Below are 46,203 nucleotides of genomic sequence, written 5' to 3' on the forward strand. Positions count from 1 at the left end.
ATCAAAGCAGTGTTTAAATAAAAGTTTCTGCTCAAGGGAATAAGTCTTTAAAGATATAGGGGCTAAAGATGGATGATGACATTAATCCGTCTTGGCCCCTTAATTTTTAAGCGCTGACTTTGAGCATAATGAAATGATGGGTTGCAAAAATGCAATTAAAATGTTACTATATTAATAAATACTTATATAGTTATTTTATAAATAAGGGGGCAGAGGATTTTGGAAATGAAGAAATTAAAAAGGTGATTGCTGAGGAACAGTAGCCTGTAACGGGTTAGCAGAATACATTGGAAGGAGATATAAATGTTTGCTTGGCTGGATTATTTAATGCGGCTGCTTGTAACAGAGGTTTTCGGGCTTTCTATGGATTCAAGACTGGGCTCCAGTGTACATTTTTTCTTTTACGATACGGTTAAAATTATAATCCTGCTGGGGATAATGATTTTTGCTATATCATACATCAGGAGTTATTTCCCGCCGGAACGAACAAAAAAAATACTTACCCGTTTTGGGGGTGTTAAAGGTAACATTATGGCTTCCCTTTTGGGTATTGTTACCCCGTTTTGCTCTTGTTCATCGGTTCCGTTATTTATCGGTTTTGTGGAAGCCGGTATTCCGTTGGGGGTAACCTTTTCGTTTTTAATTACTTCTCCCATTGTAAATGAAGCGGCCTTTGCTATCCTGCTGGGTACATTTGGCGTAAAAATAGCGGCAGTATATGTAGCTGCCGGGGTTTTACTCGGTGTGTTGGGCGGTATAGTTATCGGCAGAATGAAGATGGAAAAAGAGGTTGAAGATTACGTTTATAAGTTAAAAGTGGGCGAGGCTGAAATTCAAGAAATGACTGTGCAAGAAAGAATTGACTTTGCCCTTAACAACGTAAAGGATATTCTTAGGAGAATATGGTTGTTTTTATTCATTGGAATTGGTCTTGGGGCAGCTATTCACGGTTATGCGCCGGAGGCAATATTAGCCAGATATGCGGGGCCTGATAATCCTTTAGCTGTTTTTGTGGCCACAATCCTGGCAATACCCCTGTATTCCAATGCTCTTGGCACCATTCCCATTGCGGAAGCATTGATAAATAAAGGGGTTGGCATTGGTACTGCACTGGCATTTATGATGGCCACAACGGCTTTGTCGGCCCCGGAAATGATACTGCTGAGGAAAGTGATAAAACCCAGGTTGATTGCTAATTTTGTGCTGATAACAGGTATCGGGATTGTTATAGTGGGTTATTTGTTTAACTTTTTAATTTCTCCTGTAACAACATAGTGCAAAGGTTATTCTGCCTGGCGGTTTTAAAGGGCAGATAGATCAATAGAAGATAAACCGGGATGAAAAATCCTGGTTTATTTTTTATATCACCTGTTAACCTTTTAAAATTTATACAGAGGTATAGTAGAGTCTTTGTTTCTTGGTATATAATTATATTAGAATGTGTAGGTGGTGGTAAAAATTAGTGATAAGATATCTCAATTAAAAGCGGATATTTTTAAAGCGCTTTCTCATCCCACGAGAATTCGCATATTGGAACTGTTAAAAGACGGTGAACTTTGTGTTTGCGACATATTTGAACAGTTAGGTGTAGAACAGGCTAATACATCACAGCACTTGGCTGTTTTAAAAAAACAGCATATTCTTGAGAGCAGAAAGGAAGGGCTTCGGGTTATATACAGCATTAAATACCCGGAGATTATTGAAGTGCTGAAAGCGGTTGATAAAATACTTTTTCTACAAGCAAATGAGGCTATGAAGACTTTTGGTGAATTTAGCGGGTAAGCTGTTACAGCTCTGACAGTACAGCTGCAGCCTTTGATACAGTAAAATTACTTAATAAAATGATATATTTAATGAGTATGGGGACGGGTACTTTGACCCTAAAGGGTTAAAGTTTAAAAGGGAAGCCGGTGCAATTCCGGCGCGGTCCCGCCACTGTGAGGGTGAAGTGTGCCGCACAATGCCACTGGGGTGATGCTCAATTTGCCCTGGGAAGGCGCGGTATGCTGGTGAGCCTAAGCCAGGAGACCTGCCCGTTCCTTACAACCATATACCTACGCGGATAGGAGGGGTTGTGATGTATGAAAAAGTGAAATTATTGGTTTAAGTGTGTCCCCTGTCTTTAATGGCGGGGGATGTTGTTGTGCAGCACTGATTAACACTAAAGAAAGGATGTAGAGCAATTGTTTAAGAAAAGATTTGCCGGTTTTACCCTGATATACTGCTTGTTTTTAGCGGTACTGTTATGTAATTTCACTGCGCTGCCTGCCGGTGCAGAAACTTTAGAAGATGCTGCCAATTCGTTAATTAACTATTATAAGACTAACAAAGCCCAGCCGGATAACTGGGAAGAGCTGGTGGGCCTGGAACAGGCAGGAGTAATAGATGAGTTTGACCTGTCGAAATGGTCTGTTGAAATTAATGACAATTCCCAGGCTGTGGACTACGCTTCAGCAATTTTGGGATTAATTTCAGCCGGTAAGGATCCCCAAAGCTATACCGACCCTGAAGGCCGCCAGATCAACCTGGTGCAGCGTTTGGTTGAAATGCAGAGGGACGATGGCGGTTTTGGTGGTTACATTAACAATGTCATATATTCGATTTTGGCGCTGGATAAAGCAGGAGCTGATTATAGAGCGGAAGATGCAGTAAGGTACTTGATTAACCAGCAGAGAGATGATGGTGGCTTTTCCCTTTCGGGGGCCACCGGTGATCCCGATGTCACCGGCATGGCACTGATGGCCCTGGCAAATCACACCGGCCTGGACGGAGTAAATGATGCAGTTGATAAAGCCCTTAATTTTCTTCATGCCGTTCAGCTGGAGACGGGGGGATTTGCTTCTTACGGGAATGAAAATGCGGAGAGTACAGCCAAAGTAATTCAGGGATTGGTAGCCTGCGGCGAGGATGTTAGACAATGGAATAAAAATGATCATAATATTATTCAAGCCCTGTTTAATTTCAGATTAGCGGACGGTTCCTTCAGCCACCTGGTGGGCGGTGCCAGCAGCGAGATGGCCACCCGGCAGGTTTTAATGGCGGTAGCTGATCTTATCAATTCCGGTTATTCTGATTTTCAGCTGGAAGCTGAAGAGAAACAGAGCGATGATGCTGAAAATAGCAATCCCGAAGTAAGCATACGGGTGGAAGGTGCTGACAGCACCTTAAAGAAAGGAACTGTAACTGTTGATGGTACTGCCCTGGATGCTCTAAAGGAATTGGTTGGGGAAGATAATATTGGATATAACCAGTGGGGAATGGTAGACAGCATCCTGGGGGAAAGCGGGCAGGCAAACGTAGTTGAAGGAATTAATACTTACTGGAAATACTACGTAATAAGAGACGGTGAGATAGACACCGGTGCTTTTTCCTCAGGGCCGGGCAGTTACAGTATTCAAGATGGTGATGAGGTAGTATTTTATATCGGTGCTTGTGATGCTGTTACCTGGGCTGATAAGACCTACATACCCGTCATTAATATAAGCCCGTCTGAACCTGAGGTGGGGCAGACGGTAACCATGTCTGTATATGGCGAGTATTACGATTGGAGTAAAAATGATTTTTCAATAATCCCGGTGGACCCTGTAACCGTTGATTTTAACGGTAAGGTGTATACCACTTCTGACAGCCGGGTACAAATTCCCTTGGAAACGGCGGGTACCGTAACTTACCGGGTGTACAAGCAGCATGCCGGCGGCTACCCGGAATTGATTAGAAGTGCTGGACAGCTGACTGTAAAGCCGCGGCAAAGCGATGGCGGTGTAATTGAGCACGGTATTTTAGTTAGTGTTAAAGTAGTAGACAATCATAAAAACCTGCTTTTTGACGGCAGGGTGGAGTTGAGTAAGGATAAAGCTGATGTTTTTCATGCCCTGGTGGAAACAGGTCTTTCATACAGGACGAAATGGGGAAACAAGTATGTTTCTGAAATAGCCGGCCTGGCCGAAGATCTTTCCGGAACTGCCGGGTGGAAGTACAAGATAAACGGCAGTATACCGAGCGTGCCGGCCATTGATTGTCCCGTAAGAGAAGGGGATGATATTATATGGTTTTGGGCGGTTAATGCGGAGGACACCGGCAGCGGTGAACTACCCCCAGCGGTTGAAGAACCGGAAGTGCCTGAGATACCAGAGGTGCCCGCTGAACGCTTGAAAGCAGTGGAACGGTCAAAAGAAAAGGTTAGTGAAGAACTGAAGAACATTGCGCGGGAAATGACTGCTTTAGCACCCGCCGAACAGGAATTGTACAACATAGTGGAACTGTATGACGGTGAAGCGGTTGTTGTGGGAGCAGAAACCCCGCTCACTGAGAAAGAACGAAAACAGTGGGCGGAGATATTGAAAAATAACCAGGTGGATGTAGAAAAAGAATTAAAGGCCGGGCATAAAGATGAAGTGAGCGATGCAGTGGGCGAGGTTAGCCTCTATATAGAAAAAGGTGCCTTGAAAGAGGATACCATCATTAAGGTGAAAAAAGAAGACGGTGCCGGTGTTATCGTGCCGGATGCGCACCGCATGATCTCCCCTGTATACAACTTCGGCCCGGACGGAACCAGTTTTGCAGAGCCGGTTACGTTAAAAATAAAACTGGTGCTGCCGGAGGATGTTACCCCGGGCAATTTAGTTCTGGCATGGTATGATTCCCGGAATAAAAGCTGGGTGCCGGTGCCGACGGTGGTTAACATGGCTGCCGGTGAAATTAGCGGCTTGATTACTCGCTTTACAAAATTTGCGGTATTGGAACGAAAAGAACGGGCTGCATCCTTTGCTGACGTCGATCCCAAAGTGTACCCGTGGGCCGAAAAGGCTATTAATTATCTGGCTGTAAAGGGTATTGTTTCCGGTACCGGTGAAGGTAATTTCAGCCCCGAAAGGCAGGTAACCAGGGCGGAGTTTGTGGCCATGCTGGTGACGGCTCTGGAATTGGAAGACGATCCGGACTATAATGTTAATTTTTCAGATATAAGTGAAGATAGCTGGTATGCCGCTTCTGTAAAAGCTGCCGTAAAGGCAGGGTTGATTAAAGGATATAATGACGGGACTTTTCGTCCCCATGATACCGTAACCAGGGAACAAGCTGCAGCCATCCTGTGCCGGGTGCTAAAGTTAAAACCGGCGGAAGAAGGGCAGCGGTTTAAAGATGCGGGGGAAATTTCTCCTTGGGCGCGGGAATCCGTTCAGGCGGCAGCTGATAATCAGGTAGTTAAAGGATTTGCAGACGGGACATTCCGGCCCAAACATTCTGTCAGCCGTGCTCAATGTGCGGTGTTCATTTACCGTCTGCTTAAACTGGTATAGTTTTTCTTAATCCCGCTCCGGAGGTGGTTTAAATGAAGCGGTTTTACCTGCTGGTTTTAATACTAACTTTACTGCTGTTTGCTGGCTGTGTTTCTTCAGACGATGCCGATCTGCAGAAGGAGCAAATTAAAATTGCCGCTGACAGCAGTTCGCAGGCTGTCAGCCCTGCCGAAGAACCTGCTGAAAGCAGCGGAGAAGAAGCGGCGGCACCGGGTGAACTGTTAGAAGAAAAGCCGGGCAGGCAGTGGGGTTCCGGGCCGGTTTCAAAAGAAGATGCTTCCCAATCTGAAAATAAAGCTGCACGGGCGGCAGCCGGTACGGCTGAAGTACCGGCCGGGCCCACAGCAACCCTGTGGGTAACCCGGGACTTTGCTCAAAAAGAAATAACGGGCAGGGAAATATTACTTCACCCGGGTGATTCGGTGATGGATATATTAAAGGCCAACCTGCAGGTAAAAACCCAGTATGGAGGCGCCTTTGTAAGTGATATTAATGGTTTGGCTTCCGGGTATGTTGGGCCTGATAAAAAGAAGATGGACTGGTTTTACTATGTCAATGGCATTATGACATCGGTGGGGGCCCAGGATTACCATCCCACCTCCGGTGAAATCATCTGGTGGGACTACCACGACTGGGGCAGCGCCCCCTTTACCCCGGCGCTGATTGGCGCCTTTCCGGAGCCTTTTCGCAGCGGCTATCAAGGTAAAAATCCCGGTACAACGGTGCTGGTGACGGCAGGATGTGAGCAGCAGGGGGAAAGGTTGGCCCGCAGCCTGCGTGATTTAGGTGTCAGGCAGGTGGAAGTTAAGCCCTATAGTGAGAATTTACTGGTTGAAGATAAAAAAATTACCCTGGTGGTGGGCCTGTGGAAGCAGCTTGAAAAAGATGAATACTGGCAGGGACTGCAAAAACAGCGCCGAAAAACCGGTTTGTTTGTGGAACTGGCGTCGGATTATTTTGCTGCCCTTGATGCCCAGGGTACGGTGGCCCGGCGTTATGAAAAAAATGTGGGGGCCATAGCAGCTGCCGGTACAGGGCTGGGTGATTTTACCCCGGTATGGCTGGTTACCGGCTTGGATAAGGCAGGGCTGGATAATGCCGTTAATATTCTTACAGAAAATCATCAAAAAATAAAGCAGCACTTTGGGGCCCTGGTGGTGGATGGAAAAGTGGTGGCTGTTCCGGTTACCGGGTAAGTCGATCAGCCGGTACTGGTAAGATGATATGTATAGTTATCAAGATAAAAAATTATTTCTGCAAACTCTTCACCCTGCAGCTGTGCTGGCCCATACCGGTGTAATGTTTTTTCTGTCCTTAACCTGCAGTCACCCGGTATTTTTACTGCTGCTGTATATTATCTTGCTGCTGGAAGTTAAGCTGGTGGATGGGCTCCCGGCGTATAAGAACTGTGTTCTGTTTTCAATTATCATGCTGGTGATGATTATCTTAATTAACCCGTTGTTTGGCAGGCTGGGCAGCACGGTGCTCTGGAGCGGGCCGGTTCTGCCTGTTACGGGGCGGATTGTCTTTACTTTAGAAGCGGTGCTGTATGGCATCAATATGGGGATGCGGCTTTTGGTGGTGATTACGGTTTTCTTTTTATACAACCGGATGATGAACCCGGACCGGGCCTTTTCCTTTTTAGCCCGGTATGCCCCGGGTTCGGTGATGCTGATAACCCTGGCCACCAGGCTGGTTCCTTATTTGGCTGTTCAATTTAAAAATATTAAAGAAGTGCAGCAGACCCGCGGTGTTGAATTTGACTGTCCCGGTATAACGGGCAAAATTAAGAGTTATTATCCTCTGCTAAAGGTGCTGCTGCTGTCTTCCCTGGAAAATGCTTTTAACATAGCCGAAGCCATCCAGAGCCGGGGTTACGGCAGCGGGCCGCGCAGTTATTATACCAGGGAAAAATTTCGCCCCCGGGATGTTATAGTGCTGGCAGCCAGCGGCGGGGCGCTTTTGGGCGGTATGGTATTGATGGCCGGGGGAGGGGCGGAATTTCAGTTTTACCCGCAGTTGGGGCCCCTTTTTGCCGCCCCGGGACAACCGGTTGTAATGATTATGATCGGTGTTTTTCTGATGCTGCCAGCGTTTTTAAATTGGGGGTGGCAGTATTGGCCTTACTTGAAGTGGAGAATTTGACCTACTATTACGGAGGAGCGGGCAGTGCAGCTTTATCCGGGGTGAACTTAGAAATCAATGCGGGTGAATTTGTGCTGCTGGTAGGAAGGTCGGGCGGCGGTAAGTCCACCCTGCTTCGGGCCCTTTCGGGCCTGGTGCCCGATTTTTACGGGGGCACCATAGCCGGGACAGTACGGTATTTGGGAAAGAGTGTTCAGGAGTGGGATAAAGGTAAGCTGGCCGGGGAGATGGGCTTTATCTTTCAGGACCCGGAGCAGCAGCTGGTAATGACCGGCGTGGAAAGAGAAATTGCCTTTGGGATGGAAAACACCGCTGTCTCCCCCGGTGAGATGAAGCGGCGGGTGGCAGAGGTGATGCATTTTTTGAACATTTCTCACCTTAAAAGAAGAAATACCTTTGACCTGTCCGGTGGCCAGAAGCAGCTGGTGGTGCTGGCTTCTGTACTGGCCATGCAGCCTAAAGTGCTGCTTTTGGATGAACCCACCTCCCAGCTGGATCCGGTGGCGGCAGAGGAATTCCTCAACAATATAAGAAAGTTAAATGAAGAACTGGGGCTTACCGTTGTTCTGGTGGAGCAGCGGTTGGAGAGATGTTTGCACCTGGCACACCGGGTGCTGGTCATTGATGAGGGGCGTTTGGTCAGCGATTTTCCCCCCGGCCGGGCTGTAAAGTGGGAGTTGAAAAGAAACAGTGCTTTTTTACCCCCGCTGCCCCGTTTGTTTGCTGCCGCGGGCAGTGCCGCTGTTCCCCTCACCGTTGGTGAGGGGAGAAATAAACTGCGCGCCATGGGTTTCAGCGGTGCTGATTGCCCGGTAAAGGCAGTAACTCCGGAAGCGAATAATAAGTGCTGCCGGGCAGAAAAGCTGCTGGAGGTAAAAAATGTCTTTTATACCTACCCGGGGAGCCGGGAACCGGCCGTAGAAGGTGTTGACATGGCGGTGGAAAACGGGGAGTTTATAGCTGTGATAGGTGAAAACGGGGGCGGTAAAAGTACGTTACTAAAAACCATTTGCGGCTTACTGCGCCCCCAGCGGGGAAAAATCAGTATTTGCGGTGAGGACATAAGTAAAAAAAGCGTTCAGGAACTGGCGGGCACCGTAGGCTACCTGTCACAAAATCCCAACGATTATTTATTTCACGACACAGTTTGGGAAGAAGTGGCCTTTGGGTTAACGGTACGGGGAATTAAGGCCGGGGATACAGTGGAAGAAATTTTAGAAAAACTCCGGCTGACCGGTGTAAAAGATATAAACCCCAGGGACTTAAGCGGAGGGGAGCGTCAAAGGGTGGCACTGGCATCGGTGCTGGTGTTAAAGCCCCGGCTGCTTTTGCTGGATGAACCGACCCGCGGCTTGGATGCATATTTGAAGGAAGAACTGGGATCGCTTTTGCTGAGCCTGGTGGCAGAGGGAGTATCTGTAATAATGGTAACCCATGATATTGAATTTATCGCCGAGTATGCCGGCCGGGTGATGATTGTGTTTGATGGTGAAGTGGTGGCGGATGGTGACAAGCGGCAGGTACTGAACAACTCGCTTTATTATGCTCCTCAAGTAAATAAATTGTTTCGCGGATTTTATGAGGGTGTGATTACCTTTCAGGAGGCCCTGAATTTGTTAAAGCGGTGTAATTATGAAGTGGATTAAAATTTCGTTTCTTTTTAATTTAATGGCCCTGCTTATATACCTGGGTTTTGATATTAAGGCCAATCCGGACTGGGACTTAAACTGGTCGCTGCTTACCCTTGCAGTGGCCCTGTTGGGACTGCACGGGTTCTTTCTGCGCTTTGAAGACAGAAAGCCTTCTTCTAAGGAAATTGCTTTGCTGGCCATCCTGTCTGCCCTGGCCGCCCTGGTCAGGCTGCCCTTTGCAGCTATACCGAGCGTCCAGCCAACCACTTTTTTAGTGATCATATCGGGCTTTGTGTTTGGCCCCGGGGCCGGATTTATGGTGGGTGCTTTGGCCGCTTTAATTTCTGATTTCTTCTTAGGCATGGGCCCCTGGGTACCGTGGCAGATGGTGGCCTGGGGTTTGGCCGGGGCAGCGGCGGGATTTTTGGGGCGGTGGCAAAAAAATTTCTCCCGTTTTCTGTTGGTGCTTTTTGCTGCGGCGTGGGGTTACCTTTACGGTGTAATTATGAATACTTGGCATTGGCTGACCTTCGTTTACCCCCTTACCTGGCAGACCTTTGCAGCCACTTACGCTGTTGCCTTTTGGTTTGACACTTTTCACAGCATTGGCAACGGGATCTTTATGTGGTTTATGGGCCGGGACTTAATAAAGGTTTTGGAGCGTTTTAATAAAAGGCTTTTAGTGAAACGGGTGATTGATGCAAATGGAGATTGTTAAGGCAGAAGGCGGAATATTGAGATGCCGGCTTTCGTTAGAGAAGCGGTTTAAGGAGGGACGCTTTGTGTTTAAAAAGCTGCTGTCACTGCTATTGGTTTCCTGCCTGGTGCTGTTTTCAATGGTTACCGCTCCGGTTTCTTACGCTGCTCCGGCAGCTGATGAAGCGGAGATAGAGAACGCCATAGCGGGTGCTGTTCGGTATCTGCAGAAAGAAATGCTGGCTCCTGATTACGAAGGAGTGCTGGATTGGGCCATACTGGGATTTTATGCGGCCGGCAAAGATGTTGAAATCCTTTCCCGGAAAAGGGAAGCGCAGATTAAAAATGGTGAGATGATTTCAGAGTTTAAAAATACAGACTACCAGCGAACCATTCTAGCAGCACTGGCTGCCGGGAAAAAACCGGATGAATATGGAGGCAGGAAACTTGTGGCCAAGGTAAAAGCCTCTCAAATGGTTTCGGGCAAATTTGCCGATTCAGTGAACGGCACGGGAGAGAGATTAGTTAATGCCCATATTTGGGGTATTATTTCCCTGTATGCGGCGGGAGAGGATATACCGAATGCGGATAAAGCACTGCAGTGGTTGGTGGAACACCAGAATACCGATGGGGGGTTCGGCATTGATACAGAGATACAGGGTTCAGATGTTGACATCACTGCCATGGCCATCATTGCTATGGCCTGCCTGGGGCAGGATGACAGGTATCCTCCGGTGCAGAGGGCCCTTGCATACTTAAAGAAGCAGCAAAACGATGATGGCAGCTTTGGTGCCTGGGGCACACCGGCTGCAGAGTCCTGTGCCCAGGTGGTGCAGGCGCTGGTTATGTTGGGGCTGGACCCTGCTGGGGATGAATGGTCCAAGGGTGGGGGCAACCCGGTAACGGGCATGCTGAAGTACCGGTTAAAAGATGGTTCTTTTTCCCATGGTTCTGAACTGCTGCCCAATGATATGGCCACTGTCCAGGCCTTACTGGCGCTGACCGATTACTACACGGGACAGTCAATCTACAGCAGGCTCCGTTTGGCCCAAAGACCGGTTGTGAACAACCTGCCTGCCGGTAGTGAAACCGATACGATGACAAAAGCAGTGCGCATGAAACCGGTTATTGATTAAGAGCAGGTGGTTGATATAATTAAATCCAGCGGGTTAAAAATATGTTAAAGAGGGTGCTGCAGTGAAGGATAATGCCCAGGCATTAATAGGGAATAAAAATCCGGTTAATGATCGAGGGGAAAATAAAGCTGCTAAAAGGGCAAATAATTTAAATGGAAAAGAGTGGCTGAAAAATTCCATCAGTATTTGGAATGATATTGCCAAAACCCCGGAGGAGAAAAATGCCGGTCATCCGGCTTCCTTTCCCAAAAGCCTTGCCAAACGTATTATTGAAACCTTTACCACTGAAGATAAAAAAAGAATTCTCGATCCTTTTTTGGGTATCGGCACTACTTTATTAGCCGGTCAGGAGTTAAACAAAGAGGGAATTGGTTTTGAGATATCGGAAAATTACATTAAGATTGCGCGGGAACTGCTGGAAAGTAACAAACCGCTGGGCCATCAAGGGCTGCCGCAGAGGATATACCCCTATGACAGCCGCAGGCTGGCTGCATATATAGAACCGGAATCGATAGATTTATGTTTTACATCACCGCCTTACTGGAACGTTCTGGCGCAAAAAAGATCAGCTGACAGAAAGGAAATAAGAAATTATAATACACTGGAGGATAATCTGGGGGAAATTGACAGTTATGAGCGGTTTCTCGGGGAACTAAAGGTTGTTTTTGAGCAGGTTTTTCAGGTAATGAAGCGGGGTTCTTACTGCATTATCAATGTTATGGATTTGCGCAAGAAAAAGAAGTTTTATCCTTTACATATGGATGTAGTAAAATTTATGCAGGAAATAGGTTATATATTTGATGACTTGATTATTTGGGACCGCCGGCAGGATTATAACAATTTAAAACCCCTGGGCTACCCGTATGTTTTTCGCATTAATAGAATCCACGAGTATCTTTTGATTTTCATTAAGGAGTAATATTAATGTCTTTTACCGAGAGCAGAAACCTCCCGGTTTTATCCTGCGGGAGGTTTTGTAGCCCTGTTTTTATTTTTTAGCTTTCTATATTCATCAATGGAGATTTCACCGCGAGCCAGTCTGATATCTAATGTTGAGCTGCAGCTGTCAATTGGCGGCTCTTTTTTATTTACCCGGTCGAATAGATAAAAGGCTGTCCAAACCAGTATTATCAAAGGTAAAGCCATCATTATAATCATCAGAAGACTGTTAAAGAAACCGGCAATGCCGTATCCATGGTGAAACATCATCACTATCAATCCCATCTTAAAATATTTATTATTGACTTAGTGTACCCTTAGGCCGGACGGTTGGCTGTTTATTTTTTGCTTTTTGCTGCTGTCTTCTTGGTAGGGAGGATGATAGTAAATGTTGTTCCGGCCCCCGGTCTGCTTTGTACATTAATACAGCCGCCGTGGGCCTCAATAATTCTTTTTACAATAGCCAGCCCCAAACCGGTTCCGCCCTGTCCCCTGGTTCTGGATTTGTCTGCTTTGTAAAACCGTTCCCAAATCATTGGCAGATCTTCACCGGCAATTCCCGTGCCTGTGTCTTTAACTTCAATCATAACGCTGTCGGCCTTGGGGGAGATATTTACCGAAACCTTTCCCCCTTCCGGAGTGTGGCGAATGGCATTGTCAATAAGATTGATAAATACCTGTTCAATCCTGTCTTTACTGCAGAAAACTTGGGGAGTGCTTCTATCAATATTAAATTCTAAGTTTACCCTTGCTTTTTCTTTAAGGGCACGGAATTTATTTTCCACGGAGCTTACAACTGAGTTTAGGTCAACATACTCTTTTTCAAAATCTCCGTGTCCTTCTTCCATCTTTTTTAGATCCAGCACATCGTTTACCAAACGCCTTAAACGGTGAATTTCTTCATTGATATTTTTTAAATACTCTTTTCGCTCCCTATCACCGGTAACGATATCGTCTTCCAAAGCTTCGGTAAAGGCCTGCATAATGGTTAAGGGAGTTTTTATTTCATGGGAAACATTGGCAACAAATTCGCGGCGCATCTGGTCGAGCCTTTCCAGCTGGGCCAGTTTTTCCTGCAGCCGGGTGGATAAGGTGTTTAAAGAGCTGGCCAGTAAACCAACCTCGTCATTGGAATTTACCGTTACCTGGCGTGAAAAATCTCCGCTGGCCATGGCCAGAGAAACGCGGCTCATATCAAGCAAAGGCCGCGATACCATTTTGGAGAAGAGCAGGCTCAAGATAGTGGCCAGCACTATACCGCTCACAGCCGTATAAATAATTATGATTTTAAATGTGGCAAACTGCCCGGCCAAAGGCTTTAAAGGGGCATGAATTATTACTGCGCCGGCCGCGCTCTTGGGGTCATCAACCGGGATGCCCACCGATAGAACATCGGTCTGGAAATATTCACTTCTTCCCTTGTGGACAATTGTTTCGCCGTTAAACAGTCTATTCAAGTCGTCCTGGGTGAGGGGCCCGTGATGCGGATTGTGTAAATCCATAATCATGTCTTTGGTACTGATCCCCAGGCCCTGGCAGGACAGCACAGTGTTGTTTTTATCAATAATCATGACGTTACCGTCTATCATTTCTGAGATCACAGCCACTTTCATATCCAAAACCTGAGCATCAATTTCAGTGCGGGCAAGTTTAGCAGCTTTATTACCTATGGAAATTAACTGCTCGGACTGCTGCTGATAATAAATATTTTCCATAAAACTGGTTTGAGCTGCACCGGCTATTCCGATAACCAGCAGCACCAGCACGGTAATGGCCGCCCAAAGTTTTGTTACAATGCTGTTCCATCTCATTCTTTCACCTCTAACTTATAACCGACACCCCAGACGGTGTTAATGTATGATGGGGCACCGGTAACTCTTAATTTTTCTCTCAGTCTTTTTACATGGGTATCCACCGTTCTCAGATCACCGTAATAATCGATTCCCCAGACATTTTCCAGCAATTGCTCCCTGGTAAAAGCCCGTCCCGGTTGGCGGGCCAGTAATACTAAAAGGTCAAACTCTTTGGGGGTAAGATGTATTTCTTGATCTAATACCGTAACTTTTCTGGTGATTAAATTAACAGCCATACCGGGAAGGCGGAGGGTTGTTTGCGCTGTTTTTTCTGCTGCCCCGGTCCGGCGAAGTACCGCCTTTACTCTGGCGACTAACTCCCTGGGACTGAAGGGCTTTCCCATATAATCGTCGGCACCCATTTCCAGTCCTAAAACGCGGTCTATTTCATCGTTGCGGGCGGTAAGCATAATCACAGGAACCGCTGATGTTTTCCTGATTTCCTGGCATACCTTAATACCGTCCATCTTAGGCATCATCACATCAAGAATGATCAGATCCCAGTTTTTCTGGTGGAACAGCCTTAAGGCTTCTGCGCCGTCAACGGCTGTTTCTGTTTGATAGCCTTCTCTTTTCAGATACATGGTTACAACCTGCCGAATCTTTTCTTCATCGTCAGCAAAGAGAATGTTTTTATTGTTTTCCATGCATATATCACCCCTGCCCAGGTTATTATTGATATCCAAATGATAATAACATAAAAATATTACAGAAATTTGACAGTAATAAAAATGGCATTATTATCAATTTAAAATATTTAAGTGTCTTACTTATAAATGTGGGATGCTGTAATTATTTTGTTGCAAAATTGTTAAAAATTAGCCATGTTTTTGTCAATTCTTTGGGCTATACTGAACTTGTAAACAAGGAAATAAACCGAGTAAAGGAGGTACGGTTGATTATGATGGGATATGGCTTTGGAGGTATCGGATGGGGATTTTCCATGTTTTTATCGATGCTGCTGCCGTTAGTTCTTATAATTGGCCTTATATATCTGGTGTCGAGGCTGTGGGATTACGGCAAAAAGAACGCTAGTGTGAAAAAATATGAAGATGATCCCCTAACCATTATTAAGCAGCGTTATGCCAGGGGAGAAATTGACAAGGATGAATACAAACAGCTTAAGGCCGAGCTCAGTGAAAAATGAACGAAGCCAGTAAAAAAACACCTGCCGGAATTTGTTTCCGGCAGGTGTTTTTTTAACTTTAAACGCTGGTATCTTTACTTTATATAATAGCACCCGCACAGTACTCTGGCAGCGGCAGCTGATGCCGTGTTGGGGCTTAATTTATGGAATACAATAATAAAGTGGCCTTTAAAAAGGCCACCTGTAAAAAACTAAATGCTTTTTTGTTCGGCCGGCAGTTGAGTGGAGGACTGGTATCCGCCCGGTGCTCCCCAGCAGCCGCCATACCCGTAACCGCCCATCATTCCAAAACCGTTTTGTTCATGAAAATCTCTCATGTAGTTAAAGTGTTTTTTCCACTCTTCAGCCTGCTTGGGGTCCATTTGACCGTCTTTTACCGCCTTGTCCACCCAAGAGTTGTGCCATTCAAACATTTGATCAAACCAGTTGTTTTCCGCTGCCTTCGGGCCGCCGGCAGTGTACGCAATGCCGTGGGCGAAGGCATTAGGTGCTACGACACCTACCAGCAGCAGGGCAGCCATTCCGAGAATGATAAATCTTTTTTTCATCAATACTCAACCTCCCAATTAATTTATTTGGCTATTTCATTATAAAAGCTAAGTTTTACGAATGTGGGTCATAAGTAGTACATTTTTGTCACATTTAAGCACTTCCCTTAACGATACTAACCGGTCTATAAAATTTATTACAATTAATTAATGCCTAAAACCTGCAAATGGATTGGTGCTTGTTAAAAGCCGGTTGATAAGTTATACTCTATCAAAAATGATATTAATAATCGCTATCAAATAAACCATTTGTGCTGAAGGGATGATTAAATGTCTTCTATTCCGCTGTACCTGGCCTTTAGTGCCGGAATAGTTTCTTTTTTATCTCCCTGTGTACTGCCTTTGGTGCCGGGCTATATATCTTACCTGGCGGGAGTATCCGCGTCTGCCAATACAGGGGATATTAAAAAGGCACCGGTTATCAGCAGGGCGGTTTTATTTAATCTTGGTTTTATGCTGGTTTTTGTGCTTATGGGTGCCACCGGCAGCTATATCGGCAAATTATTTTTAGCCCATAAAGCTGCGCTCACTAAGATTGGCGGAGTGATTATATTTATAATGGGGCTGCAGATGACCGGTCTCTTAAAATTAAAATTTCTTTATCGAACGTACAAACTGAATTATAATTTTAATGTCAGCGGTCCCCTGGGGGCTCTGCTGTTGGGAATTACCTTTGCCGCCGGCTGGACTCCCTGTGTGGGACCGGTATTGGGGTCTATACTGGTCTATGCCGGCATGTCGGGAACGGTGATTAAGGGAATGGTTTTGCTGGGGGCGTATTCTTTAGGTTTAGCTGTTCCCTTTATGCTGGCCGCCGTTAGTATCGGTTGGACGTTGAAGTATCTGCCCAAGTTTAATAAACATCTGGCCTTTTTGTCCGCTGCCAGTGGAATAGTGCTGATGACTGCAGGGGCATTACTGTTTTTGAATATATTTCCCCGTTTAAGCGCTTATTTAGCTTTTTAGGAGTGAAGAAGATGCGTAAAAATTTGTTCTTTTGGCTGTTGATAATTGCAGCGGTGATTGCAGTATTTGTCTACCGGGATTACCGGGAAAATCAATTGCTGGACAGGATAGTTAAAGAAAACTCTACAGCAGCTCAGAAATCGGGGTCATTTGAGCCGGGCAAAATGAATGCAGAACGGTGGGAAAAAGCTGATCCGGGGAAGCAGGGAAAGCCGGTGGCCCCTGATTTTACCCTTGATGATTTGGCGGGGAATAAAGTTTCCCTGCAGGATTTCAGGGGTCAGGTGGTTTTGTTAAATTTTTGGAATACATGGTGTCCGCCTTGTAAGGCCGAGATGCCGGAGATAGAGGAAACGTACAATAAATATAAAGACAGGGGTTTTGCTGTACTGGCGGTTAATATTACCGTTCAGGAGGAGTATGCGGGGGCGGTAAAAGATTTTGTAACCGAGAACGGTTATAGTTTTCCGGTGTTAATGGATAGGGATGGGAAGGTATCCCTTCAATACGGTGTCAGAAGCATCCCCACCAGTTTGATAATTAACCGGCAGGGTGAAATTATCGATGCCAAGATAGGTCCATTTGCCCCTATGGAATTGGAAAGTAAAATAAAAGGGATGCTGAAATAAAGTTAAAGACCCCACCGCAGCTGAACTGCTGCCGGGTGGGGTAAATTCTTCATTATTTAATGGATGATAAACGATTCACCGAATAATTAGCAGGAAGTACCACCGTTACTTTGGTTCCCCGGCCCGGGGTGCTTTTGATATTCATCTTGCCGCCGTGAAGTTTTACAATTTCACTGGTTATTGACAGCCCCAGGCCGCTGCCGGGACGATTGGCGTTAGCTTTATAAAATTTTTCCGTCAACCGGGGCAGGTCATGGGGGGCAATTCCCTCCCCGGTGTCTGCAACTTCAATTTTAACGGCCTCCGGGCATCCCGTTGTGGTAATTACGATTTCCCCCTTTTCCGGGGTGAACTTTACTGCGTTGTCCAGCAGGTTAATTAAAACCTGTTTTAATCTATTGAAATCCCCGGTGGTTTCCTGCAATTCCCGGTCTAAGTTAACCTGCAGGTGGATATTTTTTTCCCGGGCTTTGATGACAAACTGGTGACTGACTTCTTCCACAATTTGATTGATGTTCACCTTTTCAAAGTGAATTTTAATTCTTCCCGATTGAAATCTGGAAAAGTCCAGCAGGTCTTCCACCAGTTCGATCATTCTGTCTGCTTCTTTGCAAATAATCCGCAGCCCTTCTCTGGCCTCTTCTTTATTTTCCTGTTTCCCTGAGAGTAATGTTTCTCCCCAACCTTTGATGGATGTCAGGGGTGTCCGCAGTTCATGGGAAATGGAGGACAGAAAGTCATTTTTAATTTTATCGGCTTTTACAATTTCGTCGGACATGTAATTCAGTGTATCTGCCAGCTTGCCGATTTCATCATCTTCGTACTTGGCGGCCTTAATAGAAAAGTTGCCCTTGGCCATCTGTTCTGCCACTGAAGTTACTTGATCCAGGGGCACAATAATGCTCCGGGCCAGCAGCAGGCTCACTGCCACCGCCAGCAGTACAACCAGCAGCCCCACTGCCAGGGCAATGGTGGTAATTTCCGTCACCACTTGATGCAGTTTTTCCATCGAGGCCACATACCGCAGTACCCCGACAATTCTTCCATCGTTTTTTGTTAAGGGGTTGGATACCGCTATTATCCTTTCACCGGTATCTTCACTCTTACCTTTCCATACCCCTGTTTCTCCCTTTAAAGCGGCCTTAAAGTCCGGGGTGTCCACTTTTTTGTTGGATGTAAAGCCGCTGGAATTTACAATTACATTACCCTGGCAGTCTAAAACCTCAATTTTAGCCGGCTCGTCCCTGGCGGTGTTTTCCAGTATATATTTGGCTTTATCTTTTAAAACGTTAACTCTGTTATAATCCGGCAGATACCGGTTATAAAAGTTAGCTGAAACGGTGGCCCGGTTGACCAGGATTTCTTCTACGCTGCCGTAATAGAACTGCCTTACTGCGCCGATGAACAGGCTCTCTAATATCAGCACCGTTAGAAAAATAATGATGCAGTATTGAAAAACCAGCCGCCTTTTGATGCTTTTCAACCTAGTTTCCCCCCTGCCACCGGTAGCCGTATCCCCAGACCTTTTCTATATACCTGGGATTGGAGGGATCATCTTCAACTTTTTGACGTATTCTGCGGATGTTTACGTCCACTATTTTCAAGTCGCCGATATAGTTCAGCCCCCATACTTGATTTAAGATTTCATCCCGGCTGATGGCTTTGCCGGTATTTTCCATAAATATTTTCATAATGGCAAATTCCTTCGGGGTTAAATCAATTTCTTTATCATTTTTATATAATTTTCTTTCATCCAGGCGGATGACAAAGGGTCCCGAGATCAATGTGTTCTGATCTTGAACCTGTTTAACGGCAGGGGGGGTGTTCATCCGTCTGAGCAGTGCGTTCACCCTGGCCACCAGTTCATTGGGACTGAATGGTTTTACCACATAATCATCGGCACCCAGTACCAGCCCTGATACCTTGTCCTCTTCCTGGCCTTTGGCGGTGAGCATGATAATACCCATATGGGGGTACTTTTCTCTTATTACCTTACACACTTCAAAACCGTTTATTCCCGGCAGCATGACATCCAAAATGGCAATGGCAATGTCATGCTGGGCTACTTTTTCCAGTGCTTCTTCTCCTGTGCGGGCTTCTATTACTTCGAACCCGCTGCGTTTTAAATTTATTTTTACAAAACTACGAATGGAGTCTTCATCCTCCAGTACCAGTATTTTCATTATCGAATCCACTCCCATAGCTGTTTTATCCAGCCGGCTTTTAATCTGATAAATAATTAATGGTGGTTTTGGTTTATTAATGCTTAACCTCTGCTTAATGTTCATTATATAAAAATTTTTAGTACAAACAGTAACAAAAAAGTTAAAATAATTTTGCTGTCAAATGCTGTGACAAATAGATTAAATAAACGTCTTCACTGTGAAAAAACGGTTATAGGTGATAATTATTGTAACCATTTTGTAACTTGTTTTTGCCGGGGTTGTGATATACTAATATAATAGAAAAATATTCCAAGGGAGGTGATTTTTATGTCTCAGGGGGACAAAAGTAGGTATTTAGTTATCGCAGCGGCGATATTATCAGCGGCGCTGGTAATTTGTGCTTTTGTGCTGGCTAAACCGCTGGAAAATTATGCAAAAAGCAAATCGTCCATAACTGTGACCGGTTCAGCAAAAAAACAAATTAAATCTGACCTGGTGGTTTGGCGGGGGAGTTTTTACCGGGAGGCAGAACAGCTGGATGTGGCGTACAAAGATTTAAAAGCAGACTTGGAGACGGTGAAGGCCTATCTTGTTGATAAAGGAATACCGGAAAAAGATATAGTGGTTTCCTCTATTAACACTTCTCCACAGTATATTTATAATAAGTACGGCAATACCGGTGAAATTTCCGGTTACAGGCTTTCTCAAGAAATTGAAGTGGAATCTAAAGATGTGGACAAGTTAACGGCCATAGCCAGGGAATCCACCGAGTTAATTGAGCAGGGTATATTATTTGAATCGTACCCGCCGGAATACTTCTATACCAAGTTGAACGACTTGAAGATAGATATGCTGGCAGAAGCCACCAAGGATGCTAAAAAACGGGCGGAAAAAATGGCTGAAAGCACCGGCAGTAAAATCGGCCACCTGCGCTCTGCCCGGATGGGAGTTTTTCAAATCACTCCCGTTCACTCCAACGAAGTGTCTTCTTTAGGTATTAACGATACCACTTCGCTGATGAAGGAAATAACAGCGGTGGCCAATGTGGAATTCAGCCTGGAGTAAGTTAAGTGAACCCACCAACTGTGGTGGGTTTATTTATTCTCTTATTAAGTTGATATCTTTTTTATTAAAACCTAAAAATACTGGTTTGTTTTCAGCCAGCTCCAGTTCAAAGTATCTGTTGGGAGTGAGGTAAGCAGTGAAATCAGCGCTGTCTGTGTGCACCTTGACTTCGGAATAGATACCGTTATTGGAAACTGCCGTTATAATTCCTTTCAGTTGATAGTCTGTCTCCAGCCTTTCATTGCCCACCACAATATCTTCTGCCCTTAAGCCCACGTAATATTGAGAACCGCCGTTGTGATGGTGTTTGTTTTGTTCCAGCAGATCTTTAAAATTGAATTTACCGTTCATCTGCTTCAGGGGGAATATATTTTTCATGCCCACAAACCTGGCGGTGAATTTTGAATTGGGCGTTTTAAAAACTTCTTCGATACTGCCCACCTGCTGAATAATGCCCCTGTGGATAATGGCTACTTTACCGGCCAGTGAAAAAACTTCACTGAAATTGTGGGTAACCATAAGGGTGGTGGTTTTAAGGGCAGAGTGAATTTTTTTAATTTCTTTCTGCACCGTTTCCTTGGTATTGGCGTCCAGGGCGCTGAAGGGTTCGTCAAGCAGCAGAATATCCGGTTCCACAATCAGTGCCCTGGCCAGGGCCACCCGCTGCTGTTCGCCGCCGCTGAGATTATGGGGGTAACGGTTGAGCAGCCTGCTGATGCCCAGCATTTCAACCAGCAGATCAAACCTGCTGCCCGCTCCACGAACATTTTTTTTAAACCTTAAACCGTAATTAATATTATCTTTGACGGTCATGTTTGGGAACAAAGCATAATCCTGATACACAATGGAAATATTTCTCTGCTCCGGTTTTAATTTTGTAACATCTTTCCCGTTGATGATAATTTTTCCCCTGTGGATATCTTTTAATCCCGCAATGGCTTCCAGAAGAAGCGTTTTGCCGGAACCGGTGGGGCCCAGCAGGGCAAAAAACTCCCCTGTATCTATTGATAAGCTGACGTCATCCAGTGCGAATTCCGGTAAAGTTAAACTTAAATTACGTACTTCTATCAACTGCAACCCCCCTCCGGGCAATAATGCGCAAAAGAACAAATATAATCAGAGAAATAAGTATCAATATGGTGGACACCGGTTTGGAGTATTCCAAGCCAAAGGCGTTAAACCGGTCAAAGATCAGTGTCGGTGCAATCATGGGATGGTAGGTAAGAATGATAACCGCCCCGAACTCGCTGATGGAACGGGCCCATGTTAAAATCATCCCGGTTAATATACCCCGCCAGCCAATGGAAAAGGTGATGTACATAAAGGTCTGCCAGTGGGTGGCCCCCAGAGAACGGGATACATTTTCCAATTTCGGTGAAATGGATAAAAACGAATCCTTGGCGGCATTAATTAAAAGGGGCATGCTTACAAAAAGCATGGCTGTAACGATGCCTATTCTGGTGCCGATTACTTCCAGGCCGATGCTTTCCAAAAACCGGCCTATCCAGCACTGACTGCTAAAAATTGTCAATAATATAATGCCCGCTACGGTGTGAGGAATTACAATGGGAATGTCGATGATGCTTTCCACCAGTTTTTTGCCTTTAAAATCGTTTCTGGCCAAAAAGTATGCAAAGGGTACACCGAAAACAAAGGCCACCAGCGTGGTCATAGTGGCGGTAAATATACTGGTCCAAATGGCATTGATAACTTCCTGTTCCTTTAAAGTTTCCAGCAGTATTTCACCGTCAGTGGTAAACAATGAATTGGTAATGGGATACATGATAAACAATATAACCAGCATCCCGAGCAGGGCGGAAATTAAATAAAGTTTATCTACTTTTGAGTTCATAGCGGTTAAACACTTCCTGCAGCAGATTTTAATTGCCGGGATTTTATATAATCCCGGCATATTTGAATTTTAGTTAACTTTATTAATTATCAATGACCTCTTTTAATTCTTCAGGCATTGCTTCTTTACCCTTTATCACCAGGGGATCGATAACCGGCTGACCGTTTTGATCCATAATTTTAAGCCCTTTTTCTTTATCCAGCAGGAACTTTAAGAATTCAACGGCATTTTCCCTGTTCGGCGGGTCATTAGTTAAAGTAACCCCGTATACGATGGGTTTACCCACCTGTGTAATGGTTTCACCGGGTTTCTTACCTGTTGTTTCCACAACGGCCTGCTTATAAAAGTCAGCATGTTTAATGTCACTCAAGTTAATTTCTGCCGGCAGCTCTACAAAGGGCATGTTGTGCTGCTGGGCCACAGAGCGGTATATAAACAGGTAATCCAGGGCGCCGGATTCAACCATGGCAATTAGATCCGTTTCTTTGGGCCGGATATTCCGTTTTGGACAGCCGGCATCAAGTTTCTGGTACAAACCGGGCACTTGGTAGTGTTTTTCTGCCAACTGCCATACCATTAGAGCACGGTAACCGCAGGGATCGGCATTGGGGTCGCTGTGACCGTACTGAACGTCATTCCTGAGCAGGATTTTATACCAGTTATCACCGTTTATTTCGTCTTTGTATTTACTGTGCTCGGAGTACATAATTACCATTTCATTTCTGGCGAACAGCGCATTCCAGCCGGCGTAGTCGGGAATCAGCAGGTTATCGATAACGGTGTAGTCAGCAGAGGCCATTATATCTGCCTTTTTGCCCAGGTCTGTAATCTTTTTGGCGCAGGCCCGGCTTCCGGCAGGCTCCCTTTTTACGTCCACACCGGGATGAAGCTGCTCAAATTCCTTTTCCATCTGCTCAAAGGGTACCGATAAACTGCCGGCGTGGAATATTACTACCTCTCCAGACAGCTCTTTGGACTGCTGTTGTGCAGCGTCGTTTTCACTGCTGGTATCTGTATTTGATGAACAGCCGGCAAAAATAACCGCGGTTAAAATAACCAGCAGGATAACCGGCCATTTTTTAATTAAATTGATCAAGTTAACCCCTCCTAAACTTTATTTATAATATAAGGTGAAACAGAAACAAAAAACCGAAGTGTACAGGATTGAGAACACCCCGGTTACCGGCAGCTAGACATGGCATCACTCTCCTTTCCGCACCGGGAGGCATAAGGGTTTCCCCTTATACCCTGTCGGCTCAAATGCCCTAGTAGAACCTTAGGCCGTAAGAGCTCGGAGAAAATATTTTTATTTTGTTAATTCTTTGACAACATATTCTATAATCAATGTAATTTTACCTTCCTTAAGGTTAAGGAAAATTAGTAATTATTTAAATGCGGTATTTGCGCTTTAACATGTGATAAAATTAATGATAATCAACTGTAACAACAGGGGTGAAGACGGTGAAAATAGCGGTGTTTGCAGATGTACACAGTAATTTTTTAGCCTTGGAAGCGGTATTAAAGGACATCCGCCAAAGGGGTATTAACCGCATTTACTGCGCTGGGGATTTGGTGGGATATGGCCCCAGGCCAAATGAAGTGATTAAACTTTTGCAGAAGGAAAATATACCCACCGTAATGGGAAACTATGATGATGCCGTTGGCAGCATGAGGCTGGTTTGCGGCTGTGATTATAAAGATGAAAAAGCCGTGCAGCTGGGTGAAAAATCAATTACCTGGACCAAGAAGCACACCAGCGAAGAAAACAAAGCCTGGTTGAAGAAACTGCCCCAAAGGATAGAATTTACGGCTGCGGGGCTGCGGTTTTTAATAGTTCACGGCAGTCCCGGGAAACTGAACCGGTATCTTTATGAACATACCCCGGATGAATACTTAAACAAACTGCTGGCAGAGAACCGGTGTGATGTGCTGGTTTGCGGGCATACTCACCTGCCGTATCATAAAACCCTCTCCAAAGGAGATGTAATTAACGTTGGCAGTGCCGGCAAACCGAAGCACGGCGATCCCAGTGCCGTATATGCCGTAATAAATATAGAAAATGAAGATGTGACGGTGGAATTTATAAAAGTCAGCTATAACTTCGAGCAAACCGCCCGGGAGATTGAGGAATTCGGTCTGCCGGCAGAATTTGCCGAGATTGTGAGAACTGGTGTTTCATAAAGTGCTTTTTAATACAGCGGTGGTGCCGCTGCATAATGAAAGCTTATGCTGGAAAATCGAAGGATTATATATAATGAAATGTTATTTTACTTATAACTTATTTTGTGATATGTTAAAAAATGGTTAAATCACATGATTGGAGGAGAGATAGATTTATGAGGAGAAATGTTTTTTTGGCCGTGCTGCTGGTGGTGTTATCACTGCTGGTGTTAACTGCCTGCGGGCAGAGTGAGCAGGCCGGTGTGGATCAATCTAAAGAAAATAATGCTGATACACAGGCTATAAAACTTGGCGGCTCCAGCACTTTGGCGCCGGTGGTTGCTAAGTGTGCCGATGAATTTCATGAACAGTATAAAACATGGAATAAGGTGGATCCCGGGCTGCCGGAAGAGCAGATTGTTATATTTGTATCCAGCGGCGGCTCCGGCTTTGGCGTTAAATCCACCATTGACGGCACGGTGGATATCGGCATGGTTTCCAGGGAAATAAAGGCTGAGGAAAAAGAAAAAATGCCCAACGGAAAGTACTTCCAGGTGGGCACCGATGCTTTAACCATAGCTGTTAATCCCAAGAACCCCATTCTGCAGGTTAAGCCGAATCTGACTACCGAAGAAGTGCGGAAAATCTTTGCCGGGGAGATAAAAACCTGGCGGGAGCTGGATGCCAAACTTCCTGACCGGCCCATTGTGGTAGCTGTGAGAGATTTGGGCGGCGGGGCCAGCAAAGTGTTTGATAAAATAGTTATGAAAGGAACCCCTGTATCTAAGGAGGCAATTCAACTGCCCTCAATGGGGGCGCTGGCCGGTAAAGTGATGGAAAACGTTGACGCCATTGGCTATGTGTCCTACGGCCTGGTAAATCAAAACGAGGGTAAAATTGCTGTGCTTAGTGTTGACGGGGTGGCGCCCACTAAAGAAAATATCACCGGCGGCGGCTATAAAATATCCCGCCCGCTGTTATTGTTAACCAAAGATACTCCCGGTACCAGACAGCAGCTTTTTATAGATTATATGTTATCTGAAGAAGGACAAAAAATTGTAGAGAAAATGGGTTTTATACCTGTTAAATAAGTGTTCAGTGGGTAGTTGACGTCAACTACCCACACCTTTTTATTGGTGAGTTGATAGTGATGCTGGAATTACAAACCCAACGACAACTGGTAAATTTATTAGTTAAGTTGATTTGTTTAACTGTATCTGCCTGCACCACCCTGCTGCTGCTGGCCATTGCTGCTTTTATGGTTGCGGAGAGCCTGCCGGTTTGGTCTGCCCTCGGCCCATTGAAAATTATTGCCGGCACCGATTGGAGTCCCCTGGCCGCTCCGCCCCGGTTGGGAATTGGCACCATGATTTTAAGCACCCTGTGGGTGGCTTTAGGAGCAGTACTGCTTTCTGCTCCCCTGGGTTTTGCCGGGGCCATCTTTCTGGCAGAATTTGCCCCACCCTGGCTGGCCGGGATCATCAGGCCGGTATTAAATATTCTAACGGGAATACCGTCGGTGGTATATGGTTTTGTGGGGGCCGCTGTTTTGATTAAGTTCTTTGAAGTTTCATTTAATATGGCCAGCGGGGAATCGCTGTTCTGCGCTTCACTAATACTAACCGTTATGGTATTACCGTATATTGTGACCAATTCTGAATCCGCTCTGCGATCTGTACCCCGGGAATACAGGCAGGCGGCGCTGGCCCTGGGGGTTTCTAAGCAGTATTTAACTTTAAGGGTATTGCTTCCCCTGGCTAAGAAAGGCTTAACCGGGGCTCTGGTTTTGGCTTTCGGCCGGGCTGCGGGGGAAACCATGGCTGTTTTAATGCTGGCGGGCAATACCATGCTGCTGCCCACTTCCTGGTTCAGCAAGGGTGAACCGCTTTCCGCCCTGATCGCTTTGGAACTGGGCACTTCGGTGGTGGGCAGTGCTCATTATCAGGCCCTGTTTGCCGCCGGGTTAGTGCTGTTAATTTTAGTTATCTGCATCAACCTGTTTCTTACGCTGCTGAAGAGAGGATAATAAAGATGGGGTGAAGGAATTGATGCTCCGGCGCTGCTTGGACTTGTTATGGCTGGTTTTGTTTTGGACTGCCGGCCTGTTCATATTATTTGTTTTAGCCGGGATAATGGGTTACCTGGTGCTGCGGGGGGGACCGGTTTTATCCTGGGAATTTTTAACCACAGCCCCCCGGGGGCTGCCGCTGGGAGCCGAAGGCGGCGTATTTCCAGCCATTAAGGGTACGTTTTACCTGGTTTTAATTGCCGTTTTTTCTGCTGTTCTGCCGGGGATAATTACGGCGGTATACCTGGTGGAATATGCTGCACCGTCCAGGTTTAGAGATATAATTAATTTAACTGTACAATGTATGGCCGGTATTCCGTCAATTGTTACCGGGCTGTTTGCCTATGCTCTTTTTGTAGTACGTATGGGTTTTGGTATTTCTTTACTGGCCGGGGGGTTGGCCCTGGGAATAATGATCTTTCCGGTTATTGTGGTTACCTCCAGGGATGCTTTACTGGCAGTGAACGAACAGTACCGCCTGGTGGGAGCGTCACTGGGGGTGTCCCGCTGGTACATGCTGGTGAGGGTAATTTTTCCCCAGGGGCTCCCGGCTGTAATTAGCGGTGTGCTGCTGGCCGCCGGTTATGCCGCCGGGGCCACCGCCCCGGTAATGGTTACCGCTGCCGTCATTTCAGCCGGTTCATCCGGGTCGCTTTTTGAACCGGTAATGGCTTTACCATACCATTTATATATTTTGTTCAGCCAGCAGATATCAATAGAAAGAGCCTACGGCACCGCGCTTTTGCTGGTGCTGCTGCTGCTTATTTTAAATGCAGTAACATTATGGCTGCGCAGCTTAAAAGGAAAAGGGGCTTAGGGTATGGCTGTTTGTATTAATAATTTAAACGTTTGGTTGGGCAGTGCTCAAATATTAAAAGACATTAACCTGCAGTTTAAAAAACAAAGGATTACTGCCATAGTGGGGCCTTCGGGCTGCGGTAAAACCACCCTGTTAAGGAGCATTAACAGGACGGCGGAATTGGAAGAAGGGTTTCGCTGCAGCGGGAAGATTTTGCTCAACGGTAAAAACATATACCAAAGCAGAGATGTGTCCGGTATTCGCCGAAAAATGGGCCTGGTGCTGCAGACCCCCGTTGCCCTGCCGTTGAGCATTAAGGAAAATGTTATCTTTGGAGCGCGGTACTGCAGGGGGAAAAATAAACAGGAACTGGATGAAATAAATGAACGGTGTTTAAAACAGGCCGGTTTATGGGAAGAGGTAAAGAATAAACTAAACAAACCTGCCGCAGAGCTTTCCGGTGGCCAGAAACAAAGACTGTCCATAGCCAGGGTGCTGGCGGTGGAGCCGGAAGTTCTTTTGCTGGATGAACCATGCTCCAGCTTGGATCCCGCATCTACCAAGGTGATAGAAGAACTTTTGATTCAGTTATCCAGGCAGTTAACCGTTGTTCTGGTAACGCACAACCTCTTTCAGGCCCAAAGGGTGGCCCACGACACAATTTTTATGATGGAAGGCACGGTGGTGGAAAGGGGCCCCACCGGCGTGATGTTTTCCAATCCCCAAAAACAGGAAACCAGGGCCTTTTTTTCCGGTTTAATATGGTAGCTCCGGTGCCGCACAGAAAGTGCGGCACCGGCAGCTTAAGCTAAAACGAGATTTTTAAATTTTTCCAAACCTATTCGCTCAATGGTTCTGCCCAACCGTTCCCCCGGCTTGGCCTGTTCGGCGTAAATGTTGAGAACCTTATCCGCCAGCTTTACGGCCTCATCTTTATCTACTCCCTCTGCCAGCACATCTGCCACCCTGGTTTTACCTGAACCAAAACCGCCTACCAGCACAGTCCAGCCTTTGGAAGTGCCAATAAACCCGAGATCCCGGGCATAACTTTCGGCACAGCTGATGGGACAACCGGAAATGCCTATCTTAAACTTACTGGGCAGTTTCCGGCCGGAAAACTTTTCGTCCAATTCCAGGCCCAAGGCAAGGGAATCCTGCTTGCCAAATTTGCAGAGGGCGCTGCCCGGGCAGGACTGAACATTGCGCACACAGGGTCCCACCGCCGGTGCGGGATCCATACCCAGGTCTTCCCAAATGGGTTCAACATCTTCGGCCTTCATACCCACCAAAGCCAGGCGCATGCCTGCGGTGATTTTAACCACCGGAATTTGGTACTTGTCGATTACGTCAGCTAACTTGCGCAGGGTTGGTGCGTCAAGTAAGCCCAGCTTTAACTTAGGTATAATGGCGTAGGTTTGACCGTCCCTTTGGGGCACTGCTCCCCGTGGTGCATTGGACATCTATATCCCTCCTAATTTAATGGTTATAATATTCTTAGTTCATATTAAGCTAACGGGAGATAAAAGGGTATGATTTAAATCATATTTTAAATATTAATTGTTGACAGGGAAGAAAACCTGGGGCTCCCTGGGAGAAATCCCCCTGTTTCGCAATTTTTAAAAGGTATTGTGACAAAAGTGTCGAATAACTTCAGTAGTGCTTGCTGCATTTTTATCTCTAGAATCAATGAGAGCGGGGATTTTGGTGACAAATAACAATTATTTCAGGGCTGGAGACAAGTTTAAGTTTACCTGCCATGATGGACTGCAGTGTTTTAACAGCTGCTGCCGGGACATCAGTATTTTTTTAACCCCCTATGATGTACTGCGGTTGAAAAACAGGCTGAAAATGTCCTCCCGGGAGTTTTTAAACCGGTATACCAGGGTATGGGAAACGTCATCCATGGCTTTTCCCATGGTAATAATAAACATGAGAGCGGAGGAAGATAAAAGATGCCCCTTTATTACCGAACGGGGGTGCAGTGTATACCCGGACAGGCCCTGGTCCTGCAGGATGGCACCGGTGGATATAAAAGGGAAGGATTTATTTGGCTTTTGTTTTGACAAAACCTGCTGTCACGGTATTGGTGAAGGGCGGGAATGGACTGTTGAAGAGTGGGTTAAAAATCAGGGGGCTGATATATATCAAAAAATGGACGAGAAGTTTAAAGAAATCCCCTTAAAGCTTGAATTTACCGGTTTTACCACCATTGATAAACACATTAAAGAAATGTTTTTTATGGCCAGTTATGATTTGGATAGATTTAGAGAATACATTTTCAAGAGCAGTTTTTTAAAAAAATTTGCTGTTCCCACGGAGTTAGCGGAGAAAATTAAAGCAGATGATGTTGAGCTAATGAAGTTTGGTTTTCACTGGCTGGTAAACCTGGATATTAGAAAATCCATGGAAATTAGGGATGAAATTGCTGGTAGGTAATGGGCTTAATGCTCAGAAGATAAAATTAATTTTTTAGGGAGGCGCGGCAATGAACGATATAACTATCAGTGAAACACTGGAACAAAAGGCCAAAGAGCTGGGACAGCTGATTACTGAAACAAGTGAGTATAAGGAAGTAAAGGACAAGCAGGCGCGCATATTTGAAGAACCGGCAGCATTAAAGCTGTTACAGGAATTTAATAAGCTGCAGGCGGAAAAACATAAGAAACAGCAGCTGGGAAAACTAACCCAGGAAGATGTGAAAGCGGTGGAACAGGCGGAATTAAAAATGCTGGAGAATCCATTGATTAAAGAGTTTCACCAGTGCCAGGTTAGGTTTCAAAGGCTTCTTAACGAGGTAATGAGGATACTGGTTGAAGCCAGCAGGTAATGAAAAAATGCCTTCATTTAAACGAAGGCATTTTTTTATTACCTGCTGCGGGGTATTTAATATTGGAAAAGTCATTTTATTAAGCCGGTGGCTTTTGTAACGTTCGATCCTGCAGATGGCTGTCGGGATTGAGCGGCGCGCTGCGAAAATCTGTACATTGTGTACATACGTTTGTACACCGGTGGTGTATTTGTCAAGCGGTAAATAGTTAATTTTAAATTAGAATTCTTGCTGAAAAACAAGCATTACTGAGTTATTGACTTAAAATAGTTAAAATTAACAAATTTGCGAATTGCTTTTTGTGACGAAAAGTGGTAGTTTACCGCATAAGGATATGTATCCTCTGGGGGTGGACAACCGGCGGGTGCATATGAAAATGAGAGAAAAGGGGAGTTGTGGTGATGTTTGGCAAAAAGTTTCTAACGCTTGTGGCCATGGTCATGCTGGTGGCTGTGGCCCTGGTTGGTTGTGGCGGCGGCGAGGAAGCAAAAAGCAACAATGCTGCCAACAATGAATCGGATGTGATTAAGATTGGTGTTTATGAACCTTTAACCGGCATTAACGCTGCTGGTGGTGAAATGACCGTTGAAGGTATTAAACTGGCCAACAAACTGTATCCCGATGTTTTGGGTAAAAAAGTGGAACTGGTTATTGTAGACAACAAGAGTGAAAAGCAGGAAGCGGCCAACGCAGTGGAAAGACTGGTAAATGAAAATGTAGACGTTATCATCGGTAGTTACGGCAGTTCTCTGTCCATGGCCGGTGGTCCCGTTGCCAAGGATGCCGGTGTGCCGGTAATTGGTTGTTCACCAACCAACCCACTGGTTACCAAGGATAACGAGTACTACTTCCGGGTTTGCTTTATCGATCCCTTCCAGGGTACTGTAATGGCTAAATATGCTGTAGAAACCCTGGGTGCCAAAACTGCTGCCATCGTTCAAGACGTGCAGCAGGACTACTCTGTGGGCTTGAGCAAATACTTTGTAGACGCATTTAAAGAGTTAACCGGCGATGAAAATGCCATTGTGGCCCAGGTAAACTACAACACCGGGGACAAGGACTTCTCTGCCCAGTTAACTGAAGTGAAAGCGAAAAACCCCGACGTTATTTTTGCTCCAGGTAACTTCCTGGAATGCGGTATTTTGGTTGAAAAGGCCAGGGAATTGGGCATTGATGTTCCCATCCTGGGCGGTGATACCTGGGAAGCAGAAGAATTCCTGAACCGGGTAGGCGGCCTGAAGGATATTTACTTCAGCACCCACTTTACCGCTGAGGAACCTGTAACTGAACTTTCCAGTACTTTCTTAACCAAATTTGCCGAAGAATACCCGGACAAGCAGGTTAATGCCTTTGCCGCTTTAGGTTTTGACTCTTACCTGCTGGCACTGGATGCCATTAACCGGGCTGGTTCCACCGATCACGATGCCATTAGAGATGCGCTGGCTGAAACAGAAAACTTCCAGGGTGCCACCGGTTTTATTACCTTGGATGAAAACGGTGATGCCAACAAGACAGCAATTATTAAGAAAGTGGCAGACGGTAAGTTTGTATACGAGACCAAGGTAGAACCGAAATAGTTCCTAAAGTAAAAGCTTCTCCCCCCCTGCTGTAGGGGGGGAGTATTCCTGTTATTGACAGTTCTGAAGAATATGGTTTAGATACCAAATAATAACTGTCACTGGTTTGCTAGAGAGGGGTTAACAAATGACGCTGGAAACATTCTTACAAAACATAGCCAACGGTATTTCTTTAGGCAGTTTGTATGCGTTAATTGCCATTGGCTATACCATGGTTTACGGTATTATCAGGTTAATTAATTTTGCCCATGCCGACCTGCTGATGGTAGCGAGCTATGCTGCTTTTTACGGTATTCTTGTTTTTGCTCTGCCGTGGTGGGTTTCTTTTTTGTTAGCCATTGTTATAACCACCATCTTGGGTATAAGCATTGAAAAAATTGCCTACCGGCCTCTGCGGGATGCTCCCAGAATCTCGGCGCTGATTTCTGCCATTGGGGTTTCTTTTTTGCTGGAGAACCTGGGTATTGTCTTGCTGGGTGCCCGTCCCAAGCCTTTTCCCCGGCCGGAGGAAGTTGTTTGGAACATTCACTTGGGGGGAATTTCTTTTCTGTCGCTGGCGATAATTATTCCTGTCATTACCCTGGTGTTACTTATTGCTGTAAACCTCATTGTTAATAAAACCAATGTGGGTATCGCCATGCGGGCTGTTTCCAGGGATTTTGAAACGGCCAGTTTGATGGCTGTGGATGTTAATAAAGTGGTTGTTACTACCTTTGCGGTGGGTTCCGGGCTGGCCGCCGTGGGGGGAATTATGTGGAGCCTGCAGTACCCGCAAATTGATCCCTTAATGGGTGTTTTTCCGGGGTTAAAATGTTTTATTGCTGCGGTGATGGGTGGTATCGGCAGTGTGCCCGGGGCGATGATTGGCGGGTTTATTTTGGGTATGGGCGAGGTAATGCTGGTGGGGCTGATGCCCGAACTATCCGGTTACAGGGATGCCTTTGCCTTTGTAGTGCTGATTTTAATATTACTGTTTAAGCCCGGTGGTATTCTGGGCGAGCATGTGGTGGAGAAGGTGTAGCGGATGGATAGCAGAAAAGGTATTAAAACAGCGTTAACCATTGTCACCCTGTTGTTGGCTGCTGCGGTAATATACTTTGGAGACAGCCATTTATCCCGTTTTCAAATCCGTATTTTAAACCTGGCGGCCATATTTGTTATTTTAGGGCTCAGTTTAAACCTGGTGGTCGGTTTTACCGGAATGTTTTCACTGGGCCATTCCGGTTTTATGTGTGTGGGAGCCTATACCGCTGCCATATTAACCATGTCGCCGGAAAGTAAGGAACTGATTTATTATATGGAACCCATTGTGCCGGTGCTGAAAAACATTGAATGGCCGGTGATTCCTGCCACCGTTATGGGTGGTGTGGTGGCCGCCATATTTGGTGTGCTGGTGGGCTTTCCCGCTTTAAGACTGCGGGATGACTACCTGGCCATTGCCACCCTGGGTTTTGCAGAAATTATTCGCATTATTGTTACCAACACCATCAGTATTACCAACGGCGCCCTGGGGTTAAAAAATATTCCCAGCGAAAAAAGCCTGTGGTTTTACTGGGGTATCTGCATTCTTACCATCCTCATTTTAAAGGCACTGATAAACAGCAGCTGGGGCTATGCTTTTAAAGCCATTCGTGATAACGAAATAGCCGCTGAAGCCATGGGGGTAAGTGTTTTTAAACACAAGCTGCTTTCATTTACCATCGGTGCTTTTTTTGCCGGTATAGCCGGGGCGATGATGTCATTCTTAATCACCTCCATCGACCCCACCATGTTTAGATTTTTGTTTACCTTCCAGATACTGCTGATAGTTGTACTGGGAGGGATGGGCAGTTTAACCGGGTCGGTTATTGCCGGTGTGGTGGTAACTATTGCCATGGAATGGCTGCGGATTGTGGAGAGGCCGATGCACCTGTTTGGAATGGATGTACCCGGTATTCCCGGTATGCGGATGGTTATATTTGCTCTGCTGCTGTTAATTATTATTCTCTTCTATCGCCAGGGCCTGATGGGGACCCGCGAGTTTAACTGGGACTGGGTTTTGGATAAACTGGGCGTGGCTAAAAGTAAGGAAAGGGGAGTGAGCTAGGTGGACGCAGAAAAGGTATTATCCACGGACGATATTACCATCAGGTTTGGCGGATTAACTGCGGTATCCAAGCTGTCCCTTGACATATACCCGGGCGAAATAATCGGTTTGATTGGTCCCAACGGCGCGGGTAAAACCACCTGTTTTAACATCATTACCGGGGTATATGCACCCACCGAGGGTAAAGTATACTTTAAGGGTAAGGATATTACCGGTATGCGTTCTGATTTGATTACTAAGGAAGGTATAGCTCGGACTTTTCAAAATATACGTTTATTCCAGTCCATGACCGTTTTAGAAAATGTGCTGATTTCAAAGCATGTGCGCTTAAAGGCCAATCCCTTGGAAGCAATCCTGCGCATGCCCCGGTATACCAGGGCCCGCCGGCGGCATTATGAAGAATGTATGGAACTTTTACGCCAGGTGGGGTTGGAGGATGTGGCCCACGAAATGGCCACTTCGCTGCCCTATGGTAAACAAAGAAGATTGGAAATTGCCCGGGCGCTGGCCACCCAGCCCACTTTGCTGCTGTTAGACGAGCCTGCCGCCGGCATGAATCCCCAGGAGTCGCTGGAACTAATGAAGTTTATCGAGCAGATTCGCCACCGGTTTGAACTTACTATTTTAATGATTGAACACCACATGGAAGTGGTTATGGGCATATGCGAGCGCATTACAGTGCTGGATTACGGGGTGACCATTGCCCAGGGTACTCCCACGGAAATTCAAAACAACCAGCAGGTGATTGAAGCTTATCTCGGGGCGGTGGAAACCAATGCTTAAAATAGAAAACTTGGAAGTGTACTACGGCGGTATTCATGCTTTAAAGGGCATTACACTGGAAGTGCCGGAAAATAAGATTGTTACACTGGTGGGGGCAAACGGTGCCGGTAAAAGCACCACCCTCAGGGCAATCAGCGGTTTGGTAAGCCCTTCGGCCGGCAGAATAACCTTTAAGGGTGAAGACATAACCGGCAAGAAGACGGTGGATATCGTAAAGGGCGGCATTACTTTGATTCCTGAGGGGCGGCGGATATTTGCCAACCTGACGGTGTTGGAAAATTTAAAAATGGGTGCCTATGCCCGTAAGGATAAAGAAGAAATAAAAAAAGATATGGGCAAAATATTTGAGCTGTTCCCCAGGTTAAAAGAGCGGGAATGGCAGCAGGCGGGAACCCTTTCCGGCGGTGAACAGCAGATGCTGGCCATCGGCCGGGCGTTAATGTCCCGTCCACAGCTGCTGATGATGGACGAACCTTCTCTTGGTCTGGCCCCGCTGCTGGTGAAAGAGGTATTTAACATTATTCAGGACATTTACAACCAGGGGATGACTATATTATTAATCGAGCAGAATGCTGCCGCGGCACTGCAAATTGCCGATTACGGCTATGTGCTGGAAACGGGCAGGATTGTATTGGAAGGGCCGGGTAAAGAGCTGGCGGATAACGATGAAGTGCGCCGGGCCTACCTGGGTAAGGCATAAAAAACGGGGCAGCGCCCCGTTTTTTAATATTATATTGCTTTTTCTTCTGCTACAATATCCAGGTATTCTTCCCCCAGCTTGGTAATTTCACACATTTTACTTTTACCCTCGCTGCTGATTTCCACCAGTCCCAGGGCATACAGCTGGAACAATACATGGTCCAGCACCGCCCTTTTAGTGGTAGACATTAAGCTCAACTCTTCTTTATTCATTTTACCTGCATCGAGCAAAGTGTTCAGCACCCTGTGGGCTTCATCCGGCAGCCGGTTGGCAGCCTGTTTGAAATAATCTTTTAAAGTCACTGTTTTAACAAACCTCCTAATATTTTTTATTTGGTAATATTATTGCCCAAATATTGATTAATTAAACAACAACCCAATTAGTTTTATGGGTAAACTGTTTTTATAACCTTGACATTGACTGGTTAAATAACTATATTAGATTTTAAATTCATATCTGTTATATAGAAGGGAATGTACGACAGTGACTGCAGCTGAAAACATTAAAAATATTTTTTTTCGTGCGGTTGGTCGTTTTTATATTCCCTCAGACCTTTTGCACTGCGGGGATAAAAAGATACTGCATATCAGTGACACACCCACTGTGCTGTATCCGGCCATCAAAAGTCTTGTGGCATCATTAAATCCGGAAGTAATAATTCACACGGGGGATTTGGCCGATGATATAAAATTGGAGCATAATCCTCATCATATGCCGGCATATGACAGGGCGGTGGGCCCTTTTATCAAAATGATGGAACAAAGCCCAGCCGGCCGGGTATATATCGTCCCGGGCAATCACGATAACAGGGAAGTAATAAACCGGCATATAAGCAGGGCCGGCCTGTTGGAAGAAGGACAAATTATAACGGTAGAAAATCTTAAAATAGGGCTGGCTCACAGCGTGAAAAAACTACCTGCCGGTACTCAATTTAATTTATACGGCCACAATTTTAAACCACCGCGGGAGTTTGAAGAAGGAGTGGTGTATCTAAACGGCATCAAAAGTGTCAATATTATACTGATACCATCTGATGAAGTAGTAAAAATTCCTTATCCCTGGGCCACAAATCATCATCGTAAAATGAGTGATAAACATAAACTGCCCGGTACAATCTAGTTATTTATTTAAAAACGCCCGGTACGATATGTGGAAGAGCGCCCTGCCGGGCATAAGGGGGAGTGGCGGTTGATTTTTGTACGAACCGGACCCCGGTTTCTTTTCCTGCGTACCCCGGATACCGGTGGTTTAAAAGATGTTTTGGTAAAGAAACTTTCCGGGCTTCCGGTTGAATTTACCGAGGCCATTGAAACTGCCGGTGAAAGTGATACCATAGTGCTGGTTATTCCCAAAGAAACTGGAAAAGCTAAGGTTTCCGACGCCCGCTATATTGTGCTGCTGCCCATTGGTTCATCGGTGACCCTGTCCAAACTAATCAACTTAAACCTGGGCGAGCTGTTAACCGCTGCCGAACTGGGTGCCGGTTTGCTGGTGCAGCGTTTACCCCAAAATAATACCAAGGTTATTGATATGATTAAAGAAGATTACCGGGCCCAGGCTTTGGGACTGGTGGAAGCCATTAACCTGGGAGGGGCAGACGATACCGTTCTGGTATTTACCGGTGACCGGCTGCAGAAAACTGTGGAAATAGAAAAGGTTATTGAACCCTGCTTATTGATTCACCAGCCGATACCGCAGGTGTATACGGAACTTAGGCGGGAGGCAGTGCGCTACTTTACCCGGAGCCTGGAAAACAGTGAATGGTATGAGGTGCGTATTAACATTTATGATGCCGATGAGAATTATGAAATTCATGCCCGCCGGTTGGAACTGGTGTTAGAAGACCTGGAAGCGGGATTGATATTAGCGGAAATTTGGACCAGAGACCATGCCCTGGCACTTTTTTCGGTAGCGGCTTATCAGATAAGGTTGTTTACCATGATTGAACCGCTGGAGTTAAAAACCCTGCTGATGGGATTGGAATATAATGAACAGGGCCAGCGGTTTGTGGACATGGATTTATACCACCGCCGCAGTAAAATAGACTGGGGAACAATTGCTAAAAAATCTCCCTTTGGGCGGAGAAAATCAGGTTTGCACTACAGGCGCCAGCTGTATTCCCGGCTGAGCTCTAAAACGGTAAAAAAACTGCTGGCATTGGAAAAAGAACTAGAAAATGCAGAATGATGATGCGGTGACCCGCATCTATTTTTTTTGGCATATTATTGACATATGCTCAAATAATAACCATATTCTAATAACATAAATGTGTAATTTCTTCAAAATAATTTTTGAAGGAATATTGACATAGGTTCATAATAGTAATATTATAGTAATGAACAAATGTCAGTAATAATAGGGGGGATTGCGGTGAGACATTTTAAATGTTCATCCTGCGGCCATGAGTTTTCAGTGCCCTTTGGTAACGGTCAAATGGGCAGCCAGATGAAGTGCCCGCAGTGCGGTGGAGTGGTGCACAGGAGTCATTGTGTTAACGGCGGTGGTAGTTTTGGATTCGGCCGGGGCAGCAGGGGGAACTACGGCCGGGGTAAGTTTGCTGGAAGAGGCAGAGGATTCTGCCGGCGCAGTGTATAGAGCAGCTGATTATAATGCCGGTGTGATCGGAGGATGAAAAGCAGCGGTGATTGTGGTTGAACGGCTGCAGGTCAAGCGCAGAGAAGACCGGTGGAGACATGGTGCCGCACGGGAAGTGCGGCACCGCCGGGCTTTCGGAATGAGTAATTATTAAATATATACATGAGGAGGATTTATATATGAAAATAGCTATTTCTTCCCAGGGAGACAGCACCCACAGCCAAGTGAACCCGCGGCTGGGAAGGTGCGAAAAATTTATAATTTACGACACCGATACGGGGAAAAATACAGCGGTGGATAACGGCGGAAGGCTTTCCAGCGGCGGGGCCGGTATTGCCACTGCCAGGATGCTGGCGGATTTGGGGGTAAATGTTGTTATTACCGGCTTTGTAGGTCCCAAGGCCTTTGCAGCTCTGAAAACGGCCGGTATTAAAGTATATACCGGTGCCCAGGGTACCGTGGAAGAATCACTGCAGTTATATCAACAAAACAAGCTGGAAGAAGCACAATCTGCAAATGCAGGAGCTCATAGTGGAATATAAGCCCTTTTAGGTGGTGTGTATAATGCAAATATCTATTGCCAGTGGAAAGGGTGGCACAGGTAAAACCCTGGTGGCCACCAACCTGGCCCTTTCTATACCGGACCAGCCGGTACAATTGATGGATTGCGATGTTGAAGAACCCAATGCCCATATTTTTTTTCAAGGCCAACCGGTAAGCCGGATTACCGTCACCAGGCCGGTACCTAAAGTTGATGCAGAAAAGTGCCGGCACTGCGGTACATGTTCAGAGGTTTGTGCCTTTAACGCCATCGCTTTGCTGGATAAGATGGTGCTTACCTTTGATGACCTCTGCCACAGCTGTGGCGCCTGCTGGTATCTTTGCCCTCATAAAGCCATAGAACCGTTGGAAAAAGAAATCGGTACCGTTGAAAAAACAGACGTCGGTGACATGGTGCTGGTTACCGGTAAATTGAAAATTGGCAGTCACATCAGCCCACCGGTGATAAAAAAGGTAAAGGAACAAAGCCTGCCGGAGGGGATAAACATTATTGACGGGCCGCCGGGAAGTTCCTGCCCGGTAATGGAGACGGTGGAAGGCACCGATTACTGCGTACTGGTAACAGAACCGACGCCCTTCGGGTTGAACGACCTGACACTGGCTGTGAAAATGGTTAAAACCCTTGGCGTACCCTGCGGTGTGGTTATCAATCGGGACGGCCCGGATAGTGTAATGGTGGAAGAATTTTGCCGGGATAATAATATAAAAATACTGATGCGCATTCCGCTGGATGTGGGGATAGCGGAAAGTTATGCTCAAGGGATCCCGCTGGTTAAAGAAAACCCAGCTTGGAAAGAGCGGTTTGAAAAACTTTACCGGTCCATTGTAGAGGAGGTGCAGGCATGAAAGAGTTAACGGTAATCAGCGGAAAGGGCGGCACCGGAAAAACCAGCATCGTGGCTGCTTTTACTACCCTGGCGGAGGATGCTGTTTTTTGTGACTGTGATGTGGATGCTGCCAACCTGCACCTGCTGCTGGAACCGAAAACCGTAAAGGTAACAGAGTTTTACGGAATGAAGAAAGCGTCAATTGATAAGGAAAAATGCATTCAATGCGGCCGGTGTGCAGATATGTGCAGTTTTGGGGCCATAACCGGCAGTACTGTAAATGAATTGGCCTGTGAAGGCTGCAGGTTGTGTTATCACATTTGTCCCGTGGAAGCGGTGGAAATGGTAGACCACCTGGCGGGGCATTGGTTTGTTTCTGAAACATCCCGCGGGCCGTTTGTTCATGCCAAACTGGGTATAGCCGAAGGCAACTCCGGTTTGCTGGTGGCGGAAGTGCGTAAAGAGGCCCGCAGGATAGCGGAAGAAAAGGGCAGGTCGCTGATTATTACTGACGGGCCTCCCGGTATTGGCTGTCCGGTAATTTCATCCCTGGCCGACACGAGCATGGCTTTGATAGTAACGGAACCTACGGCTTCCGGTATCCATGACCTGGAGAGAATAGTGCAGGTTGCAAAGAACTTTGACTGTTATATTGCGGTTTGTATTAATAAATATAATTTAAATGAAGAAAACAGCAGGTATATAGAGGGTATATCACGAAAATTAAAAGTGCCGGTTGTAGGTCGCATTTCCTATGATACTACCATGCACCGTGCAGTGGTAAATAAAAAACCGGTAACACTGGTGCCTGAGGGAAAAGTACAGCAGGAAATTAAAGACCTTTGGGCTGAAGTGTATAATATTATAAAAACTATTAAATAAATCGAGGGAGGAGTAACAAATGAAAATTGCTATGCCGGTTGAAAATGGACAAGTAAACCCACACTTTGGTACCAGTAGGGAGTTTGCCGTTTTGGAATTGAAAGAAGGCAAAGTGGTGGACAAAAAAATTATTTCGGCAGAGGGTTTACAGCACAATCACGGTGGTTTAGCCGGATTAATCAGGAATGAACAGGTTGACGTGGTAATTACCGGTGGTATCGGCGGCCATATGCTGGAGGCGCTGCAGCAGATGGGCTTAAAAGTGGTACCGGGTGCAGCGGGTGAAATAACTGCTGTGGCAGAAGCCTATGCTGCAGGCACGCTGGCCACCAGGCCCAATGTGTGCGGTTGCGGTGGACATGGCCACGGCCACGGCAGCTGCTAAAATTAAAATATATTAAAGAATTATCAATGCCGTCCTCAAGATAGGGACGGCATTGTTTTTAGCTTCCGGGTTATTGTCAGCAGCCGGGTGCCTGCTATATTATAAATTATATTAATTACGGCTTTAATATTATGAGGTGATACTATGGCCGCCTTCTACCACCTGGCGGAACCTATGTCCCAACTGGGGGAAGTGGTAGAATTTCTGCCGGGACAAAAAATTGCCGGCCAGGGTCAGCCGGGCAGTTATTTTTTCTTTATTAAGTCCGGCACTGTGGAACTTGTCAGTGATATAACAGAGAAGATACACGTTAAATACCTTTCCCCGGGGGATTGTTTCGGGGAAATATCCTGTCTTACCGGTGAGCCATATCCAACCTCTGCTGTGGCGGTGAATAAGGTTGTTTTATACCGTGCCAACAGGGATGTATTAATACAGTTAACCGGTAAGTTTGCTGATTTTAATAGGCATATTATAGAGAGTTTGTGTCAAAGGGTTAAGCGCGCGGCTGAAAAACCAGGGAGGGATTTATATACAGGTGACGGCGAGCTGTATCATCCCACCGGGTCGCTGATCTGCTTAAGTCCTGCCATGCGGGCGATAAAGGACCGGGCTGAATTTCATAAAGAATCGGGCCGCCATTTACTGCTGCTGGGTGAGAAAGGGGTGGGCAAGAAGTTTCTGGCCAGATACATCCATGGCAGTTCTTCTGCCATAGAGATCGAGGCCACCGAAACGGCGGAACTTCACCGGGTGCTGCATTCCGCCGCGGGAACAGCGGTGATAATTTTCCGTTTAGATTTGCTTTCTTTTAACCAGGCCTTTGAGCTGGCAGACAGGTTAAAAGAAATTAACGCAAAAAGTAACCCGCCCCGGTTTATATTTACTTCCCGCCAGCTTAATGCCGGGGTGAACTTAATTAGAAATGCACTGTCGTCAAAACTAACGGTCATTGAAGTTCCCGCATTGAGGCAGCGGATAGAGGATATTCCGGCGCTGGCCAAAATGTTTTTAAAACACTACGCCCTGAAACATAATTTAAGGATAACATCCTTCAGCACCGGGGCTGTAAACAAGTTGTGCCGGTACAGTTACCCAGGGGGCAATGTCAAGCAGCTGGCTAAGGTGGTGGAACGGGCGGTAATACTGGCCAGGGATGTGGTGATCGGAGAAGAAGAAATAATTTTTCAAGCTCGAACCACTGCCACCACGGAAAAACCGAAGGTGGGCTTGGCGCTGGGTTCCGGGGCGGTTAGGGGCATGGCCCATATCGGTGCGGCCAAAGTGCTTAAAAAGCACAATATACCCATAGACATGATTGCCGGCACCAGTGCGGGGGCATTGATGGGTGCCTGCCTGGCTGCCGGGGTGGAACCGGAGAAACTGGAACGAATTGTAGAGAATATGAGCTGGTCCAGAATATCCAAACCGCTCTTTCCTAAAAGTGCTTTTTTAAGTAATTCTAAACTGGGGCAGTTTTTAGAAAGGATTATCGGCAAAAAAGAATTTTGTGAGCTGGACATTCCCTTTGTGGCGGTGGCCACCGATGCACACACCGGGGAAGAAGTGGTGCTGAAAAGGGGAAAAGTGTCAGAAGCGGTGAAAGCATCTGCGGCCATACCGGTACTCTTTGAACCGGTGGAATTATTCGGGCGTAAACTTATAGATGGAGCAGTGGTAAACATGGTGCCGGCCAGTGTGTGCAGGTCCATGGGGGCAGATATAGTAATAGCGGTGTCAGTAACCGACTTTTCCTTTGAAACCGGGCCGCCGAAAAATATCTACATGTCGGTGCTGCATTATATGGATATGCTGGTAAAAAAACAGGTGGTAGAAGTGGAAAACCGGTGGGCAGATATACTGGTTAAGGTGGATAAGCCCGGTTTAAGTGCCTACAGTTTTAAGGATACCAGGCAGCTGATTAAAGAAGGTGAGCTGGCGGCGGAGAAGGCGATACCGAGGATAAAAGAACTAATTACAGCCTGGCAGAAATAATACAAGCCCGGCCTGCTTACGGAACCGGTGAACGGGTGCAAATGCTGCCGGGCTCAGTAAAATAACATTTTTCAGGGTAGGTAAAGTTTTAGTCTATATCGTATTCATAAAGATTGTACCGTTTCATAATAGATATTAATTTTTCAGCATACTTGGGGTCGGTGGCATAGCCGCATTTGTACAATTGGTGTGCCGCTTCATCGGCAGAGCAGGCTTCCCTTACCGGTTTATAGCGTTTGGCCATCATCAGTTTACAGTGATCTTCAATGGATTGTTTATAGTTGTGATAGCAGCGGAACTTGGCCATGTGCCACACTTTCCTGCCGTTTTCATACTCCATATGAGGGCAGTTTACATGCCCGCAGGGTCCTTCACCTTTAATGCCAAACAAGTTATAACTGCACTTTTTGGTTTTATGATCCTCCGGCACTTTTTTACCCCAACAGCTTTCCAGGGCTGCTTGAGCAATGATACAGCTGGCATAAACCCCGGTTTTACGGTGACAGCTTTGAGCGTGGGGGGCTATTTCTCTAATAAAATCATATTGATGCATTTTATATCACCTTCCTGTAAGTCGCTGGTATACTATATGTAACGATTACAGGAAATGTGTAATTTTTCCAATAGGGGGTTAACTGTTTTTGTTTAACCAGTTGATGATATCCTGGAAGCTGGTATAAGCTAGGGCTTTAACGTTATTTTTATGGCAGTACCGCAGCAGTGATCCCTTGGCAAAAACAATATCCGCCTCATGGCACACGCAGGTATCCGAGCAGCCATCGCCCACATATACTGTTTGTGTGTTTTGCCCTTTCAGGTGATGCAGAAGATTCTTTTTGCAGGTGCCGCATTTTTGGCAGTGTGGGTTTTTGTAAGTACAGGCGATAGAAAAGCCTTTACTGCCTGTTACCAATTTGTTTGCGTATACCGGTAAACCTGAAAGACCGTGCCTGTTTAGGATATATTGAATTAAAATGTCATAACCGTCGCTGAGAATATAAATGGGGTAACTGCCGGCTTTACATACCCGTACAAAATCCACAAAGAAGTTATCCAGTTCAATGGTATCCAGCAGCCGGTATATATCTTCCATGGTGGCGTCAAATAGGGCAAAGGTTTTATTGGCGCAGTCCTCCGTTGAAAGCTCGCCCCGTTCCCACTGGTTGTTAAGTTCCTCCCAACCCGGGCGGCAGAATTTGATTACCATGGTGGCCACCACATCGTTTTTTGTAATTGTACCATCGAAATCCAGAAAGAATGTTTTACTCATCCTTTAGCTCCCCAGTTTGTGATGTTAATTAAATAGTATTAATTATTAATAAAACAGTCAATGACCCGTGTTTACGGGTGTCGAAATTCTGTACAAAAATTAAATGATAGCTGTTAAAGAATATTTTGTCAGCTGCAGGAGGTTTGATAAATGTGTCGAATAAATAATTATTTAACTCTAAATAAGTATTAGCTGAAATTTATGTCTAACTATTAAATATAAATAAATAATAAACAGAATTGGAGTGAGTTATATGAAGATCTATTTAGAACCGATTCCTGAACGGGAACTGAAACCGTTGTTTGAAGATGCGGGAAAACTGATTTTCGGCAGAATTTTCACCGACCGCATGTTTACCATGAAATATAATGCTGAAAAGGGTTGGCATGATGCCAAAATTGAAAAGTATAAATCCTTTTCCCTGGATCCGGCGGCCTGTGTACTGCACTACTCGCAGGAAATATTTGAAGGATTAAAGGCCTATGTATCGGAAGACGGCCGGGTGCTGATGTTCCGCCCGGAAGAAAACGTGCGCCGCATGAATCGCTCTGCCCGGCGGTTGTGCATGCCCGAAATTCCGGAAGAAGATTTTCTGCAGGCCATGAAAGAACTGATAATGACTGAAAAGCGCTGGATTCCCAGGGCACCGGGCACCTCGTTGTATGTGCGCCCCACCATGCTGGGTACCGAGGCCTTTTTGGGGGTGCATCCAGCGGCAGAATACCTGTTTTATATTATCCTTTCCCCGGTGGGCCCCTACTTCAAGGATGGTTTTAACCCGGTAAGTATTTATGTGGAAGACACGCTGGTGCGGGCTGTAGTGGGAGGTGTGGGTGACATTAAGACCGGCGGTAACTATGCTGCCAGCTTAATGGCCGGTTTAAAAGCCAAGGAAAAGGGCTTCTCTCAGGTGCTTTGGCTGGATGCCAAGGAACACAAATATGTTGAAGAAGTTGGTGCCATGAATATCTTTTTTGTATATGGCGATCAACTGGTAACCCCGTCGCTCAGCGGTTCCATACTGCCCGGAATTACCAGGGCCTCTGTTTTAGAATTAGCTGCCGATATGGGCTACCGGGTGGAAGAGCGCGCCATTGCCATTGATGAAGTTTTGGAGGAAATTAGCAGCGGCCGGATCACCGAAGTGTTTGGTTCCGGTACGGCGGCGGTGGTTTCGCCGGTGGGCTCACTGCATTATAAAGGTCAAAATTATGTTGTAAACAATAATCAGGTTGGTGAAGTAACCAAGGCTATTTATACCCGCCTGATAGATATTCAGTATGGTAAAGCGGAGGATAAGTTCGGCTGGGTATGCGAACTGGGAAGAATATAGCCGGGAAGGGAAAATGAAGATAAAAATTAATATGAATTCTTATGGGGCTTGGTTTATCAAGCCCTTAAAATATTATTTTTTAAGAATCTTTTGTTTTAGAAAATATTTGGAAATAATACCAGTTGAAAATTATTGTTAATTATGATTTACTGTAATAGTTAACATATATCTATGGAGGGAAGTTCGTTGAAATTACCGGAATTGCGTATCGGGGACTTAAAACCTAGATTCCCCATTATTCAAGGCGGCATGGCGGTACGTGTATCCACTGCTTCACTGGCCGGTGCGGTGGCCAAGGCCGGCGGCATTGGTTTAATTGGAGCCACCGGAATGACTTTAGATGAGTTAAGGGAAGAGATACGTAAAGCACGTGCGCTGGCCGGCGGTGGAATTATTGGTGTAAACATTATGTATGCTGCCCGGCAGTTTGCTGAGCTGGTGCAGACAGCAATAAGCGAAGGAATAGATACAATTTTTACCGGGGCAGGTTTCTCCCGGGATATTTTCCGCTGGGGTAAAGAGTCCGGTGTGCCTATTGTATCGATAGTTTCCTCGGTCAAGGCGGCCCGGATGGCTGAAAAATTTGGGGCTGCGGCGGTGGTGGCTGAAGGAACCGAAGCAGGCGGCCACCTGGGAACAGACAGGTCGGTAAAGGAAATAGTGCCGGAAATAAAAGAAAAGGTTAACATACCTGTGATTGCTGCCGGTGGTATAGTTAGCGGCCAGGATATGGCCGATATGGTTAAGCTGGGGGCCAGCGGGGTGCAAATGGCCACCCGGTTTGTGCTGAGTGAAGAGTGTTCTGTATCGGATAAATTTAAGCAGATGTACCTGCAGGCAAAGGAAGAAGATGTGGTGGTAATCAAAAGCCCGGTGGGGCTGCCCGGCAGGGCTATAAAAAATCCTTTTGTAGAGGCCCTGCAGAAAGGACAAGCGCCGGAACCGAAAGAATGTGAGGGCTGCCTAAAAGCGTGCTCCCGGGAATACTGTATTATGAAGGCCCTTACTAATTCCCGGGACGGGTTGGTAAATGACGGGGTCGTTTTTGCCGGTAAAAATGTATTTAAAATTAAAGATATTTTGCCTGTTGCGGAAATATTTAACCGCTTGTTAACCGAATATGCTGCTGCTACCTAGATAAAATTCCTGGTGCATGCCAGGAATTTTTCCCGCCGTTGGGCGGGTTTTTTATGTGTGCCCGGCATGGGCAATGTCTATAGGGTGAAAGTCCCGAACGTTGAAGGTAGCAGTAAACGTTAGCTTAAGGCAAGGGTGTCCGCGGCGAC

Annotated in this window: 49 protein-coding genes and 2 riboswitches (1 of these 51 cut by a window edge); of the genes, 36 read left to right on the top strand and 13 right to left on the bottom strand. The window is 46.0% G+C overall.

Translation table 11 applies throughout. The annotated features are described in order from the left end of the window. The 10 genes from JOC37_RS01405 to JOC37_RS13555 all read left to right on the top strand — a co-directional run. A protein-coding gene (locus tag JOC37_RS01405; protein ID WP_204615057.1) for a Csac_0668 family 2Fe-2S cluster-binding (seleno)protein crosses the window boundary here: on the top strand, nucleotides 1–17 show its 3' end. 481 nt of this gene lie to the left of the window's left edge; 17 of the gene's 498 nt are visible here — the last part of the coding sequence; its start codon lies beyond the left edge, outside the window; the stop codon is at nucleotides 15–17. A gap of 286 nt (nucleotides 18–303) precedes the next feature. Then, nucleotides 304–1,275, top strand: coding sequence for a permease (locus JOC37_RS01410; protein ID WP_204615058.1), 972 nt, complete (start codon nucleotides 304–306; stop codon nucleotides 1,273–1,275). Between the two features lie 183 nt (nucleotides 1,276–1,458). Then, the gene (locus JOC37_RS01415) at nucleotides 1,459–1,782 is read left to right on the top strand and encodes a metalloregulator ArsR/SmtB family transcription factor (protein WP_204615144.1); all 324 of its coding nucleotides are present in this window, start codon (nucleotides 1,459–1,461) and stop codon (nucleotides 1,780–1,782) included. 68 nt (nucleotides 1,783–1,850) lie between these two features. Continuing rightward, nucleotides 1,851–2,051, top strand: a riboswitch (cobalamin riboswitch). Nucleotides 2,052–2,183: 132 nt separating this feature from the next. After that, nucleotides 2,184–5,297, top strand: a complete 3,114-nt coding sequence (locus JOC37_RS01420; RefSeq protein WP_204615059.1) for an S-layer homology domain-containing protein — start codon at nucleotides 2,184–2,186, stop codon at nucleotides 5,295–5,297. A gap of 32 nt (nucleotides 5,298–5,329) precedes the next feature. Then, the gene (locus tag JOC37_RS01425; RefSeq protein ID WP_204615060.1) at nucleotides 5,330–6,493 is read left to right on the top strand and encodes a DUF4430 domain-containing protein; all 1,164 of its coding nucleotides are present in this window, start codon (nucleotides 5,330–5,332) and stop codon (nucleotides 6,491–6,493) included. A 28-nt stretch (nucleotides 6,494–6,521) separates the two neighbouring features. Beyond that, complete coding sequence (locus JOC37_RS01430) at nucleotides 6,522–7,442, top strand: energy-coupling factor transporter transmembrane component T (RefSeq protein WP_204615061.1); 921 nt, start codon at nucleotides 6,522–6,524, stop codon at nucleotides 7,440–7,442. Further along, complete coding sequence (locus JOC37_RS01435) at nucleotides 7,415–9,088, top strand: ABC transporter ATP-binding protein (protein WP_204615062.1); 1,674 nt, start codon at nucleotides 7,415–7,417, stop codon at nucleotides 9,086–9,088. The genes JOC37_RS01430 and JOC37_RS01435 overlap by 28 nt, the downstream gene beginning before the upstream one ends. After that, nucleotides 9,075–9,791, top strand: a complete 717-nt coding sequence (locus JOC37_RS01440) for an ECF transporter S component (protein WP_204615063.1) — start codon at nucleotides 9,075–9,077, stop codon at nucleotides 9,789–9,791. Before JOC37_RS01435 ends, JOC37_RS01440 begins: the two co-directional genes overlap by 14 nt. A gap of 64 nt (nucleotides 9,792–9,855) precedes the next feature. After that, nucleotides 9,856–10,905: a prenyltransferase/squalene oxidase repeat-containing protein gene (locus JOC37_RS13550; protein ID WP_204615064.1), complete on the top strand. Its 1,050-nt coding sequence runs from the start codon at nucleotides 9,856–9,858 to the stop codon at nucleotides 10,903–10,905. A gap of 61 nt (nucleotides 10,906–10,966) precedes the next feature. Beyond that, a complete protein-coding gene (locus tag JOC37_RS13555) occupies nucleotides 10,967–11,824 on the top strand; it encodes a DNA methyltransferase (protein WP_338017314.1) in 858 nt (285 codons plus the stop codon). A 38-nt stretch (nucleotides 11,825–11,862) separates the two neighbouring features. Here the strand turns inward: JOC37_RS13555 and JOC37_RS01455 are convergent, their stop codons facing one another. From JOC37_RS01455 to JOC37_RS01465, 3 genes are all read right to left on the bottom strand, one after another. Beyond that, a complete protein-coding gene (locus tag JOC37_RS01455; protein WP_204615065.1) occupies nucleotides 11,863–12,117 on the bottom strand; it encodes an SHOCT domain-containing protein in 255 nt (84 codons plus the stop codon). A 65-nt stretch (nucleotides 12,118–12,182) separates the two neighbouring features. Further along, the gene (locus tag JOC37_RS01460; RefSeq protein WP_204615066.1) at nucleotides 12,183–13,655 is read right to left on the bottom strand and encodes a sensor histidine kinase; all 1,473 of its coding nucleotides are present in this window, start codon (nucleotides 13,653–13,655) and stop codon (nucleotides 12,183–12,185) included. Then, nucleotides 13,652–14,344 (bottom strand): response regulator transcription factor, encoded by a 693-nt coding sequence (locus tag JOC37_RS01465; protein ID WP_204615067.1) that lies wholly within the window; start codon nucleotides 14,342–14,344, stop codon nucleotides 13,652–13,654. Before JOC37_RS01465 ends, JOC37_RS01460 begins: the two co-directional genes overlap by 4 nt. 254 nt (nucleotides 14,345–14,598) lie before the next feature. Between JOC37_RS01465 and JOC37_RS01470 the strand changes: the two genes are divergently transcribed. Next, a complete protein-coding gene (locus tag JOC37_RS01470; RefSeq protein ID WP_207754832.1) occupies nucleotides 14,599–14,844 on the top strand; it encodes an SHOCT domain-containing protein in 246 nt (81 codons plus the stop codon). Between the two features lie 191 nt (nucleotides 14,845–15,035). Here JOC37_RS01470 and JOC37_RS01475 read toward each other — a convergent pair whose 3' ends face one another. Continuing rightward, on the bottom strand, nucleotides 15,036–15,392 hold the full coding sequence (locus JOC37_RS01475; RefSeq protein WP_204615068.1) for a DUF2680 domain-containing protein: 357 nt from the start codon (nucleotides 15,390–15,392) through the stop codon (nucleotides 15,036–15,038). 270 nt (nucleotides 15,393–15,662) lie between these two features. On the opposite strand from JOC37_RS01475, the gene JOC37_RS01480 reads away from it, so the two are divergent. Next, the gene (locus JOC37_RS01480; protein ID WP_204615069.1) at nucleotides 15,663–16,358 is read left to right on the top strand and encodes a cytochrome c biogenesis CcdA family protein; all 696 of its coding nucleotides are present in this window, start codon (nucleotides 15,663–15,665) and stop codon (nucleotides 16,356–16,358) included. Nucleotides 16,359–16,369: 11 nt separating this feature from the next. After that, nucleotides 16,370–16,987, top strand: a complete 618-nt coding sequence (locus tag JOC37_RS01485) for a peroxiredoxin family protein (protein WP_204615070.1) — start codon at nucleotides 16,370–16,372, stop codon at nucleotides 16,985–16,987. 52 nt (nucleotides 16,988–17,039) lie between these two features. Here the strand turns inward: JOC37_RS01485 and JOC37_RS01490 are convergent, their stop codons facing one another. Together JOC37_RS01490 and JOC37_RS01495 are read right to left on the bottom strand one after the other, a co-directional pair. Then, nucleotides 17,040–18,470 carry an ATP-binding protein gene (locus JOC37_RS01490; RefSeq protein WP_204615071.1) on the bottom strand — a complete coding sequence of 477 codons (1,431 nt, stop codon included), beginning with the start codon at nucleotides 18,468–18,470 and terminating at the stop codon, nucleotides 17,040–17,042. A gap of 1 nt (nucleotide 18,471) precedes the next feature. Beyond that, the gene (locus tag JOC37_RS01495; RefSeq protein ID WP_207754833.1) at nucleotides 18,472–19,170 is read right to left on the bottom strand and encodes a response regulator transcription factor; all 699 of its coding nucleotides are present in this window, start codon (nucleotides 19,168–19,170) and stop codon (nucleotides 18,472–18,474) included. 309 nt (nucleotides 19,171–19,479) lie between these two features. Between JOC37_RS01495 and JOC37_RS01500 the strand changes: the two genes are divergently transcribed. Beyond that, complete coding sequence (locus tag JOC37_RS01500) at nucleotides 19,480–20,217, top strand: SIMPL domain-containing protein (RefSeq protein ID WP_204615072.1); 738 nt, start codon at nucleotides 19,480–19,482, stop codon at nucleotides 20,215–20,217. Nucleotides 20,218–20,250: 33 nt separating this feature from the next. Here JOC37_RS01500 and JOC37_RS01505 read toward each other — a convergent pair whose 3' ends face one another. From JOC37_RS01505 to wtpA, 3 genes are all read right to left on the bottom strand, one after another. Then, nucleotides 20,251–21,288 (bottom strand): ABC transporter ATP-binding protein, encoded by a 1,038-nt coding sequence (locus JOC37_RS01505; RefSeq protein ID WP_204615073.1) that lies wholly within the window; start codon nucleotides 21,286–21,288, stop codon nucleotides 20,251–20,253. Then, the gene (locus JOC37_RS01510) at nucleotides 21,272–22,069 is read right to left on the bottom strand and encodes an ABC transporter permease (protein ID WP_204615074.1); all 798 of its coding nucleotides are present in this window, start codon (nucleotides 22,067–22,069) and stop codon (nucleotides 21,272–21,274) included. Before JOC37_RS01510 ends, JOC37_RS01505 begins: the two co-directional genes overlap by 17 nt. A gap of 82 nt (nucleotides 22,070–22,151) precedes the next feature. Then, the gene (gene wtpA / locus JOC37_RS01515) at nucleotides 22,152–23,165 is read right to left on the bottom strand and encodes a tungstate ABC transporter substrate-binding protein WtpA (RefSeq protein ID WP_204615075.1); all 1,014 of its coding nucleotides are present in this window, start codon (nucleotides 23,163–23,165) and stop codon (nucleotides 22,152–22,154) included. Between the two features lie 94 nt (nucleotides 23,166–23,259). Continuing rightward, nucleotides 23,260–23,378, bottom strand: a riboswitch (molybdenum cofactor riboswitch). Between the two features lie 152 nt (nucleotides 23,379–23,530). On the opposite strand from wtpA, the gene JOC37_RS01520 reads away from it, so the two are divergent. From JOC37_RS01520 to JOC37_RS01540, 5 genes are all read left to right on the top strand, one after another. After that, nucleotides 23,531–24,250, top strand: coding sequence for a YfcE family phosphodiesterase (locus JOC37_RS01520; protein WP_204615076.1), 720 nt, complete (start codon nucleotides 23,531–23,533; stop codon nucleotides 24,248–24,250). Between the two features lie 155 nt (nucleotides 24,251–24,405). After that, the gene (locus JOC37_RS01525) at nucleotides 24,406–25,320 is read left to right on the top strand and encodes a phosphate ABC transporter substrate-binding protein (RefSeq protein ID WP_204615077.1); all 915 of its coding nucleotides are present in this window, start codon (nucleotides 24,406–24,408) and stop codon (nucleotides 25,318–25,320) included. A gap of 59 nt (nucleotides 25,321–25,379) precedes the next feature. Further along, entirely contained in the window at nucleotides 25,380–26,255 is an 876-nt protein-coding gene (pstC, locus tag JOC37_RS01530; protein WP_204615151.1) for a phosphate ABC transporter permease subunit PstC, read from the top strand. 22 nt (nucleotides 26,256–26,277) lie between these two features. Next, entirely contained in the window at nucleotides 26,278–27,114 is an 837-nt protein-coding gene (gene pstA / locus JOC37_RS01535; protein WP_238480683.1) for a phosphate ABC transporter permease PstA, read from the top strand. Between the two features lie 3 nt (nucleotides 27,115–27,117). Next, a complete protein-coding gene (locus JOC37_RS01540; protein WP_204615079.1) occupies nucleotides 27,118–27,864 on the top strand; it encodes a phosphate ABC transporter ATP-binding protein in 747 nt (248 codons plus the stop codon). A gap of 35 nt (nucleotides 27,865–27,899) precedes the next feature. Here the strand turns inward: JOC37_RS01540 and JOC37_RS01545 are convergent, their stop codons facing one another. Continuing rightward, on the bottom strand, nucleotides 27,900–28,556 hold the full coding sequence (locus tag JOC37_RS01545; RefSeq protein WP_204615080.1) for a nitrite/sulfite reductase domain-containing protein: 657 nt from the start codon (nucleotides 28,554–28,556) through the stop codon (nucleotides 27,900–27,902). Nucleotides 28,557–28,800: 244 nt separating this feature from the next. Here JOC37_RS01545 and JOC37_RS01550 point away from each other — a divergent pair, with 244 nt between their 5' ends. The 7 genes from JOC37_RS01550 to JOC37_RS01580 all read left to right on the top strand — a co-directional run bounded on the left by JOC37_RS01550 (nucleotide 28,801) and on the right by JOC37_RS01580 (nucleotide 35,069). Continuing rightward, on the top strand, nucleotides 28,801–29,532 hold the full coding sequence (locus JOC37_RS01550; protein ID WP_338017315.1) for a YkgJ family cysteine cluster protein: 732 nt from the start codon (nucleotides 28,801–28,803) through the stop codon (nucleotides 29,530–29,532). A gap of 49 nt (nucleotides 29,533–29,581) precedes the next feature. Next, nucleotides 29,582–29,923 (top strand): YlbF/YmcA family competence regulator, encoded by a 342-nt coding sequence (locus JOC37_RS01555; RefSeq protein ID WP_204615081.1) that lies wholly within the window; start codon nucleotides 29,582–29,584, stop codon nucleotides 29,921–29,923. A 401-nt stretch (nucleotides 29,924–30,324) separates the two neighbouring features. Further along, nucleotides 30,325–31,500 carry an ABC transporter substrate-binding protein gene (locus tag JOC37_RS01560; protein WP_204615082.1) on the top strand — a complete coding sequence of 392 codons (1,176 nt, stop codon included), beginning with the start codon at nucleotides 30,325–30,327 and terminating at the stop codon, nucleotides 31,498–31,500. 127 nt (nucleotides 31,501–31,627) lie between these two features. Beyond that, complete coding sequence (locus tag JOC37_RS01565) at nucleotides 31,628–32,521, top strand: branched-chain amino acid ABC transporter permease (RefSeq protein ID WP_204615084.1); 894 nt, start codon at nucleotides 31,628–31,630, stop codon at nucleotides 32,519–32,521. Nucleotides 32,522–32,524: 3 nt separating this feature from the next. Next, entirely contained in the window at nucleotides 32,525–33,586 is a 1,062-nt protein-coding gene (locus JOC37_RS01570; RefSeq protein WP_204615086.1) for a branched-chain amino acid ABC transporter permease, read from the top strand. After that, nucleotides 33,587–34,369, top strand: a complete 783-nt coding sequence (locus tag JOC37_RS01575; RefSeq protein ID WP_204615088.1) for an ATP-binding cassette domain-containing protein — start codon at nucleotides 33,587–33,589, stop codon at nucleotides 34,367–34,369. It abuts the gene before it with no gap. Further along, nucleotides 34,362–35,069 carry an ABC transporter ATP-binding protein gene (locus JOC37_RS01580; RefSeq protein WP_204615090.1) on the top strand — a complete coding sequence of 236 codons (708 nt, stop codon included), beginning with the start codon at nucleotides 34,362–34,364 and terminating at the stop codon, nucleotides 35,067–35,069. Before JOC37_RS01575 ends, JOC37_RS01580 begins: the two co-directional genes overlap by 8 nt. Before the next feature lie 29 nt (nucleotides 35,070–35,098). Here JOC37_RS01580 and JOC37_RS01585 read toward each other — a convergent pair whose 3' ends face one another. Continuing rightward, entirely contained in the window at nucleotides 35,099–35,371 is a 273-nt protein-coding gene (locus JOC37_RS01585; protein WP_338017316.1) for a transcriptional regulator, read from the bottom strand. A 181-nt stretch (nucleotides 35,372–35,552) separates the two neighbouring features. On the opposite strand from JOC37_RS01585, the gene JOC37_RS01590 reads away from it, so the two are divergent. The 8 genes from JOC37_RS01590 (at nucleotide 35,553) to JOC37_RS01625 (ending at nucleotide 42,314) form a co-directional block, all read left to right on the top strand. Beyond that, nucleotides 35,553–36,188, top strand: a complete 636-nt coding sequence (locus JOC37_RS01590; protein WP_204615092.1) for a metallophosphoesterase — start codon at nucleotides 35,553–35,555, stop codon at nucleotides 36,186–36,188. 69 nt (nucleotides 36,189–36,257) lie between these two features. Then, nucleotides 36,258–37,256: a hypothetical protein gene (locus tag JOC37_RS01595; RefSeq protein WP_204615094.1), complete on the top strand. Its 999-nt coding sequence runs from the start codon at nucleotides 36,258–36,260 to the stop codon at nucleotides 37,254–37,256. A 183-nt stretch (nucleotides 37,257–37,439) separates the two neighbouring features. Further along, entirely contained in the window at nucleotides 37,440–37,664 is a 225-nt protein-coding gene (locus tag JOC37_RS01600; protein WP_204615096.1) for a hypothetical protein, read from the top strand. Between the two features lie 179 nt (nucleotides 37,665–37,843). Continuing rightward, nucleotides 37,844–38,206 (top strand): NifB/NifX family molybdenum-iron cluster-binding protein, encoded by a 363-nt coding sequence (locus JOC37_RS01605; protein ID WP_204615098.1) that lies wholly within the window; start codon nucleotides 37,844–37,846, stop codon nucleotides 38,204–38,206. Nucleotides 38,207–38,228: 22 nt separating this feature from the next. Next, on the top strand, nucleotides 38,229–39,071 hold the full coding sequence (locus JOC37_RS01610) for an ATP-binding protein (protein ID WP_204615100.1): 843 nt from the start codon (nucleotides 38,229–38,231) through the stop codon (nucleotides 39,069–39,071). Beyond that, nucleotides 39,068–39,934: an ATP-binding protein gene (locus JOC37_RS01615; protein WP_204615102.1), complete on the top strand. Its 867-nt coding sequence runs from the start codon at nucleotides 39,068–39,070 to the stop codon at nucleotides 39,932–39,934. The genes JOC37_RS01610 and JOC37_RS01615 overlap by 4 nt, the downstream gene beginning before the upstream one ends. A 19-nt stretch (nucleotides 39,935–39,953) precedes the next feature. Next, complete coding sequence (locus JOC37_RS01620) at nucleotides 39,954–40,319, top strand: NifB/NifX family molybdenum-iron cluster-binding protein (RefSeq protein ID WP_204615104.1); 366 nt, start codon at nucleotides 39,954–39,956, stop codon at nucleotides 40,317–40,319. A 144-nt stretch (nucleotides 40,320–40,463) separates the two neighbouring features. Beyond that, nucleotides 40,464–42,314: a patatin-like phospholipase family protein gene (locus JOC37_RS01625; protein WP_204615108.1), complete on the top strand. Its 1,851-nt coding sequence runs from the start codon at nucleotides 40,464–40,466 to the stop codon at nucleotides 42,312–42,314. A gap of 88 nt (nucleotides 42,315–42,402) precedes the next feature. Here JOC37_RS01625 and JOC37_RS01630 read toward each other — a convergent pair whose 3' ends face one another. Together JOC37_RS01630 and JOC37_RS01635 are read right to left on the bottom strand one after the other, a co-directional pair. Continuing rightward, a complete protein-coding gene (locus JOC37_RS01630) occupies nucleotides 42,403–42,867 on the bottom strand; it encodes a glycoside hydrolase family 73 protein (protein WP_204615109.1) in 465 nt (154 codons plus the stop codon). A gap of 78 nt (nucleotides 42,868–42,945) precedes the next feature. After that, nucleotides 42,946–43,584 (bottom strand): MtnX-like HAD-IB family phosphatase, encoded by a 639-nt coding sequence (locus tag JOC37_RS01635; protein WP_204615118.1) that lies wholly within the window; start codon nucleotides 43,582–43,584, stop codon nucleotides 42,946–42,948. A 253-nt stretch (nucleotides 43,585–43,837) separates the two neighbouring features. Between JOC37_RS01635 and JOC37_RS01640 the strand changes: the two genes are divergently transcribed. Beyond that, nucleotides 43,838–44,917 (top strand): branched-chain amino acid aminotransferase, encoded by a 1,080-nt coding sequence (locus JOC37_RS01640; protein WP_204615120.1) that lies wholly within the window; start codon nucleotides 43,838–43,840, stop codon nucleotides 44,915–44,917. A 186-nt stretch (nucleotides 44,918–45,103) separates the two neighbouring features. Next, entirely contained in the window at nucleotides 45,104–46,054 is a 951-nt protein-coding gene (locus JOC37_RS01645) for an NAD(P)H-dependent flavin oxidoreductase (protein WP_204615122.1), read from the top strand. Nucleotides 46,055–46,203: the final 149 nt, after the last annotated feature.

The sequence above is a fragment of the Desulforadius tongensis genome, assembly GCF_016907915.1.
GTDB lineage: Bacteria > Bacillota > Desulfotomaculia > Desulfotomaculales > Desulfohalotomaculaceae > Desulforadius > Desulforadius tongensis.

Excerpts from the sequence above, each read along its gene's own strand:
- JOC37_RS01410 (WP_204615058.1), top strand. The coding sequence starts at position 304 with ATGTTTGCTTGGCTGGATTATTTAATGCGGCTGCTTGTAACAGAGGTT.
- JOC37_RS01425 (WP_204615060.1), top strand. The coding sequence starts at position 5,330 with ATGAAGCGGTTTTACCTGCTGGTTTTAATACTAACTTTACTGCTGTTT.
- JOC37_RS01430 (WP_204615061.1), top strand. The coding sequence starts at position 6,522 with ATGTATAGTTATCAAGATAAAAAATTATTTCTGCAAACTCTTCACCCT.
- JOC37_RS01440 (WP_204615063.1), top strand. The coding sequence starts at position 9,075 with ATGAAGTGGATTAAAATTTCGTTTCTTTTTAATTTAATGGCCCTGCTT.
- JOC37_RS01460 (WP_204615066.1), bottom strand. The coding sequence starts at position 13,655 with ATGAGATGGAACAGCATTGTAACAAAACTTTGGGCGGCCATTACCGTG.
- JOC37_RS01465 (WP_204615067.1), bottom strand. The coding sequence starts at position 14,344 with ATGGAAAACAATAAAAACATTCTCTTTGCTGACGATGAAGAAAAGATT.
- JOC37_RS01470 (WP_207754832.1), top strand. The coding sequence starts at position 14,599 with ATGATGGGATATGGCTTTGGAGGTATCGGATGGGGATTTTCCATGTTT.
- JOC37_RS01475 (WP_204615068.1), bottom strand. The coding sequence starts at position 15,392 with ATGAAAAAAAGATTTATCATTCTCGGAATGGCTGCCCTGCTGCTGGTA.
- JOC37_RS01480 (WP_204615069.1), top strand. The coding sequence starts at position 15,663 with ATGTCTTCTATTCCGCTGTACCTGGCCTTTAGTGCCGGAATAGTTTCT.
- JOC37_RS01485 (WP_204615070.1), top strand. The coding sequence starts at position 16,370 with ATGCGTAAAAATTTGTTCTTTTGGCTGTTGATAATTGCAGCGGTGATT.
- JOC37_RS01495 (WP_207754833.1), bottom strand. The coding sequence starts at position 19,170 with ATGAAAATACTGGTACTGGAGGATGAAGACTCCATTCGTAGTTTTGTA.
- JOC37_RS01500 (WP_204615072.1), top strand. The coding sequence starts at position 19,480 with ATGTCTCAGGGGGACAAAAGTAGGTATTTAGTTATCGCAGCGGCGATA.
- JOC37_RS01510 (WP_204615074.1), bottom strand. The coding sequence starts at position 22,069 with ATGAACTCAAAAGTAGATAAACTTTATTTAATTTCCGCCCTGCTCGGG.
- JOC37_RS01525 (WP_204615077.1), top strand. The coding sequence starts at position 24,406 with ATGAGGAGAAATGTTTTTTTGGCCGTGCTGCTGGTGGTGTTATCACTG.
- pstC (WP_204615151.1), top strand. The coding sequence starts at position 25,380 with ATGCTGGAATTACAAACCCAACGACAACTGGTAAATTTATTAGTTAAG.
- pstA (WP_238480683.1), top strand. The coding sequence starts at position 26,278 with ATGCTCCGGCGCTGCTTGGACTTGTTATGGCTGGTTTTGTTTTGGACT.
- JOC37_RS01540 (WP_204615079.1), top strand. The coding sequence starts at position 27,118 with ATGGCTGTTTGTATTAATAATTTAAACGTTTGGTTGGGCAGTGCTCAA.
- JOC37_RS01545 (WP_204615080.1), bottom strand. The coding sequence starts at position 28,556 with ATGTCCAATGCACCACGGGGAGCAGTGCCCCAAAGGGACGGTCAAACC.
- JOC37_RS01555 (WP_204615081.1), top strand. The coding sequence starts at position 29,582 with ATGAACGATATAACTATCAGTGAAACACTGGAACAAAAGGCCAAAGAG.
- JOC37_RS01560 (WP_204615082.1), top strand. The coding sequence starts at position 30,325 with ATGTTTGGCAAAAAGTTTCTAACGCTTGTGGCCATGGTCATGCTGGTG.
- JOC37_RS01565 (WP_204615084.1), top strand. The coding sequence starts at position 31,628 with ATGACGCTGGAAACATTCTTACAAAACATAGCCAACGGTATTTCTTTA.
- JOC37_RS01570 (WP_204615086.1), top strand. The coding sequence starts at position 32,525 with ATGGATAGCAGAAAAGGTATTAAAACAGCGTTAACCATTGTCACCCTG.
- JOC37_RS01580 (WP_204615090.1), top strand. The coding sequence starts at position 34,362 with ATGCTTAAAATAGAAAACTTGGAAGTGTACTACGGCGGTATTCATGCT.
- JOC37_RS01605 (WP_204615098.1), top strand. The coding sequence starts at position 37,844 with ATGAAAATAGCTATTTCTTCCCAGGGAGACAGCACCCACAGCCAAGTG.
- JOC37_RS01610 (WP_204615100.1), top strand. The coding sequence starts at position 38,229 with ATGCAAATATCTATTGCCAGTGGAAAGGGTGGCACAGGTAAAACCCTG.
- JOC37_RS01615 (WP_204615102.1), top strand. The coding sequence starts at position 39,068 with ATGAAAGAGTTAACGGTAATCAGCGGAAAGGGCGGCACCGGAAAAACC.
- JOC37_RS01620 (WP_204615104.1), top strand. The coding sequence starts at position 39,954 with ATGAAAATTGCTATGCCGGTTGAAAATGGACAAGTAAACCCACACTTT.
- JOC37_RS01625 (WP_204615108.1), top strand. The coding sequence starts at position 40,464 with ATGGCCGCCTTCTACCACCTGGCGGAACCTATGTCCCAACTGGGGGAA.
- JOC37_RS01630 (WP_204615109.1), bottom strand. The coding sequence starts at position 42,867 with ATGCATCAATATGATTTTATTAGAGAAATAGCCCCCCACGCTCAAAGC.
- JOC37_RS01635 (WP_204615118.1), bottom strand. The coding sequence starts at position 43,584 with ATGAGTAAAACATTCTTTCTGGATTTCGATGGTACAATTACAAAAAAC.
- JOC37_RS01640 (WP_204615120.1), top strand. The coding sequence starts at position 43,838 with ATGAAGATCTATTTAGAACCGATTCCTGAACGGGAACTGAAACCGTTG.